The following is a 57,671-nucleotide window of genomic DNA, read 5'->3' as shown; positions in this document are numbered from 1 at the left end:
AGTTGGTGGTGGTATAGGTGCTGCAATAATGATGGGTATAAAGAGAGGTCTTTTCTCAAACGAAGCTGGTATGGGAAGTGCACCAAATGCAGCAGCAACAGCCCACACATCACATCCTGCAAAACAAGGACTTATTCAAACACTTAGCGTATTTACAGATACACTATTAATTTGTAGTGCAACAGCATTTATAGTATTAACATCTGGTGAATATACAAATCCAGATGTTACAGGTATACAACTTACTCAAAACGCCCTTGTTCATCACGTTGGTTCTTGGGGAAGTATATTTATAGCAATATGCATATTCCTATTTGCCTACAGTTCAGTTATAGGAAACTACTACTATGGTGAGACAAACATTGAATTCATTAAACCAAGCAAGACTTATTTAAATATATATAGATTACTTGTTGTAGCAATGGTTATGTGGGGCTCAATTGCTTCACTTCAAATAGTATGGGATTTAGCAGACCTGTTTATGGGACTTATGGCTATATTAAATATAATTGCAATACTTCTTCTTGGAAATGTTGCATTTAAGGTTTTAAAGGATTATGAAAAGCAAAGGGAAGAAGGATTTGATCCTAAGTTTAAGGCAAGAAATATAGAGGGATTGAAGAACGCAGACTGTTGGGAAGAGTAAAATAAAAGGCTTGGTTTTAACCAAGACTTTTTTATTAGACACATAAAGGATTTCTTTGGCTTACGTTCATTTCGCCAAGCAATTCTAAGGCTTTTCTTTGTTTGAAAAGTCCTACCCTCGCGATGCCATCGTCCTGATGGCCGCTCGGCTCGGCACTTCCTGTGCCGAATTACGGACTTTTTCAAAGCCGAAAAGCCAAGAATTGCTAAAGATTATGAAAGAGCCTTTTTGAAATCCTTTTATGTGTCTAAAACAGAGTTTGTAAAAAATAGTAATAAAATATAAAATAGAGGCTTGGTTTAAAAACCAAGCCTCTATTTTATCATATACCTGCTATCTTCTTTATTTCACTCTTAATGTTGTCTGACTTTGGTCCAAATATAGCTTGGATACCATCGCCAACTTCAACTACTCCTGCAGCACCAAGTTGCTTTAATCTATCCTTATTTACCTTCTTAGGATCAACTACATTTACTCTAAGTCTTGTTATACAAGCATCAAGGTACTTAATGTTTTCCTTTCCTCCAAGAGCTTCTAAAACATTTGCTGCAAGTGTTGAATTTGTAGCTGCCGCTTCTGTTGCTCCTTCAACTTCCTCATCTTCTCTACCAGGAGTCTTTAGATTAAATGTTCTTATTGCAAATCTAAATCCAAAGTAGTAGATTACTGAGAATACTAAACCTACTGGTATTACAAGCCACCAAGAAGTTCTATTTGGTATTACACCAAATAGTATAAAGTCAATTATACCACCTGAGAATGTCATACCTATCTTAACATTTAATATGTGCATTATCATAAATGAAAGTCCTGCAAACACACAGTGTACAGCATATAATGCTGGTGCTACGAATAGGAATGTAAATTCGATTGGTTCTGTTATACCTGTTAAGAATGAAGTAAGTGCTGCTGATGCCATAATACCTGCAACAACCTTCTTCTTTTCTGGTCTTGCTTCGTGATACATAGCAAGAGCTGCTGCTGGAAGACCAAACATCATAAATGGGAACTTACCTGTCATAAATGTACCTGCTGTAAATGGAACTCCATCCTTAAGTTGTTGGAAGAATATTGCTTGGTCACCTCTAACAACTTGACCTGCAAGTTGTCCTGTTTTTGCTGTATATTCACCAAATTGATACCAGAATGGATTATAGAATATGTGATGTAATCCAAATGGAATAAGTGCTCTTTCTATAACTCCAAATATAAATGCTGCTATAGTCTTATTTGTATCAATCATTGAGCTTGAGAATGCGTTAAGTCCATTTTGAATTGGAGGCCATACAACAACCATTACAAGTCCTAATATTATTGATGCTGCTGCTGTTACAATTGGAACGAATCTCTTTCCTGCAAAGAATCCTAAGAATGGTGGTAGTTCTATTGTATAGTACTTTTCATATAGTGCATAAGCAACTAAACCTACTATAATACCACCAAACACACCAGTTTGAAGTGTTGGAACACCAAGAACATTTGCATAAGCTGGGCTCTTTCCTATGTGTGCTGGTGTTACACCTGCTACTATTCCCATAGTAACATTCATTATTAAGAAACCAACTATTGCCGCAAGCCCTGCAACACCTTCTCCTCCTGCAAGACCTACTGCAACACCTACTGCGAAGATAAGTGGTAGATTACCAAAAATAATACCTCCTGATTGTTCCATAACCCTTGCAATAGCTTGTACACTTGCTGATCCAAAGGCAGGTGCCTTTTCTAAGAATGCTTGGTTTTGGAACATATTACCTAATGCAAGTAGTATACCTGCTGCTGGAAGTAGAGCAACTGGTAGCATTAGGGCTTTACCTATTTTTTGTAGGACACCAAATGCTTTTTTTGTTGACATAAACTTTCCCCTCCTAATGAGCTTTTTATTTATTTTTATAATTAAAATAAAATATTAAAGGCATGAGTAAAGGTACAACAAACTAGACACCCAAATGGATGAACCTAATTTTCCATACCTTTTACTCATGCCTGATCGAATCAGTAACACGTAAAAGTATTTTATTCACTTGCAATATTAATTATATCAGCAAGAAATAATTAATGCAATAGCTTTTAAATATTAAATTTTCTAAATATTTTACTTCGTTACATTTGGAAGGTTTATTCCGTAGAAAATTTCAGTCATTTCTTTCTTTAATTTATCTGTTATATCCTTCTTTTCCTGTTCGTTTAATTCACTCTCTGACTTTTCAAACAGATAATTATCAAGCTTTATATCCCTTACCATCATCTTTGTATGGAATATATTTGATTGATAAATATTCATATCAATCAAGTTGTATCTGTCAAGTGTTTCCTGTGCTATATAGTCTTGGATTGATGTTATGTCGTGATCAATATATAGCTTATGGCCATGTATATCTCTTGTAAACCCTCTAACTCTATAATCTATTGTTATTATATCTGAATCAAAGCTATCTATCAGATAATTAAGTGCCTTAAGTGGCGATATTTGTCCACAAGTTGACACATCAATATCTACTCTAAATGTACTTATCTCATTTTGGGGGTGAGTTTCTGGGTACGTATGCACAGTAACGTGGCTCTTATCAAGGTGAGCAACAATGTTTTCTCTTGTTGGAGTTAATATACCTCTATTACAGGATGGATCAAGTATATAAAGAGGTACCTCCTCTTCAGAGATAAGCAGTGTAACACTTGCTCCCTGTGGGTCATAGTCCTGCTTTGCAATGTTTAAAACGCAAGCACCTATCATTTCTGTAACATTTGTTAATATCTTGGTAAGTCTTTCTGAATTATACTGCTCGTCAATATATTCAATATACTTTTTTCTGTCCTCTTCCGTCTTTGTGTAGCATACGTCGTAAATGTTGAAACTCAAAGTCTTTGTTAAATTGTTGAATCCGTATAGTTTTAGCTTGTTCTTTCCTTTTTCCAATTCAACTCCCCATTCCTTTCAATTAATATTTTCAGTAAAATTATATAACTTTTACGGGGAATGTCAAGAACTTTAAACTTACATAACAAGCAATTTTTATGATATTATTTTTCCCTCTTCTATTTTAATTATTCTATCCGAAATAGAATAGGAAAATTCCTTATCGTGACTAACAATTAAAACAGCCATATTTTCCTTCTTAAACCCCAATATTATATCAGCTATACTTTTTTTAACCTCATCATCTACTGCAGATGTAGGCTCATCAAAACAGATTATTTTCGGAGACAAAACGCACGCACGAGCAATGGCTACCCTCTGTCTTTGCCCACCAGATAGTTCATAAGGATAACAGTCTTTTTTATCTAAAATGTTTAGCTTTTCAAGAAGCTTAACTGCCCTTTCAACAGCCTTTTCTTTATCTAATTTATAGGCTTTAACAGGTGATAATATTATATTATCCAGCACAGTTAAATTAGGAAATAAATTAAAGCTTTGAAAAACATACCCTATGGATTGTCTTATCTTTTTTAAGGTTTCACCCTTTGCACCTTCAATAAAATTTTCATTTTGCCTATACAGGTATTCTCCGTTTATTTTAATATTACCCTCATCTATAGTTTCAAGTCCATTTATACATCTTAAAAGAGTTGATTTCCCTGCCCCTGATTTACCAAATATAGAAACAACCTCTCCCTCCTTTAATTCAAAGCTTACATTATCTAAAACCCTCTGTCCCCTAAAGGATTTTACAAGGCCTTCTACCTTTAAAAGCATATTACCACCTACCTATAGTATTCAAATTTTTCTTCTATATTCTTAAACAAGTTGCTTAGAACATATATAAACCCAGCATAAAATATTGCTACAACTAAAAATGGAATTAAGGTTGCATCTCTATTTACTGCAATTTTTCCTTCCCTTAATATATCAGAAATCCCTACGACATAAACAAGTGCTGTATCCTTTACCAATGTAATTACTTCATTAGCAAGTGCAGGGAGAATATTTTTTAACATTTGAGGAAATATTACATATCTATAAGTATCAAATCTACTTAACCCAAGTACCTTTGCTGCCTCAAATTGTCCTTTATCTATAGATTGAATGCCCGCCCTAAAAATCTCTGCAAAGTATGCAGCATAATTCAATATAAAGGCTATAAAAACAGCTGTATATCTATCGAAGGTTATACCGACTATAGGCAGACCAAAAAATACAAATATTATCTGAAGAAGTAGAGGCGTCCCCCTCATTATGAATATATAGAGAGAGACTGCCATCTCTATCATCTTTATCTTTGATAGCCTAAGCACTGCAACTAAAATTCCTAAGATAAGCGAAAATATCAATGTTACAATAAATATATAAAAGGTTACAAACATTCCACTTTTCATAGATATAAATAGATTAATAATATACTCCACAAAATCACCTCTTATTTTTTAAACCAGTTACTATATATTCTTTCAAAGGTACCATCCTTTTTCATTTCTTCTAAAGTCTTATCCACTTTATCCTTTAGTTCATCTCCCTTTCTAAAACCTATGCCATACTCTTCCTCACCAAAATTATCTTCAAGTATTTTAAATTTATCCTCTCCTTTAAGTTTTATATAGTATCTTGCCAATATCTCATCCACAACAACTGCATCAATTCTTCCGCTTTCAAGTTCCATAAGAGCATCATTGTTTGTTTCATAAAGATTAAGTTTTCCATCTTTAAATTTAGATAAAATTTCTTTATCCTTTTCTACTGCCTCTTGGGAACTTGAGTTTAATTGTGCCGCAACTCTTTTTCCCTCTAAATCACTCTTCTTATTTATATTTGAGTCCTCCAAAACTACTATAACCTGTCTATTTACAAGGTATGGTTTTGTAAAATCAACTTTTTCCTTTCTCTCCTCTGTTATTGTATATCCATTCCATATTGCATCTATTTTTTTAGAATTTAATTCAGATTCCTTCATAGCCCAATCAATAGGCTGAAACTTCACCTCATAACCTAATCTTTTAAAAACCTCCTTTGCTAAATCAACATCAAATCCTACTATTTCCCCTTTTTCATTTTTGAACCCCATAGGTGCAAAGGTATCATCAAGTCCTACTACCACAATTTTACTTGCATTATTTGAAACTTGAGTTTTAGAACAGGATGCAAGAAAAAATGCACTGATTAATAAAGTTAATCCTAAAATGAATTTTTTCATACCATTTTCCTCCCTTTAAATTTTTATATATTTTTAGCAGTACTGCTTTTTTTACAAAACAAAAAGCTCCCATCCTCCTCTGAGGACGAGAGCTTATCTCCCGTGGTCCCACCTCAATTCATTAATGCCTCACGACATTAACCTTATTAGGTACTAACATACCCTATCACTATAACGGGTGAAGGTTCCCGTGGTAGCCTACTAATCTTCGGTACCAAACTCCGAGATGTGTTCAAAATAGCCCTCATACATCCTCACACCACCCGGATGCTCTCTGAAATGGAAGCTATTTTTACTATTTCTCTTCATCGTTTTTGCTTTATTTATTTATCAATTTACCATATTAAAGCTTTAGTGTCAATATATTTTTCGTTAAAAAAATAATTTATTTAAAATTCTAAATAATTTTAACATTATTGCTGCATAAATGTTTTTTTTATGTTATAATTAAGGTGGAATGAGGGAATGTGTTACACAAAATCCTCTCAATCATTTTAAGTGAGGTGAATTATATGAACAAAACTGTAAACTTAGATTGGGGGAAACTTGGATTCAGCTATATCAAAACAGACTTCCGTTATGTATCCTATTGGAAGGACGGAAAATGGGACGATGGTAAACTTGTAGAAGACAATATGGTTACCATCAGCGAAGGCTCAACAGCTCTTCATTATGGACAACAATGCTTTGAGGGACTTAAAGCATACAGAACAAAGGATGGTAAAATACAACTATTTAGACCTGACCAAAACGCAAAAAGAATGAATTCCAGTTGCAGACGTCTTATGATGCCTGAAATTCCTGAAGAAAAATTTATAGACGCTTGTATACAAGTAGTAAAGGCAAACGAACATTTCGTTCCACCTTATGGAACAGGTGCTTCTCTTTATTTAAGACCTTATGTAATAGGAATTGGAGATAACCTTGGTGTAAAACCTGCACCTGAGTATTTATTCTCAGTATTCTGCTGTCCTGTTGGACCATATTTTAAAGGTGGTATGCAACCTGTTAACTTTACAGTATCAGACTATGACAGAGCTGCACCATATGGAACAGGTGGTGTTAAGGTTGGTGGAAACTATGCGGCAAGCCTTCTTCCACACGAACAGGCAGTAAAGAGGGGATTTGCAGATTGTATCTATCTTGACCCTGCAACTCATACAAAGATAGAGGAAGTTGGTGCTGCAAACTTCTTTGGAATAACAAAGGACAACAAATTTGTAACACCAAAATCACCTTCAATACTACCAAGTATAACTAAGTATTCTTTAATGCACATTGCAAAGGAATACCTTGGAATGGAAGTTGAAGAAAGAGACGTATATATAGATAAACTTGATGAATTTGTTGAAGCTGGTGCTTGTGGTACAGCCGCAGTTATAACTCCAATTGGAGGAATTGAATATAAAGGAAAACTTCACGTATTCTACAGCCAAACTGAAGTTGGTCCAATAACTAAAAAGCTCTACAATACGCTTGTTGCAATACAACTTGGAGATGAAAAGGCACCTGAAGGATGGATTGTGGAAGTTAAATAAAACCATTAGGCAGTAGGTTAAACCTACTGCCTAAAATTTTAATAAATTAATAATACTAATAGAACCAAGTGAATACTACCGTTTAGACACTATACAATAAGCATAGACGATATATTTATCTCTAAAAAATAATTAAGTATATTTATTATGTATATCAATTTATCCATATAGTTGTTTTAGATGGTATATTTTTATATACCCAATAGGAATCTTCTTCCTTCATTCTTATACATCCGTGAGATAGCTTTACACCCACATTAGAATTTACTGGTGTTACACCGTCTTTTGCAAATAACGTTGAATGAAATAAATATCCACTAAATATTTTTACCCAATATTTTACTCCTGTTTCATATTGAGGAAAGTATATCCATTTGTTTCTTAATCCATTTAATTGATATGTTCCTGGTATTGTAGGAGTAACATCTCTTCCTGTTGCAACCACAAAATTCTTTTCCAACTTATAATTACTGTATTTATCTTTGCTAAACACATAGGTTCTTTGTCTTGCTATATCCACCCATATAAAATATTTTGTAGGAGACTTAAACTTTTTAGTATTTACATACAATTCAAGTTCATAGTTATTGAGAGTATCATTTAATACTGGGCCTATATTTACCGTAATATATTTTCTTTCAATCCACCCCTCTACTCCATTAGGTAGCTTAACCTTATACCAAGTTTCATTACTATCTAATATTCTTACATTAGTTGATTTTTTAACCTTTGCTATGTATTTTTTCTTATCTATCTTTTTATAAATTTTTGTATCATTAATCACCACACCAGTAGGAATAGATGCAACAATTTTTTTCTCAACATCCTTAAAACTTGGAGGTTTTACATCTATAATACAAGAAGCTGTAAGACCCTCATCAGCAGATTTTGCTATTATTGTTGCCTTCCCAATCCCCAATGCAACAACATTTCCTTGACCATCAACCTTAACTACCTTTTCATTATCTGATTTCCATTCAACTTTTTTATTTGTTGCATCATTTGGCTCTATTGTTGCAATTAGCCTATAGGCTTCTCCTAATTTTAAACTTAAACTATTCTTATTTAATGTTATCCTCTTTATTTTTATAGGTTCTACAACTACCCTACATTCTGCCTTTATGTCATTATTTTCTTTGCTTTTTGCTGTAATAATAGCTTCTCCTACCCCTACAGCAGTTACCTTTCCATCTTCAATAATTACTACACTACTATTACTAACTTCCCATATTAACTCTTTATTAGTTGCATCTTCTGGCTCAAAATTTACTTTAATTTCAAAACTCTCACCTACAAATAATGTTCTAAAATCCACATCAAATTTTATACTGTTTAATAAAATTTCTTGATTTTTTTCATTACCTGTCTGATTTTCATTAGAATCAGCATTTGCAACTACATATGTAAACGGTATAACATTTAAACTAAATAAAAGTAAAAAGATTAGTAATGCCTTAGAGATTATTTTTTTCATATCTAACGCGAACCCCCTAAAATTACTTATACCTTTTAATGGATATTCATTTAAAAATCAAAATATTACCATTAGGATTACATTTAAAATTTTTGGAACCTTTTCTTAAAAACAAACAAATTCAATTTTAAATAATATAAATGATAAATACAAGATATTTTATATAAAAAAATAAAGAGAGCTATTGCTCTCCCTTTGTTAATATCCTTCTAATCTTGTTTTCCCTTATATCCTTTAAAGTCTTCTCATTATAGGTATTTAAGAGTCTACTCTTACTTCTATACACTCTTTGAGACGTATATATTCCGTGATGTCCAGAAAATAAGTAACTTACAATACAAGCAATAAACATAAATACAACACCATTACTTCCAAACATCTCTATACCTAATATAAAAGATGATATTGGTGTATTAGTTGCCCCACAAAATACTGATATAAGTCCCAAAGCTGCCAAAAAGGATGCCGGCATAAGTAGTACATCTGATAACACATTTCCTAATGTTGAACCTACAAAGAATATTGGTGTTACTTCTCCTCCTTGATAACCTGCTCCTAAAGTAACCGATGTAAAAAGAGTCTTTAATATAAAGCTATATTTAGAAACATTACCTTCAAATGCCTCTTTTATTGTAGGCAATCCTAATCCTAAATATTCTCTTGTATTAAATATATATACTAATGCTATTACTACAAATCCTCCTATAAAGCTTTTTAACATAGGATTATCTGTAATCTTGCTAAATAAAGATTTTGATATGTGTACCCCTTCACTAAACACAATACTCATAAGTCCAAACAATGCTGATGCTACAATAACCTTTATTACATTTACTGGTGTTACGCTTGGTACAGATAATATATGATAATGGGAATGAGTTGCTCCAACTAATGTTGCAACATAATCACCAACAAACGCTGATATAAAACAGGGAATAAGTGCCTCATAATACATATATCCTATTGCTATAACTTCAATTGCAAATATAGTTCCTGCAAGTGGTGTTCCAAAAACAGAACCAAAGCCACTGCTTATCCCACACATAAGAATTATTTTCATATCGTGCTTGTCTAATTTAAAAAGTCTTCCTATAAATTCTGATATACTTCCTCCCATCTGAACAGCAGTACCTTCTCTTCCTGCCGAACCTCCAAATAAATGGGTTAAAAATGTTCCTACAAATACCAATATAGACATTCTAAGAGGAATTTCTCTATCACCATAGTAGGCCTGTTCTATTATGAGATTATTTCCCTTAGAAGAATTTTTACCATATCTACTATATAAAAAGCTAACAAAAACACCTGCTAAAGGGAGTAAAAATAAAAGCCAAGGATTTGCCTCCCTCAAGTCTGTAGCAAGTTTTAAACTTCTTAAAAACAAAGCCGACAAAACACCCATTATAACACCAACTATGCTGCTTAAAAACAACCATTTTACTAATGAAACTGTTAAAATAAAATGATCAAGTTTCTTAACTATGTTTGATAATTTTCTAAACATATTAACCCTCCTTATTTTATTATACCCTAAACAAAAAACTCCTACAGAAAATAAAATTTTCTGTAGGAGTCATTAGCCAAAGGCGGTTAAAGGTGAACTCCATCACCTTTTCATATTTTAGCAAAACAAAATTTAGTTATCAAGTACTGATTTTTTATAAATTTATTTATTATAGGCAATTTATTTATAATATTTACTTAAATCCTCGCCATTCATAAATATTGTTAATTTATAGACAAAGAGTTTACAAAATAATAGAATAAAAATATAAGATTTATATATTGGGAGGGGGGCCGTATGAAAAGCAATAATAAAAATCACGAAGAAATAATCAAAAAGTCCCACGAACGTTCAAATAAATATGGAATTGAAACTGATAGAATCTATCCTAAAAAGATATTGACAAAGGAAGAAATCCCTTTGCTAATGAAAAAAAACAGAGACCTTATAAGAATCGCATCTCCATTTATTAAAATACTATATGACTTTTTAGAGGGTTCAGGCTTTTTTATTGTATTGACAGATAATGAAGGATGTATCTTAAGCACTATAGGAGATAAGGATATCCTTGCTGCTGCAAAGGAATTAAATATGGTGGTTGGTGCCTATATGGATGAAAACAGCATAGGAACAAATGCTATGGGAACAGCAATAAAGGAGGATATGCCTATACAAATATCTGCAAAGGAACACTTTATAACAGCCTACCATCGCTGGACCTGTTCTGCTGCACCAATACATAACACAAAGGGAGAAATTATAGGAACATTAAACCTAACTGGAAATAGTCATCTTGTACACCCCCATACGCTGGGACTTGTTGTTGCGGCTGTTCGCTCAATAGAAAATCAAATCAAGAGTGAAGAAGCAAACAACAAATTAATGGAAACATATCAATATCTAAACACAATAATTGAATCTATAAACTTTGGTATAATTGCCCTAAGTAAAAATGGTTTTATTAAAAATATAAATGAATCAGCCTGTTCTATGTTTAATTGTATTAAAGAAGATTTAATGGAGAAGCCCATTGAAGAAATTTTACCTAAATGGCAGGAAATAAATAAACGCATATTATCAGGGGAAAAGATAATAGATGAAGAAATTTATTTTAAAATAAAAGGAAAGTCACAAAAATATATTATTAGTCTTCATTCAATCCAAGATGAAAAAGGATGTATCATCGGCTCTGTTTTAAGCTTTAAAAACATTCAAAACGTATATAACCTAATAAATAAATATACAGGTATGAAGGCAAGATATACATTTGATGATATTATATATAAAAGTAATAATATGAAAAAGATAATAGAATATTCAAAAAGCATATCCGACAGTCCTTCTACTATACTCATAACAGGAGAGAGCGGAACAGGCAAGGAAATACTTGCACAAGCAATTCACAACAATAGCAGTAGACGTGATTTTGGTTTTGTAGCGATAAATTGCGGTGCAATACCTGAAAATCTGATAGAAAGCGAACTTTTTGGTTATGATGAAGGTGCCTTTACCGGTGCAAAACGTGGAGGCAATCCTGGCAAATTTGAGCTTGCAAATGGGGGAACACTTTTCCTTGATGAAATCGCAGAAATGCCCCTTGATATGCAGGTAAAACTATTAAGAGTTCTGCAGGAGGGTTGCATTACAAGAATTGGGGGAAATAAATATATTGACGTTGATGTTAGAATAATCGCTGCTACAAATAAAAATCTACTACAGGAGGTCAAGGAAGGAAGATTTAGGGAAGACTTATACTACAGAATATCAGTAATTCCAATTGTTCTTCCTCCTTTACGTGAACGTAGAGAGGATATACCTCTTTTAATAGAACATTTTCTTAAAACAAAGTCAATAAAGCTTAGAAAACCTATTCCTAAACTTAGTACTATACTTTATGATAAAATGCTCTCCTACAACTGGTTAGGCAACATCAGGGAACTTGAAAATTTTATTGAGAGTGCAGTAAACTTTGGTGGAAATATAGAGTTTTTGATGAATAAATTTGAAAACTTAAATACTCAAAATCAAAATACTCAAATAAGTAAGTATAATACAATATCAGATGATTTAATTGGCCCCCTTGATGAAATTGAAAAAAGAGCAATTATAAGTTGCCTAAAAAAATATGACAACAACATTTCAAAATGTGCAAAGATACTTAATATAAGTAGAAATACACTATATTTAAAGATGAAAAAGTACAACATAACAATTTAGATTGTCCTATTTTATTACATTGCTAAAAAATAGGACAATTATGAATTATAAAACTGTCCTATTTTTTAGCAGATTAAATCTGCTATTTTTTTGTCCTTAAAATTAGTTGTGTTTGTTAAATAACTAACTTGGCACGTTATTTGCTTATTAGTCTATAGATAAAATTAAAGGAGGGGGATCCTATGGCAAGATTTACATTACCAAGAGACATCTACTTTGGTAAGAACTCATTAGAAGAATTGAAAAATCTAAAAGGTAAAAAGGCCGTTATAGTTGTTGGTGGAGGTTCAATGAAGAGATTTGGCTTCCTTGATAAAATAGAAGCCTATCTTCACGAAGCTGGCCTTGAAACAAAGCTTATTGAAGGCGTTGAACCAGACCCATCAGTTGAAACAGTTATGAAGGGTGCAGAAATAATGAGAGAATTTGAGCCTGACTGGATAGTTGCAGTTGGTGGTGGTTCTCCAATCGATGCTGCAAAGGCTATGTGGATTTTCTATGAATATCCTGATTTTACATTTGAACAAGCAGTTGTTCCATTTGGACTTCCAGAGTTAAGAAATAAGGCAAGATTCGTTGCTATTCCTTCAACAAGTGGAACTGCAACTGAAGTTACTGCCTTCTCAGTTATAACTGATTACAAAGCAAAGATAAAGTATCCATTGGCTGACTTTAATATAACACCAGATATTGCAATAGTAGACCCAGAACTTGCACAAACAATGCCAAAGTCACTTACAGCTCACACTGGTATGGATGCTCTAACCCACGCTGTAGAAGCTTATGTAGCTTCACAAAAATCACCATTCTCAGATCCACTTGCTATGCACGCAATAGTTATGATTAAGGATAATCTTGTTAAATCCTTTAATGGTGATAAGGAAGCAAGGGAACAAATGCACTATGCACAATGTCTTGCTGGTATGGCATTCTCCAATGCTCTACTTGGTATAACACACTCTATTGCTCATAAGACTGGTGCTGTTTTCCATATACCCCACGGATGTGCAAATGCAATATATCTACCATACGTAATTCAATACAACTCAAAGGAATGTAAGGATAGATACGCACAAATAGCAAAAACTCTAAAACTTTCAGGAAATAATGAAGATGAACTTGTCAATGCACTTGTTGAAATGATTAGAGAATTAAATAGAAGTATGGATATACCTCTATCATTAAAGGGATATGGAGTTAGCGAAGAAGACTTTAGAGCAAACGTTAAGTCAATAGCACACAATGCAGTTCTTGATGCTTGTACAGGTTCTAACCCAAGACCAATAGATGATGCTACTATGGAAAAGGTTCTTGAATACATATATGAAGGAAAAGACATTGATTTTTAATATAATTTGTATTCATTAAGCTCTCTTTTGAGAGCTTAATGAATTTAAAAGGATATTTTATCGACCCATTAAAAAATAAATATTTGAATTAGAACATTTTTTGTGCCAAAATAAAATTGTGGTTATTTTGAATTTTCTGTATTTGCAAATTGTCAGCTTATTAAGTTTCCAACTTAAAATGCTAACTATATAAAGAAGGAGGAATGGATGTGAGTTGTTCCTGTGAAGAAAAACTATCATTAAATTTCGACGATAAGAAGGTTGATTTAAGTTTAATGGAACCAATTTTTAAAAAATACGAAGGACAAAGTGCCAGCCTTATCAGCATACTTCAAGATACACAAGAATTGTACGGCTACCTCCCACTAAGTGCCCTAAACCTTATTGCTGAAAGAACTGGAAGTAAAAGAGCAAAGATATATGGTATTGCAACCTTCTATGCACAATTTAGATTAAATCCAACTGGAAAATATATAATTCTTCAATGTCAAGGTACTGCTTGTCACGTTAACGGTTCCAAAGAAGTTAGTAGAGCAATATGCGAAGAACTTAATATAAAGCCTGGAGAAACAACAGAGGACGGATTATTTACACTTGAGGATGTTGCCTGTCTTGGTTGCTGTAGCCTTGCACCTGTAATTATGATAAACGGTGAGGCTTATGGAAACCTAACACCAGATAGTGCAAAGAAGATTATAAGGGATATATATGAAAAAGAAAGGAGGAAAAACTCCGATGAAAATTAGAATAGGGCTTGGAAGCTGTGGTATTGCTGCTGGAGGTAGAAAAATTAAAAATATATTTGAAAAGCTCTTAAAGGAAAGTAATAAACAAATTGAAATAATAACAACGGGATGTATAGGTATGTGTTATCTTGAGCCAATTGTTGATATCATAGATGATAATGGAACCTATACATATGCTAATGTAAGTCCATCAATGGCAGAAGAAATATTTAATGAACATATTTTAAAGGGATTACCTATTGAAAAATACATAGTTTCAACCGACAAGAAGCCTCACCCACAACTTGAAAAACAGGTTAGAATTGTTTTAAGAAATTGTGGAATCATAAACCCCGAGAGCATTGAAGACTATATTGAGGCTGGTGGCTACTCTGCCCTAAAAAAGGCACTTAGCCAAATGACTCCAGAGGAGGTAATTGAAGAAGTAAAAATATCTGGTCTTAGAGGACGAGGTGGTGCAGGTTTCCCAACTTGGTTTAAATGGAATGCTGCAAGAGCCTCAAAGGGAAATGAAAAATACATAGTTTGTAATGCAGATGAAGGAGACCCTGGTGCCTTTATGGATAGAAGCGTAATTGAAGGAGACCCTCATTCTCTTATTGAAGGAATGATAATTGCTGCCTATGCAATAGGTGCACATACAGGCTTTGTTTATGTACGTGCTGAGTATCCTCTTGCTATAGAGAGATTAAATATCGCTATAGAACAAGCAAAGGAAAAAAATCTTCTTGGAGAGAACATATTAAATTCAGGATTTGATTTTGAACTTAAAATTAAAATGGGGGCCGGTGCCTTTGTATGTGGCGAAGAAACTGCCCTTATAGCCTCCCTTGAGGGAGAACGCGGTATGCCAAGATTAAAACCACCATTCCCAGCACAATCAGGTTTCTTTGGCAAACCAACCAACATAAATAATGTTGAAACATATGCAAACGTACCTTGGATAATCAAAAATGGAGGACAGGAGTTTGCAAAATATGGAACAGAAAAGAGTAAGGGAACAAAGGTTTTTGCACTTGCAGGTAAAATTAAGCGTGGTGGATTAATCGAAGTACCTATGGGTATGACCTTAAGAGAAGTCATATATGAAATAGGTGGAGGAATTAAAGAGGATAAGGAATTTAAAGCTGTTCAGATGGGTGGACCATCTGGAGGATGTATTCCAAAGGAACTCCTCGACACTCCTGTTGACTATGAATCAATAAACAGTACAGGTGCCATTATGGGTTCTGGTGGTATGATAGTTATGGATGAAACAACCTGTATGGTGGATATAGCAAGGTTCTTCCTTGACTTTACTTGTAAAGAATCCTGTGGAAAATGTATCTACTGTAGAATAGGTACAAAAAGAATGCTTGAGATACTAAACAATATATCAGAGGGAAAGGGAACAGTTGAAGACCTTGAAATACTTGAGGAACTCTGCTACAGCGTTAAGGATGGTTCACTGTGCGGACTTGGTCAAACAGCACCAAATCCTGTACTTACAACACTAAAATATTTTAAAGATGAATATCTATCCCATATTAATGATAAAAAATGTCCTGCAAAACAATGTAGAGCACTATTATCATATAAAATTGACGCTGAAAAGTGTATTGGTTGTACAATGTGTGCAAAGAGTTGTCCAACTTCTGCAATATCAGGAGAAAGAAAAAAAGCACATACAATAGCTCAAGATAAATGTATTAAATGCGGAAACTGTATAAAAACTTGTAAGTTTAATGCTATTTATACTGAATAAAAAGGGAGTGATAGATGTGTCTTTAATAAGGGTTAATATAAATAATAGAGAAATTACCACAACCGATGATAAAACCATTCTTCAAATTGCTCTTGAAAATGGCATCGATATACCAAACCTATGCTACAGCCAAAACACAAAACCCTATGGTTCCTGTGGACTTTGTGTTGTTGAAGTTGAAGGAAGCCCTAAGCTTGTTCGTGCCTGTTCAACCTTCCCATCAGATGGTATGATTATAAGAACAGACACAAAGCGTACAATTGCTGCCCGAAAAACAGCTCTCGAACTTTTATCATCTGACCACAGAGGAGATTGTAGACCTCCTTGTGTAAATGCCTGTCCTGCACATACCGACTGCCAAGGTTATGTTGGGCTCATTGCCAATGGTCAATATGATGAAGCTATAAAACTTGTAAAAAAGGTTATTCCCCTACCAGCAAGTATAGGTAGAGTTTGTCCTCACCCCTGTGAGAGCGAATGCAGGCGTGGTAAAGTTGATAAACCTATTGCAATTGCAGATCTGAAAAGATACATAGGAGAAATTGATATAAATAAGGGGCCCTTTGTCCCAGAAGTAAAACCTTCAACTGGAAAAAGAGTTGCAATAATAGGTGGAGGTCCTGCTGGTATATCCTGTGCCTACTTTCTATCAATGGAGGGACATAAGGTTGTTATATACGAAGCACAACCGCATCCCGGAGGAATGTTAAGATACGGAATACCTCAATATCGTCTTCCAAAGGAACTTCTTGATGCAGAAATAAATACTCTAACTAAAATGGGTGTTGAAATAATCTGTAATACAAAACTTGGAGAAGATATTACACTTTCATATCTTAAAAAGAACTATGATGCAGTATTTATAGCCATAGGTGCCTGGGCAAGCACTCCTCTTAACTGTCCTGGTGAAGAATTAGATGGGGTTATGGGGGGAATTGAGTTTTTAAGAAGGGCAACCCTTTCAGAACCTATATACCTTGGAGATAAGGTTGTAGTAATAGGTGGCGGTAATACTGCTATGGACGTAGCAAGAACTGCTGTAAGACTTGGTGCAAAAAGTGTACAAGTACTATACAGAAGAACAAAGGAAGAAATGCCTGCTGAAGAGATTGAAGTTAAAGAGGCTGAAGAAGAAGGAGTTGAGTTTACATTCCTTGTTGCTCCTATAGAAATTATTGGAGATGGAAAAAGAGCTACGGCTATAAGATGTCAAAGGATGATGCTTGGGGAGCCTGATAAATCTGGTAGAAGAAAACCTATTCCAATTGAGGGTGATGAGATTACCTTTGAGGCAGACCTTATTATCTCTGCAATAGGACAGAAGGTTAACCCCGAGTGCGTAAAGGAACTTGAAACTACAAAATGGGGAACTATCTCTGTTAATCCAAATAACTTTAAAACAAGTATGGAGGGTATATTTGCTGGTGGTGAGGCAGTAACAGGTCCTAAAATTGCTATAGAAGCAATTGCACAGGGCAAAAATGCTGCCTATGTTATAGATAATTATTTAAAGGGAGAAGAAGTTTCTGTTCCAAACCCCTGCTACATAGTTCAAGATGATTTAACTGAAGAGGATTTTAAAAAGTATAGTAGGGAAGAAAGACAGGAACAATATGTGCTCCCAAGCAGTGAACGAAAAATAAGCTTTAGACCGATTTCAAAGGCCTTAACTAAAGAACAGGCAATCAAAGAAGCCTCAAGATGCCTTGAATGTGGCTGTCACGACTATTTTGAATGCAAATTAGTAAACTATCTTCAAAAATACAACATCAAGGTAGATAGAATAAAGGGCGAAAAGCATAAGAGGGATTTAAATGATACTCATCCTTTCATTTTAAGAAACCCTGACAAATGTATTTTATGTGGTCTCTGCTACAGAACCTGCGAAGAAGTTATGGGTATAACTGCCCTTGGACTTAAGGGAAGAGGATTTAATTCTGAGGTTATACCTGAATTCAACCTACCCCTAAATCAAAGCTCCTGTATCTCCTGCGGTCAATGTGTAGATGTATGTCCAACTGGAGCACTTATAGATAGAGCCGCTGTAAATAAGCAAGTTCCTGTAGAATTTGATGAGGTTCATTCTGTTTGTAGCTACTGTGGTGCTGGTTGTGAGGTTGTTTATCAATCAAAGGGAGATTTAGTATTTAAGACTCTTCCAAACAAAGAAAAGGCAGGAGTTCTTTGTGCAAGAGGAAGATTTGGTACTGAACATATAAATAGCAATTTAAGACTTAAAACTCCATTTGTCTTTTGTGAAAATGCAGAGAGTAAGGTATCCATTGATGAAGCTCTATCCCTTCTTTCTAAGAAATTAAAACTTATAGAGGGACAGTATGGAAAAGACAGCATTGGTATTTTAGTTTCACCTAAATTTACAAATGAAGAGGCCTTTGTTTTAAGAAAAATTGCTGAAAAGTTAAATACAAAATATATCGGTTCTATGGCAATGAAAAATGCCGTACTTGAAAAGATATTTGGTTATGATGCATCAACAAACAGTTATGATGAACTATTTAGTACTAAACTTATTGTATCCTTCGGAGACGTAGCTGAAAACCATCCTGCCTTTGCTACAAGATTAAAAAATGCAGCAAATAAAGTAAAACTTGTTTCAATAAATAGTAATGATTCAAGAATTAAAGAATGGTCAAACAAATTCTATAAAGTTGACAATAATTTAGACTTCCTAAAGGGATTTATAAAATCAATTATTGAAGAACATATAAATGAAAAGGAAGCAAAGAACAGTTGCAATAACTTTGATGCATTAAAGGAATTTATCAAAGATGTCAAAGTAACTACCGAGGCTAAAGAATTTGCCAATATCTACGCACAAGCTAAAAAGACCATAATAGTAGTTGATGAGGACACTACAAGTGAAGCCTCCCTTATGCTTTTAGCAGATGCTCTATCTTTATGCAAAAAGGTTGGTAAACCTCACAGCGGTATAATATTACTTCGTTCAAAGGCAAATACACAGGGCTTTATTGATATGGGAATCAATATGTCAGGAGATGAAATTTTAAAGGAAGTAGAAAATGGACAAATAAAGGGGCTTGTTGTAATTGGTGAAGATATTTATAATGACTATTCTAATGTACTAAAGAATTTAAAGCTTCTTGCTACCTTTGACCTGTTTGAAACAGATACTACTAAAAACTCAAATATAGTGATACCAATTGCAAGCTCTGCTGAAGGATGCGGAACCTATACTAACTCTTGTAGAAAGGTACAAAAATTAAATAGAGCCATCGAACCTTTATTAGGAACAGATAACCTATGTATATTCCTAAAACTTGCATATAATCTTGGAATCCAACTTAAAAATATAGAGGATATAGTAGAAAATATTTCTAAAGAAATACCATATTACAAAGGATTTAATAAGGTGTATGATAAACTTCAAAATGTATTTGTGCCACTAAATAGTTCAAAGGGAGTACAGGTGCTACACACAGATGGATTTAATACAGAGGACAAAAAATCTGTACTTATCTTCAAAGAGGATAGGGCTATGTTCCACGATAAAAAGGTTTATGATACTGTTGAAAAGGATTTTTATAACTTTGCACATAAAAACAACATAAAAATATGATAAAACCCTGCAAAGCAGAGCTTTGCAGGGTTATTTTATATATAGTTTTGTTCCAAATGTTATACTATTATAGAACCATTTTGCATCTTCAACCTTTAATCTTACACATCCGTGGGATGCAGGTTTTCCTAATGTATAGTCAACTATGTTTTTATTTTCATCCATAGGTAAGCTGTGGAATAAATAATCACCTTTAAATCTTACCCAATACATTCCACCCTGTTGATATCTTTTTGAAAAAAACCAAGGTGCTCTATCTTGGATTGTATATATACCTTTTGGGGTTGGTGTTTCTGGTGCACCTGTTGAACAAATAAGTGATTTATATAATCCCCAAGAACCATTTGATTTTTTCATAATATAAGTATATTGTTTTTGAGTATCAACAATTACCATATATGCTGTTTTACTTGTAAGATTCTTTTCTTTTATATCCTTTAACAGTTCCTGTTCTAATGGTGTTAACGCTACTGTTTGCTTTTGAGTACTATTTTTAACTTCACTTGTTTTTACACTTTCTTTTGTTGCATTTTTATTTGATTCTTTCGTTGCTAAAGTATTTGTCTTGTTTTTATCCTGCTCTTTATTTTCTTTATTATTATCTGAAGGTTGTTGGTCACTTACTGCATCTACTTTTATTTCCTCTTTTTTATTTTCAGCCTTTGCAACCACTATATGCTGCTCATTCTGATTACTTTCATTTGAAGTTTCCTTATTACATCCGCTAAAAGATATTAAAGAAACAAAAAATAAAAATAAAACAATCATATTCTTTAATATTTTTTTCTTTTGCATACCCATCCTCCAAATTTTAAACAAAATAAATTTATTTAATCTTTTAAAACAAGCATTATTTTATCATATACAAAAGCTACAAACAATCTATTTTATTCGACACATTATGATTTTTATATACTCTCCCATTTTTTTATTAAAACACTTTGTAAAAGCAAATCATTTGTGTTATTATACAATTGTGAATATTTATTATATTTTTGTAACTTTTAAAAGGGGAATAAAATACGAAAGAGGGGTTAATATGGATGTTATTTTAGGTATGGCAGTTACTTTTTTTGTAATAGTCTTGTCTATTTATAAGGGAATATTTATAGGTTATCCTTTAATCTTTGGCTTTTTCGTTTTCTGCTTTATTTCAATTAAAAGAGGTTTTAGCTTAAAAGACATTATTAATATGTCCTTTGATGGTGGTAAGAAATCACTTGTTGTACTTAAGATATTTGTATTAATCGGTGCTATAACAGGTATATGGATGGCATCAGGAACAGTTCCTTCAATCATATACTATGGCATAAAATATATGAATCCTAATTTTTTTATACTCTATAGCTTTATAATTAGCTGCATTATTTCCCTTCTCTTAGGATCCGCCCTTGCAACAGTAAGTACAGTTGGAGTTGCACTTATTTTAATGGCTAAAAGTACCAATATAAATATAAACATTGTAGCAGGTGCTATTATAGCTGGTGCATACTTTGGAGATAGGTGTTCTCCAATGGCATCAAGTGCAAACCTTGTTGCAAATCTTACAAAGACAAATCTATATATAAACATACAGAATATGATTAAAACATCTATTTTCCCACTTATATTAAGTATTGCTATATACTTTATTTTTTCTCTTCAAAAACCTATAAGTTTCACACAAAATAATTTAAGCCAACAAATAGCTGAAACTTATAAAATAAACATAATAGTTTTAATGCCAGCAATAATAATACTAATTTTTTCCTTATTTAAAGTTGATGTAAAGCTATCAATGTTTATAAGCATACTAACAGCCTCCTCCATTGCTATAATTTTTCAACAATATAGCATAAAAGAAGTACTAACATTTTTAGTACTGGGATTTAAACTTAACCCTTCTAATCCTCTAAACATTATATTAAAGGGTGGAGGAATAATATCAATGTGGAAGGCCGCCTTAGTTGTATTTATTTCCTGTGCTCTATCTGGAATATTTAGTGGAACGAATATGTTTAAATCAATAGAAGATATATTACTAAAAGCCAAAAGTAGATATACTTTGTTTTTATACACAGGTATAACAAGCATAATAACAGCAGCCTTTGGATGTAATCAATCTATTGCAATTATACTAACACAGCATCTTATGAATAAAAGCTATGAAAACAATGAAGTTGATAACTACCAACTTGCATTAGATTTAGAAAACACTGCTGTTGTATTAGCTGCACTAATTCCCTGGAATATTGCCGCCTTTGTACCAACAACTGCTATGAAGGTTAGCTCTACAGGCTTTATACCATATGCAGTATATCTGTATCTACTTCCACTTTTTAACCTAATCAAGATATTTATAAATGATATAAAATGCAATAGATTTTTACAAGATGGATATGAGTTTAGAAATTGATATACGTTTTTGTTTTTATTTGTAATAGGTTTTTTATAATAAAACTCAACTCTATTATAGAATTCACAATCAAAAATAAAGTTAAAAAGAAGGAAGCTTTTTATATTTATCTTCCTTCTATTTAATTTTAGCACGCACTATTTATTACCCTTTCCATATAAATACAAAGTGCAAAAGTATTATTTTCGTAAATATACAAAAATAAAGGATAGACTATATTTTCTCCTTTATTTTTATTAATAAGTTATACATAATATGTATGCCTAATTGTCAACTACTTATGATACGGTTCACCGTTTATTATCCTAAATCCCCTGTAAATCTGCTCAAGGAGTATAAGCCTCATAAGCTGGTGTGGGAAGGTCATCTTTGAAAATGATAATTTATAATTTGCCCTGTTTAAAACTGTTTGTGAAAGACCAAGGGAACCACCTATTACAAAAGCAATGTTGCTTTCACCTAAAAGAGCCCTTTGGCTTAAAAAATCAGCAAGCTCCTCTGAAGAGAGCTGTTTACCCTTTATATCAAGCACTATTACATACATATTTTCCTTTATATACTTTAATATACCCTGTCCTTCCTTTTCCTTAACCATCTCCTCTTCCTTATTAGAAAGATTCTCTGGTGCCTTTTCGTCTGGAACTTCGATTATATCAACCTTTGCATACTTTGATAGCCTCTTTAAATACTCATTTATTCCTTCCTTTAAATACTTTTCCTTCAATTTTCCAACTGATACTATAGTAATATTCATTAGTACTCTCCTTTCTACAAAAAACTTTTATATAAAAATAGGCCTTTTTAGGCCTATAACTTAACTTCAACATTTTTAGTTGTTCCAACAGGTGTTTTTATTGTAATAGTTAAGGTACCTCCAATACCTACTTTAAACATCTCTTCCTTAAGCTCCATCATTGTATTTACTTCCTTACCGTTGATTGATACTATAACATCTCCCTCTTTAATTCCTGCTCTTGCTGCAGGACTTGCCCTTAACACATCATAGACATATATGCCCTTTTCTATCTTAAAATCAAAGTATCCCGCAAGGTTCTTATCAAAACCCTTTATTCCAAGGGAAGGTGTTTCAAATTTTCCTGTGGCCTTTATTGAATTTATTATCGGCTTTATTATATTTATTGGAACTGCAAAACCTATTCCCTCTGCAGTCGTAACCTTTACAGTATTTATACCTATAACTTCTCCTTTGGTACTAACCAAAGGCCCTCCACTATTCCCAGGATTAATTGATGCATCTGTCTGTATTAAATCCTCCATAAAAACTCCTTCAGAAACCTCAATTGTTCTATTTAACGCACTTATTATTCCCGCTGTAACAGTCCTTTGAAATGTAAGGCCAAGTGGATTTCCTATTGCAATAACTGGTTCACCTATTTTTGCATTCTTTGAATCTCCAAGCCTCGCAACATTAAGGTTTCCTTCATCAATCTTTACAATAGCAAGGTCTAAAACCTCATCCGCCCATACAACTCTGCCATTTACCTCCCTACCATCATAAAGGGATACAACTATATTAGTTGATGAATATCCTGCAACGTGATTGTTTGTTAAAATATACCCTTCATTGTCTATTATAATTCCACTTCCAACTCCCTGTACCCTTTTATTTTGAAAAAAGCTTCTCTGTATCCTTGTCGTCTTTATCCCAACAACTGATGGAATAACCTCCTCTGCTGCCTTTGTCACATCAGTGCTTACAGTTTCATACACAACTTCCTTCTTAACCTCAAACTTTTCTGGTTCTTTAACCTGAAATCTTTGAAAAAGTGCCTCTGGTGCAAAGGTTAAAAGCAAAAATCCTCCTATTACTGCCCCAAAAAATGCCGACAAAAAATAGCCGAATGCAGAAGGTCTTCTTCTGCCATAATACTCCATAACCTCACCTCTTATACAGAATAATATTTACCTACCCTATCCCTGTGAGCAATGTCTAAATCAATGTCTACCCCGTCCCTAATTCCATTTGACTCTAAAATAGATAAAACTGTTCTATATGCAAGTTCTGGATAGTTATTTGTTTTACTTAAGTGCCCTAATATTATCCTTTTTATCCTACTATTTAGTATATCCACAATTGTTCTTCCACAATCCTCATTTGATAAATGTCCTACATCACTTAAAACTCTTCTTTTTAAATAGTATGGATATGGCCCTACCTTTAACATTTCAACATCGTGATTAGACTCAAGGAGTATTAAATCCGAATCCTTTATGTTATCCTTAACTTCCCTGCTTGCGTGCCCAATGTCTGTTGCAATTGAAATCTTTTTATTCTTCTCAATAAAACTATAACCACAGGGGTTTGAGGCATCGTGAGGTATTTTAAATGGTATAACTGTTATATCTCCTATCTCAAAGGGCTTATAAGTACTAAAAACCTTTATATTTTCCTCCTTCACATCCCCTATCTGAGACTCCATTGCACTCCAAGTATCAGCATTTGCATAAATAGGTATGTTAAACCTTCTTGATAATATTCCCGCTGCTTTAATATGGTCATCGTGCTCGTGGGTTATTAATATTGCATTTATTTCATTTGGATTAACACCTATATCTAAAAGTCCCTCTTGAATTTTTTTACCACTTAAACCAGCATCAACTAATATTTTTGTTCTCTCATTCCCTACATATATTGAGTTTCCACTACTTCCACTGTATAAACTACAAAAATCCATATTCTCTCTCCTTTCATATGTATATTTTACTTTTTTTCATTTATAACTACAATGGAAATTATTTATGTTATAATATTCTTGATATTATAAAAATGGGGTGATAAAATGAGCATTTATGATGAAGCACTGAAGTTTCACGAAGAAAAGAGAGGTAAAATAGAGATTATATCAAGGGTTGAAGTGAATAATTCAAGTGATTTATCCCTTGCATATACACCAGGTGTTGCACAACCTTGTATAGAAATACATAATAACCCTGAGCTTGTATATACATATACAAGAAAATGGAACACAATTGCTGTAGTTTCTGATGGAACTGCAGTTTTAGGACTTGGTGACATAGGGCCTCTTGCCTCACTTCCTGTTATGGAGGGCAAAGCTGTTCTTTTTAAAAAATTTGCAAATGTTGATGCTTTCCCAATAGTACTAAATACAAAGGAAGTTGATGAAATAGTAGATACAATTGTTAAGATATCTCCATCCTTTGGTGGAATAAATCTTGAGGATATCTCTGCTCCAAGGTGCTTTGAAATTGAAGAAAAGTTAAAGGAAAAACTGGATATTCCAGTTTTCCACGATGACCAACACGGTACTGCCATTGTGTGCTTAGCGGCACTTATAAATTCTTTAAAAATAGTAAATAAAAAGCTTGAGGACTTAAAAATAGTTATAAACGGTGCTGGTGCAGCCGGAACTTCAATCTGTAAGCTTCTTTTATCCTATGGTGCAAAAAATATCGTTGTATGCGATAAAATAGGAGCACTTTATAGAGGAATACAAAATGTTGATGATACAAAGAAGCAACTTGCAAAAATCACAAATCCAAATAACGAAAAGGGAGAATTAAAGGACGTTATAGTAGGTGCAGATGTTTTTATAGGTGTATCAGCTCCAAACGTATTAACTAAAGAGATGGTTAAAGCAATGAATAGGGATGCTATTGTGTTTGCAATGGCAAATCCAACGCCTGAAATATTCCCACAGGATGCAAAGGAAGCTGGTGCAAGAATTGTTGGTACAGGCCGTTCAGACTTTGCAAACCAAATAAATAATGTTCTTGCCTTTCCAGGAATATTTAGAGGTGCACTTGATGCAAGAGCAAAAGTAATAAATGAAGAGATGAAAATAGCGGCAGCCCTTGCAATAGCAGAATCAGTTAAAGATGAGGAATTAAATGAAGAATATATTATACCAAAGCCATTTAACTTAGAGGTACAAAAAAAGGTTGCAAAATCAGTCTATGAAGCAGCAATAAAAAGTGGAGTAGCAAAAAGGAGCTAACGTATTAGTTAGCCCCTTCTTCTTTTACTCTTTTTATTTTTGCTCCTAAAGCCTGAAGCTTATGCTCTATTTTTTCATATCCTCTATCTATGTGACGAATGTTGGTAACTTCTGTTATTCCATCTGCAACAAGTCCAGCAACAACTAAAGCGGCTCCCCCTCTTAGGTCTGTCGCTGCAACCTCTGCACCAGATAGCTTTTCAATCCCTTCAATTACAGCTACTCTTCCTTCTACTTTAATTTTTGCTCCCATCCTCTTTAATTCATCACAATGCTTGAAACGACCTTCCCAAATACTTTCATTTATTATGCTAACACCTTCTGCTATTGTGCAAAGAGTTGACATAGGCTGTTGAAGGTCTGTTGGGAAACCTGGGTATGGAAGCGTCTTTATATTTATACCCTTTGGTCTTTTACTTGCACAAACTCTTACTGTATCTTCTCCCTCTTCAACTGTTATTCCCATCTCTAAGAGCTTTGCAGTAATTGATTCAAGATGTTTTGGTATTACATTCTTTAATACAACATCTCCAAGTGTTGCTGCTGCTGCAACCATATATGTTCCTGCTTCTATTTGATCTGGTATAACGCTGTAATTGCACGCCACTAATTCTTCAACACCATATACCTTTATTACATCTGTTCCTGCTCCCTTGATTTTTGCTCCCATACTATTTAAAAAGTTTGCAACATCAACAACGTGGGGTTCCTTTGCTGCGTTTTCAATAATTGTAACTCCCTTTGCCTTTGTTGCCGCAAGCATTATGTTTATTGTCGCACCTACGCTTACAACATCAAGATATATGTGGGCACCCTTTAGACCATCTTCTGTATAGGCCTTAATAACACCGTGTTCAACAGTTACCTTTGCCCCCATTGCTTCAAATCCCTTTATGTGCTGATCTATTGGTCTTACCCCAATTGGACATCCTCCTGGGAAGGCAACCTCTGCACGTCCAAACTTTGAAAGCAATGAACCTAATAGGTAATATGATGCCCTCATCTTCTTAACTTCTTCACCTAAGGCTCTGTAGTCCTTAACTCCATTTATGTCTATTTTTACTGCTGTATCACTTATTTCTTCAACCTTTGCCCCAAGGTTCCTTAATATTTCTTCAAGACATTTTATATCTTCAATTTCAGGAAGATTATCAATTATAAATTCTCCCTTATCTGCAAGTATAACTGCAGGTAGTATTGCAACAGCTGCATTTTTAGCTCCGCCTACAACTACTTCTCCCTTTAAAGGAATACCGCCTTCAATAATTAACTTTTCCATAAACAGCACCCATCCTTCTTGTAATCTATATTTAAAGATAATTATCCTATTTTATACCCATAATTGATATTATAGCATTTTATATTAGATTTTTTAATACATATTTTTATATTTTTTGATAACAAATTATAACTCCGATGTTAATCTATAATATTTGTTGAAAAATTGTTAATATTCATTTACTATATAATTGGGGTGATGGTATGGATTTTAAGCAAATTGAGGCATTTATTAATGTTGCAAAATATAAAAGTTTTTCTAAGGCAGCAGAGGCTACTTTTTTATCACAGCCTACAATAAGTTCTCATATTTCCTCTTTAGAGAAGGAACTTAAGGTTATGCTGTTTGATAGAAACGGAAAGGATATACGTTTAACTGAAGCCGGAAAGCTTTTTTATGAGTATGCTATAAATTTAGTTAATATAAGGGACAATGCTATTTCGAGTTTATCACTATATGATAATAGAATATGCGGTAAAATAACTATTGCCGCCAGTACAACACCTTGTAGATTTTTACTTCCTCAAATTATTGAATCCTTTAGTAAATTATATAGTGAAGTTAATTACGATATAAAGGAAGGAAGTACACAATATGTGGTTGACCAACTTATTTCCTTTAATGTTGATTTAGGTATTGTTGGAGATATGATAGATGACTGTAAACTCACATATACAAATATATTTCAAGACAAACTTGTTTTAATAAGTAATTTTGACAATTTAAATGAAAAGGTAGATTTTAAAGATATTATTAAATTGCCTTTTATCCAAAGAGAAGATGGCTCTGCTACAAGACATATTTTTGAAAAAAAACTATATGAAATAGGTTTTAATATTGAGGATCTGAATACAATAATAAACGCTAATTCCTTAGAGATGGTAATACAATTAGTAAAAAACAAGATTGGTGTATCTATCGTTTCCTATTATGCCTGCAAAGATTTAATAGAAGCTAACCTTTTAAGGTGTCATACTATAGAGGGTTTAGACATAATAAGACCTATATATCTTGTTTATCACAACAAAAAAACTCTATCCCCTGCTTCAAGAGCATTTATTGAACATATAAAAAACATCAATTTTGTTAAATAAAATTAATGATAAATTTTTTAACAAATATTGATTTGTGCATACATTAATGTTAAAATATCCTTTGTCGCTGTCTTAAAAAGAGTAAATGGTGGGGGATTAGAATGCTAAAAGATGAAATTAGAAATAAAATTGAGTTACTTTCTAATGAACTGAATTTAAAATTAAAGGATGGAATAAAAAAAGAAGAATATAGTAAAATTTTAAAACTTAGCCAAGAACTTGATAGACTAATCGTTATTTATACTAAAAAAACATTCTCTGCATAATTTAACTGCCTCAATACATATTGAGGCAGTTTTTTATATTATATACCCTTGAAAATATTTTTATCTATAGAACTTTTAATGACATCCTGAACAGGTTGAACATCCTCCACTACAATTTCCCTTTCCATAAAACTTACCCTTATACACTCTTTCAACATTATCACTTTTACATTTTGGGCATACAACCTTTTCATCCGAGTTTACTATTTCAAAAAATTCATTTCCGCATTCTTTACATTTGAAATCTATCAACGCCATAATAATCCCTCCCTTATCTTCATTTTAACATTGATGGTTTGCACAATCAACTTGTAACAGTTTTAAGAATAAATGCATATAATGTATTGCATAAATTTATTAGGTGATTATATGTTTTTATTTTTAAATAAGAAAATAGATAAAAAACTGAAGGAATATATGACACCGAACCTAAAACGCAGAATTCCTGTAATAATATGCTATAAAAATAATGTTAAAACTACAAGAGGTTCCATAATAAGTAATGGAGGAAAGATAAAGTATGAATACACAATAATAAATGCTATAGCCTGTGAAATTTCACCCACTTCCATAGACAGATTATCTGAAAACCCCGACATCTCTTTTATCTGCTTTGATTATAAGGCATCATTATGTTTAAATAATGTTTCTGAAAGCATAGGTGTAAAGTTTGCCCACAACATTAACTTAACAGGAAAGGATATTGGAATCGCAGTTTTTGATACTGGTTGTTTTCCTCATCCAGATCTTATAACTAACAAAAATACTATTGTATACTTTAAGGACTATATAAACAAAATTGATAAAACCTATGACGATAACGGACACGGAACCTTTTTGTCTGGAATAATTGCATCTAATGGGCACACTAATAAATCATATAAAGGAATTGCACCAGATTCAAAACTCTGTATATTTAAATGTTTTAATTCACTTGGATTTGGATATATGTCAGATATAATTTTTGCTATTCAAGATGCAGTTCTACTTAAAGATGAATATAACATTAAAATAGCGTGTTTACCCTTTGAATTCCCTTATTTAAACAAACTGTATATAAACCCTTTAGAAATGGCAATAAATAAACTATTGGAAAATAATATAGTTCCTGTCGTACCAGCAGGAAATTTAGGCCCCCAAAATATGAGCATTTATTTCCCGGGTAATATGAAAAATGTCATAACAGTAGGGGGGATTAATGTCGATTTATCAAAAAAACACATATCTATTGCCGATTTTTCAGGAAGAGGCCCTACCTTTGATGGAATAAATAAACCTGATATTGTAGCACCCTGCATTGATGTGCTTTCTCTAAACTGCGATACAAAATTTGTTCCAACATCAAAACATAAATATTCACTTCAATCTCCATATAAGTCTGCTTCAGGAACCTCTATATCCTGTGCAATAATTTGTGGCTCTATTGCACTTATTTTAGAAAAATACAATAATATTTCAGTAAAAGATGTTAAGAGCATTCTTATATTATCCTGCAAATCTATAGGTGAAAATAAAAATATCCAAGGATGTGGAATGTTTGTTTTTGATAAAATAATAAAGTAAGCCTAAATGGCTTACTTTATGTATTTAAGTGGATTTTGAGGTACTCCATTTTTCCTTATTTCAAAATGAAGGTGTGGTCCTGTGGACCTACCTGTTGAACCAACTGCCGCAATCAATTGTCCCTTTGTTACCCTTGTCCCTTCAGAAACATATAATTTACTTGCGTGGCCATATACAGTTCTATAACCATTTCCGTGGTCAATCATAATGCACTTACCATAGGTTCCCATCCAGCCAGCAAATACAACTTTTCCTGTATCTGCTGCATAGATTGGTGTTCCAGTTGGCCCTGCTAAATCTACTCCTTGATGCATTCTACCCCATCTTCTACCAAAGTAAGAAGATATATATCCTCTTGATGGCCTTATAAACATTCCTGTCGCAACTAATTGAGATTGTTTTGTTCCAATTACTACAACGCTGTTCTTAGGCTCCTCTATTAACTTTGAAGAAACTATTGTTTCTTCTACAACATCACCATTTACTATCTTAATATTCTTTGTAACTTCAGCTAGACCATTTTTACCTTCTTCCTTTACTATCTTCTTGCCTTTGTTCATAGTCTTATCATATATTTGTTTTTCCTCGTAAGGAACTTCTTCGTCTGAAACTATATTAACATCTATTTCAACATTGAAAAATGGCTCATTTCTTACTATCAAAATTTCTTGTCCTATTTTTATTTTATCTAAATTTATGTTTGGATTATATGTAGCTATTTCATCGATACTTATGCCCTTATTTAATGAAATATTCCAGATAGTATCTCCTTGCTTAACTACATACTTTTCTTCAATTAGCTTTCCTTTAATTATTTTTTCTGCAACATCATCAACATCTTCAACTAATGCTGCATCTACATACTGAACTGTTGTTAAAAGATTTTCATCTATCTTAAATGATTTTATTTCTACATTCTTTGTTTTGTCATATTTAGGAATATATCTATTTTTTAATGTTTCAATTAAAACTTCGTAATCTCTTTTACTTGCAAGTACAGCTATTTGATTATTTCCTACCTTTACAACATAAGCAGGTATTTTAAGTTTAAATTGTTTTCTTAATTTAACTTCAAGTTCTTGTTCATCGATTAGATGTTTATTGGCATCTTTTTCAGCAATAACCTTAACATCCTTTGATAAATCTATTCCATCAGTCATTTTTATCTTGTCTTTAACGTTTTTTACTACTTCAACACCTTTTACATAGCCTATTTCCTTATCTAATACTTTAACCATATAAATTGAATTAGATTTAATTTGAAGGTTTACTGCAAATAATGATAAAAATAAACCTAATAGCACCCCCACTAAAGATGCAATGCTTAATTTCTTTTGTATTTTCCCCAATAAATACACCACTTCCCCTCCTTTCATACATTTTTATAATACTATAAGTTTCTAATTTGGGCAAGTAACAGTTTCTAACATATTATATGAATTTTTTGATATTTTATTCATACTCTTAGTTTATTGTGGTATAAAATCACTTCTGCTATAATAGTATAAGCTAATAATACATTAGGAAGTGATCAGTATGCCAAATATATCATTAACGCCTCCAGAACCAAAGTTTATACCATTATCAACTACATTTATAGACAAATATATTCCTAAGGCCCACGGAGATTATATTAAAGTGTATCTAACTCTACTTAGACTGTCCTATACTAACACAGTATGTTCAACAGAGTCTATCTCAAAAAAGCTAAATATATCAGAATCAGAAATAATCAATGCATTAGGCTATTGGCAGGAAAATGGGTTAATTCATATATCAGACTCTGGAGAGGTTAGTTTTAATACATTAAATTTAGATGATGATTCGTGCTTTGTAATTATAGATAATACCAAAAATATATTTAAAGATATAGAAATGGCTTTAGGAAGGCCTCTAACCCCTTCTGATTATAAGTTCTTTACTATGCTTATGGATAAATTTCATTTTTCCTTTGAAGTTTTAATATTTTTAATTGAATACTGCGTATCTAAGAAAAAAACAGATATTAGATATATTGAAAAGGTTGCTATAGGATGGCACGAAAAGGGTATAAAAACAATTGAGGATGCCCAAAACCATATAAGAAAACACGAAGAAAAATGGACAAAATATAGGCAAATTTTAAACTATATTGGACTTAAAGACTCTGATATATCTGTTCCTCAAGAGGAACTTTTAGAAAAATGGATATATAGTTATAATATGCCCATTGACGTTATTTTAGAGGCCTGCAGGATAGCAATTATGAGAATAAACGAACCAAACTTAAATTATATAGATAAAATAGTAACTGACTGGTATAATTTAGGAGTAAAAAATGTGAATGATATAAAAAGACTTGATAAGAAGGCAAATAAAAAAGAAAAAGCTTCTAAGAGTCAACATCCGTACATTGCATATAGTGGACAGAGACAATATGATATAACCGAACTTGAGAAAAAACTCCTTGGAAGGGGTGAGTTAAATGAAGAATAAATATGTATCTGAAATTATAAATGAATACGAAAAACTTAGGGAAAACGCAAAAACAGAACAAGAAAAAAGAATAAATGAAATTTATAAAAAAATACCAAGAATAAAAGAAATAGACAAAGAAATATCCTCTATTGGATTTAATATTGCAACTTCAGTTGTGTCTAAAGAAATAGAAGATATAGAGGAATATATTAAATCTCAAAAGGAAAAAATAACAGACCTAAAAATAGAAAAGACTGAACTTCTATCAAAATACGGCTATCCAATAGATTATATGGAGATAAAATATAAATGTAAAAAATGTAAGGATACAGGATATATAAACAACAAATTCTGTAGTTGTTTTAGACAAAAATTAATAAATAGATATTATCAGCAATCAAACTTAAATGAAATATTAAGGGCTGAAAACTTTGATACCTTCAACTTTGAGTATTATTCAAGTATTCCCTATGAAAATGAACCCTTAAGTCCAAGAGAAAATATAGAAAGAATATACGCCTACGCGGTAAATTACACAAAAAACTTTGATAAAACAAATGAGAGCCTTTTCTTTTATGGAAGCTCTGGTTTAGGAAAAACCTTTTTATCTAATTGCATTGCAAAGGAACTTCTTGATAAGGGTAAAGTAGTTATATATCAAACTGCTTCAAACCTAATGGATATTATAAGAAGATGCAGATTTGAAGAATCATCAAATCATAACGAACTAAATGAGCTTTTAGAATGCGACTTTTTAATTATAGATGACCTTGGAACAGAACCTGTAACTCCCTATTCATACTCCGAGCTTTTTAATATAATAAACACAAGAATTCTAAACAAGAAAAAAATGCTTATATCAACAAACTTTCAACTTAATGATATTGTCCAAAACTATCCTGAAAGAATAACCTCAAGAATATTAGGTCATTTTACTTTGTTTAAATTTTATGGTGAGGATATCAGAATTCAGAAGAAGTTCAAGAAATAAAAAATGCTGGGTCTCCCAGCATTTTTTATCGAACAAGTTAATGTAATTTAGCTTACACTAAATAATAAAAGCACGCATCTTGCGTGCTTTATGGAGCCGGCTATAGGAATCGAACCTACAACCTACTGATTACAAGTCAGTTGCTCTGCCAATTGAGCTAAGCCGGCAAATATGGCGACCCAGAAGGGGCTCGAACCCTCGACCTCCGGCGTGACAGGCCGGCACTCTAACCAACTGAGCTACTGGGCCATTTTTGGTGGGCACGACAGGGCTCGAACCTGTGACCCTCTGCTTGTAAGGCAGATGCTCTCCCAGCTGAGCTACGCGCCCATATGGTGACCCCTAGGGGACTCGAACCCCTGTTACCACCGTGAAAGGGTGGTGTCTTAACCGCTTGACCAAGGGGCCAACTTCTTTTATCGTCTCGGCTCATCGCCCCGACACTTGTATATAATACACGATTTCTTTTTAAAAGTCAACATCTTTTTTAAAAATTTTTTTGATGTAATTTATGGAAATAGGGTGGATGACACCACCCTATTTTTAATACTTATTTACAACTATAGTTTGACTTCTATTGGGACCAACTGATACTATTGATACTCTTGTATCTGTATATTCCTCTATAAATCTCAAATACTTTTTAGCATTTTCGTGTAGGTCATCAAAGGTTTTTGCCTTCTCAACTGAACTATCCCAACCATCAAATTCCTTATATATAGGCTTACATCTATCTAAATCATCTAATGAAGCTGGGAAGTAATCAATAACATTTCCATCTAATTCATAACCAACACAAACCTTTATCTTGTCAATATTAGCCAAAGTATCTAATTTAGTTATAGCAAGACTTGTTAAACCAGATATTCTTACAGCATACTTTAATATAACTAAATCAAGCCATCCACATCTTCTTGCTCGTCCTGTTGTTGTTCCATATTCGAATCCCTTTTCTCTAATGTAATCTCCCATTTCATCAAAAAGCTCCGTTGGGAATGGCCCTTTACCAACTCTTGTTGTATATGCCTTACATACACCTATTGCATTTGAAACCATAGTAGGTCCTATACCTGCTCCAATACATACCCCACCTGATATTGGATGTGAAGATGTAACATAGGGATATGTTCCATAGTCTATATCTAAAAGGGTTCCCTGTGCACCTTCGAATAAAACCTTCTTATTAGCCTTTATAGCATCATAAAGAATAACTGATGTATCCTTTACATAAGGTCTTAATCTTTCACCATACTCAACATATTTTGAATAAACCTCATTAAAATTTAGTTCTTCTCCTCCGTATATTTCCTTTATTATTTTATTCTTTGCTGCAATATTAAGCTCAAGCTTTTCCTTAAGTGTTTCTTTATTTAAAAGGTCACAAATTCTTATTCCTGTTCTTTCGTGTTTGTCTGTATAGCAAGGTCCTATCCCCTTACCTGTAGTTCCTATATCCTTGCTTCCTCTTTTTTGTTCTGAAAGTTTATCTAAAATCTTATGATATGGCATTATAACGTGGGCTCTATCACTTACAACCAATTTCTCTGGTGAAACATTAACTCCTTCTCCCTCTAAATAATTTAGTTCCTCAAAGAAGGCCATTGGATCAATAACCACACCATTTCCTATAACACAAAGCTTTGTATCATATAAAATACCCGATGGAATTAGGTGTAGCTTATATTTTTTATCTAAAACTTCAACTGTATGTCCAGCATTATTTCCTCCCTGATATCTAACTACAACATCTGCTCCCTCTGCTAAAAAATCTGTTATCTTTCCCTTTCCTTCGTCTCCCCATTGGGCTCCAATAACTACAAGTGCTGACATCTAATCACCTCATCCTATTTATAATTTCTCTTGCAATAATAACTCCCGATACCGATGCTTGAGCAAGTCCTCTTGTTACTCCTGCACCATCACCTGCTGCAAATAAATTTTTAACTTGTGTTTCAAGGCTATTTGTAAGTTTTAATCTCATTGAGTAAAACTTAACCTCTACACCATATAAAAGTGTATGTTTTGAATAGATACCTGGAGCTACTTTATCAAGTGCCTCTAACATCTCTATTATATCAGTTAAAAACCTATATGGTAAAACTAAACTTAAATCTCCTGGAGTTGCATCAACTAAAGTTGGTTCCACAAGTCCTCTTTTTAATCTATCCTCTGTTGTTCTTCTTCCTTCAAGGAGATCTCCTAATCTTTGTACTATAACCCCTTCTCCCAACATATTAGCAAGACTTGCAATATACTTACCATATGCTATTGGAGATTTAAAGGGTTTTGTAAAGTTTTTACTAACAAGTAGTGCAAAATTTGTATTGTTTGTTTTTTTGTTGGCATAGCTATGTCCATTTACAGTTTTAATCCCATCGTTGTTTTCAACAACAACTTCACCATTTGGGTTCATACAGAAGGTTCTAACCCTATCATCAAAGGATTTTGTATAGTATATAAGCTTTGATTCATAAACTGCATCAGTTATGTCCTTCATAACAATTGCAGGACACTCTACTCTAACACCTATATCGACTGGATTTGTATCAAACTCTAAATTTAATCTTTCAACCTCTCTAAAGAACCAATCAGAACCCTCACGTCCAGGACATACTACTACATAATCAGCAGTATACTCCTCTCCTTCCTGTGTAATTACTCCCTTTGCCCTATCATCTTCAATTATAATTTCCCTAATTGGTTTTAGAGTGAATACATCTATTTTCTTTCTTAAATACTCCTCCATAGACTTTAATATATTAAAACAATTATCTGTTCCAAGATGTCTTATCCTTGCAGGTATAAACTTAAGGTCAGCAGCAGCCGCCCTTCTCATTATCTCTTCAACCTTTGGAGTTATCTCACCGTGTATCTCACTTGGTCCTCCAAACTCCAAATAAATTTTATCTATATAATCAATTAAGCTTTGTAATTCTACCTTGCTTATATATTCATCTAACACTCCACCAAATTCAGTAGTTAAAGTTAACTTGCCGTCACTGTATGCACCTGCTCCTCCCCATCCTGAAACTATAGAACAGGGATTGCATTTTACGCACTTTACCTTATTTTCACTGCTGGGGCATTTCCTATTTAGCATACTTTTACCCTTTTCAAATAGAGCAACACTTAAATTTTGGTTTTGTTTTACCAACTCAAGGGCAGTAAAAATTCCTGCAGGTCCTCCACCTACTATAATTACATCATATTTTTTCATAATACCCCTCCTTTTAACTCCAATAAAATACTACCAAACCCACATCTTTAAGTCAATAAAAAATCGAATAATTTTATTGTTGAATTATTTATATTTCGTTTTATGACGTATATTATTTAAATAAAAAATACATATATTAAGAATTATAACGTACATAAGCCCTACAAGGCTGCAGGGCTTATGTAAACATTAAAGATATAACAAGAATACTTATTATTATCCCTATATTAAATATTATTTTATAGCTTTTATTATTCTTATATTTAACACGCAAATAAAGAGAATAAACCCCATTTATTAAAAAGATAATGAAAGTTGAAATTTTAAAATATACGTTTTTTAATATTGGTGATTTTCCTTCTAAAAACATCAAAACAATTAAAAGACCTATTAAATTTATAGACATTATTATTTTATATATTAAATTATTAACCTTGTCGTCTTTACCCTCATCACTTTCCTCTTTTTTTATACCCTTTATATAATACTCTGTGCCTTCTGAAACCCTATTTTTTGATATTTTAGAACAGATAATTTCAACTATTTCTCTACTATTTTCTATCTTTCTACTATCAATACATAGACTCTTTTTAAAATCAAGTTTTATATCCTTATCCCTTCCCATTTCCTTTTCTGTTGCCTGTGGAAAAGTGCCTCTAATAATCCACCTTCCACCCTCTTTGTATTTATCCACAATAAAGGTTAAAAAAGCCCCTGACTTATTCACAGTTTCCACAAGGTATATGTTGTTAAAGTATATAACTTTATCACTTTTATTAGATTCCCCAAAATACTCTATCCTATCATTGTGGATAATAACCCTTAATCTATTAACTCTTTTATACATATAAATACCAAGTGCAACCACTAAAATACAAGTTAAAATAGATTCAGCCCCTATAGTTTTTCCACTTAACAAAGGAAAAATACCAATTGAAATTCCAAACATTATAAGAAGTAAACTTTCTATCTTTGCATTTTTTGATGCCCTATACATTAAATCACTCCCTTCATTACTAAAAGTTCTATTTAATATTAATATATCCTTCTTACCAAAATTAAAAATTTGTAGTAAATTAGAATTAGATACTAAAGAGGGAGTGATAGTGTGAATAATTTTGGTTTTATAAAGGTAGCAGCATCTTCACCTAAGCTTAAAGTTGCAAATCCCTTTTATAATGCAGAGGAAATAAAAAATATAATATTAGAAGCAGATAAAAATTTTGCAAAGGTAATTGTTTTTCCTGAACTTAGTGTAACCGGATATACCTGTGCTGATTTATTTTTACAAAAAAAATTAATAAATGATAGCTACATAGCACTTAAAAATATTTTAGATGAGACAAAACATACTGATATACTTTGTGCTGTTGGAATGCCTATTTTAATAAATCACATACTTTTAAACTGTGCAGTTTTGTTTAAATCCGGTAAAATACTCGCTGTTGTACCTAAAATGTACATACCTAACTATAGGGAGTTTTATGAAAAAAGGTGGTTTACTTCTGGATTTGAAGTATCTCATATTGAAGAAATAGATTTATTTGATGAAAAAGTTCCATTTGGAAATGTTATTATAGAAGATAAGAATTTAGGATTAAGAATTGGTGTTGAAATATGTGAAGATGTATGGGCACCTATACCTCCAAGTAGTTTTCTTTGTGTAAATGGTGCAAATATAATATTAAACCTATCCGCCAGCAACGAAGTGGTTGCAAAATCTGACTACAGACGTGAACTCATAAAGGGACAGAGTGCAAGATGTATATGTGGGTATATCTATTCCTCCGCTTCAGTTTACGAATCAACAACAGATTTAGTCTTTAGCGGCGACCTATTAATATGCGAAAATGGTTCTCTTTTAAAGTCTTCAGAAAGATTTAAAAGGGAGAGTCAAACTATATACTCCTATATAGATGTAGACAGATTAAACTCCGAGAGACAGGTTAATAAAACTTTTATAGATAGCCTCAATGTATCTAATGTAAAATACCAAACTGTAAATACTATATTTAATAAACTTAGCATTGATGGGTTTGATAGATATATTTCAAAGACTCCATTCATTCCGTCAAACAAACAAGAAATAGATATAAGGTGCAATGAAATATTTAATATTCAAGTAGCAGGTTTAGCAAAACGTTTTGAACATACAGGGCTAAAAAAGGCTGTTATAGGTATCTCGGGAGGACTTGATTCTACTCTTGCTCTCCTTGTTACCTATAAAACCTTTAAGGAATTAAACATACCACCAGAAAATATAATTGCTATAACAATGCCGGGCTTTGGAACAACAGATAGAACCTATACAAATGCTGTAAATTTAATTAAATCTCTAAAATGCACACTTATGGAAATAAATATTAAGGATGCGTGTCTACAACACTTCAAGGATATAGGACACGATAAAGATATACACGATTTAACCTATGAAAATACTCAAGCAAGAGAAAGAACTCAAATACTTATGGATATTGCAAATAAAATAGGTGGTATTGTGGTGGGTACTGGTGACCTATCTGAACTTGCACTTGGATGGTGTACATATAATGGAGACCATATGTCAATGTATGCAGTAAATGCAAGTATTCCAAAAACACTTATAAAGTTTTTGGTGGATTGGTATGCTGAAAAAACCGATGATAAAGAAGCTAAAAACATATTAAAGGATATATTAGACACACCAATAAGCCCAGAACTTCTCCCCCCTGATAAAGAGGGCAATATTAAGCAAAAAACAGAGGATACAGTAGGTCCATACGAACTCCATGATTTCTTTATTTATTATGCAATAAGATACAATATGCCTCCTGAAAAGGTACTTTTCCTTGCTGAACACGCCTTTTCCGATAAATATGATAAAGAATATATAAAGAAATGGCAAAATGTATTTTATAGAAGATTTTTTACTCAGCAGTTTAAACGTTCCTGTATGCCTGATGGGCCTAAAGTTGGAAGCGTATGCTTCTCACCAAGAGGCGACCTTAGAATGCCATCAGATGCAGACTCCTTTATATGGCTATCATAGAAGCGTATAAAAAAATAAACAAAAGGTGTTAGAAACCTTGTAGTTTGATTTTTAAAGGCCCCATGAAAGGATTTTATTAGGCTCTTTCATAAACTTTAGCAAATCTTGCTTTTCGACTTTGAAAAAGTCCATAATTCGGCACAGGACGTGCCGAGCTGAGCGGCCCTCAAGGACGAGGGCATCGCGAGGGTAGGACTTTTTTAAACAAAGAAAAGCTTAGATTTGCTTAGTGAAATGAACGAATGCCTTAAAATCTTTCATGGGGCTATCAATACATCATTTTTTCAACAGCCTGAAAAGGTTACAATAACCTTTTGTTTTCTTATACATTATGATACCTATCAAGATTTCCAAACTTAGTATATTGTCCAAGCCAAGCAAGTTCAACTGTTCCAGTTGGACCATTTCTTTGTTTTGCTATTATAACTTCTGCAATGTTCTTCTTTTCTGATTCCTTATTATAGTATTCATCTCTATATAAAAACATAACAAGGTCGGCATCCTGCTCAATAGAACCTGATTCTCTAAGGTCAGATAGTATTGGTCTATGGTCAGCTCTTGCCTCAGGTGCACGAGATAGCTGTGAAAGTGCAATTACAGGTGCATTCATCTCCTTTGCAATAGCCTTTAGGGACCTTGATATTTCAGAAACCTCCTGCTGTCTACTTTCAGATTTTTTACCTCCACTCATAAGTTGAAGGTAGTCTACCATTATTAAATCAAGACCCTTTTCCATCTTAAGTCTTCTACACTTAGAACGCATCTCCATTATAGAAATACCTGGTGTATCATCAATAAATATTGATGCCTTTGCCATAGGGCTTGCTGCTCTTGCAAGTCTTAGCCAGTCTTCATCATCAAGTTCTCCTGTTCTAAGCTTTAGCATATCTACATTTGCCTCAGCACAGAGCATTCTGTATACAAGTTGTTCCTTAGACATCTCAAGACTAAATATTGCAACACTTTTTCCTTCCCTTAAAGCAGCGTGTAGTGCAATATTCAATACAAATGCAGTCTTACCCATTGATGGTCTTGCTGCAACAAGTATAAAGTCTCCCTTTTGAAAGCCCGATGTTTTTCTGTCTAAATCTATAAACCCTGAGGCTATTCCTGTTGTATCTCCCCTAAATTTATATACGTGCTCTATTTGTTCAAAGCTTCTCTCAAGTATAGGCTTTATTGATTCAAAATCCTCATTTTTCTTTTTTTGTGATATATCAAATATACTCTTTTCTGCATCACTTAAAACCTCTTCTACATCATCCTGTTCATTATAACATTTATCCATAATTCTATGAGATGCAGAAATTAAACTCCTTAATAGATACTTTTCCTCAACTATTTTTGCATAATGTTTTGCATTTGATACTGTAGGTACTGAGGAAATAAGGTCACTTATATAAGAAATTCCTCCAACCACCTCAAGCAGGTCTCTTCCCTTTAAAGTATCAATTAATGTTATCATATCAACCGGCTTACCATCATTGTGTATTTCCATTATTGTTTTATATAAAACCTTATGTCCCTCTTTATAAAACTCATCACCAGTTAATATTTCAGAAACTTCATATATAACATCATTTTCTATTATCATCGCACCAAGTACAGACTGTTCTGCCTCAATATTATGTGGAGGAACTCTTAACTGTGCTTCCATTTCCTCACCGTTACAGAAAACTTATAAAACTTTACAAAGTTTATGTTTCCTTCCTTGTTCATCGTGTCCACTTTCGGCTAAACCTACTTGTGTTTATTTGACACTCCAAAGGCTTAAATTCCCCACTAACGTATGGGTACATATCAATAGTTGCTTTTAGTGCTATGCTATTGATTTGCCATAGTTTTTAAGATTTATACTTGCATTTAAATCTCTATCTATAATGTAGCCACATTCATCACATATGAATACTCTATCTGTCAAGGATAAATTGCCTTTTATGTGTCCACATTTGCTACAAGTTTTGCTTGATGGATAAAATCTATCTACAAGTATAAACTTAATTCCACTTAAGGCACACTTATATTCCACCTGCCTTTTAAATTCGTAGAATAGCTGTTCTTGTATTGATTTTGATAACTTTTTATTTTTTAGCATTCCACAAGTATTTAAACTCTCCATAACTACATACTCTGGCTTGGTTCTCACCAATGATGTAGTTATCTTATGAATATAATTATGCCTTATATTTTTAAGCCTTCTTCGTGTCTTTAAAACAAGGAATTCTAACTTTTTAATGTTTTTAGTTTTTCTGTAACGGATTTCACCTCCCTCTATCTGGATTTTGTTTATTTCATACTTTTTAGAAAGTTTCCTTTGTAATCTTTTAAGTCTTTTTTCAAGTTTCTTTACTTTGTTAGATTTATTTATGTTTTTAAACTTCTCTCCTGTGCTAACTATTGCTAAATCCTTTACACCTAAATCTATACCTATTCCTTCTGTGTAGTTCCTATCTACTGTTTCTTGTATTTCAACACCAACACTTAACCACCAATTAAGTCCATCAAATGTTACTCTTGGATTAGAATATTTAATGTTTTTTCATATTGGTATTCTATTTGTTTCAGCTAACCTAATCCAGTTTAGCTTTTGTTTGTTTTTCTTTTTAGAGGTAGCTAATTTTTCTAATTTAACTTGAGTTTCTGTTATAACTATTTTATCTGTATCTTGATAAAAACTTTGTTTACTTCGCTTTTTACTCTTAAACTTTGGAAATTTACTTCTACCTTCAAAGAAATTTTTAAATGCTATGCAGGCATCCTTTATAGCTTGTTTTGTTATGTTATTTGAATAACTGTTAAGCCATTTATATTTTTCTGTTTGTTTAAGCTGTGTTAATCTTTTTCTTAACTCTTTATCATCTAAAAACCTGCCTCCATTTTTATAGTTAATTTGCTCTTGTACTAATGCAAAGTTATATGCCCATCTTGCAACAGAAGCACACTCAAACAATTTTGTCTTCTGTTTGTTGTTTGGAAGTAGCATAACTTTGTATGTTTTAATCATTTTCAGTCAGCTCCTTAATAATATCTAAATCCAGATGGTTCAATATAAGCAGGTTTTAGTCTATTATCTCTGTCCCAATTTCTTAAAATTTGTTCCGTATTTTTATCAATCGTATATAGAGTTTTTTAATTTTTTATAAAATTATTTTAGCTGTTACCTGCCTCCTAATATACAATATCAAGTACTTCTTTTATATGGTCTACAGGTATTATATTAACCTCTTCAACATTTATAGGAACATCCTTCATATTTTCCTTTGGAATAATAATATTTTTTATTCCTCCCTGAAGAGCTCCATATATTTTCTCAGGTATACCTCCAACAGGCTTTATACTTCCTGTTAATGATATTTCACCTGTTATTGCTACATCCTGTCTTAGAGGCTTTTCCTCAACTGCACTTAAAATAGCAAGTGTTATTGCAAGTCCTGCTGAAGGGCCATCTATATTACCTCCACCTACTACATTAACGTGAACATCATAATTTGATAAATCTTCACCAGTAATCTGCCTAATTACTGTTGCTGCATTAAACACAGAATCCTTTGCCATAGTTCCTGCAGTATCGTTAAACCTAACAATACCAGAAGGTGAATCCTTTTTAAAGGCAACTGCCTCTATTTCAAGAACAGAACCTAAAAATCCATATACGCCAAGTCCATAGGTCTTTCCTATCTCCTTAGATTCCTTTGAATAGTTTTTAAACTGAGGCGTTAATCTTGATAGTGCTGCGACGTCATATACATCCTGAAGAGTTATTGTAATATTTTCTGTTCCTCTCTTTTGTACAACATACCCATATACATCTGCAAGTATATTTACTGCCTTTCTTCCTTCAAGGGTATATTCACTTATTGCATCTACTGCCCCTTCTTCTATTTTAATTTTTAACTTGTTTGCCGCATTTAAAACAATTTGTCTTATATGCTTTTTTGTTAAAGGTTCAAAGTAGACCTCTGCACATCTTGACCTTAATGCAGGGTTTATTTCGCTTGGATCTCTTGTTGTAGCACCAATCAATACAAAATCCGCAGGTGCTCCTTCATTAAAAAGTTTCTTTATATAAAGAGGTACACTCTCATCATCAGGATCATAATATGATGATGAAAACTCCACTCTTTTGTCCTCTAAAACCTTTAAAAGCTTATTTTGAAGCATTTCATCCATTTCTCCAATTTCATCAATAAAGAGAACTCCACCGTGTGCCTTAGTTACAAGTCCAAGCTTTGGTTCTGGAATTCCTGTTTCAATAAAATCCCTCTTTGCCCCCTGATAGATAGGATCGTGTACAGAACCTAAAAGTGGGCTTGTTATCTCTCTTGGATCCCATCTTAATGTTGTTCCATCAACTTCTACAAATGGTGCATCATTATTAAATACAGATGTTTTAAATTCCTTTGCAATCTTTAATGCCAATCTTGCAGCTGTAGTTTTTCCAACACCTGGAGGGCCATAAAGTATTATATGCTGCGGATATGGTGAACAAAGCTTTGATACAAGTGCAGTTAAGGCCCTCTCTTGTCCTACAATCTCATCCTTATTTTCAGGTCTTAAAAACTCCATTATTGACTTTGAAAGTTTAATTGTATCAAACTTTTGTAATTCCACAAGCTTTTTTAATGTCTTACTGTTTTCTGCACCATTTTTCTTTTTGATTATACTCAATTTTACTTCCTCTATAAGCTTGTCTTGTTTTTCAAGAAGATACTTTTCAACCTCTTGATCAATTTCATCCTCAACGTGTCTTAATGCTATCTTCTTAGAAAGCTCTTTTTTTATTTCTTGAAGGCATTCAATTGGATTATCTATATAATCATCCTTTTTTAAAATTAACCTCTGTAAAACATATATCTTTTCCTCTACTTTATCACTCTTATACTGTTTCTTTAAATTCAATTTTTTTAGGACATCATTAAGATACTTTTCACCATATAGTTTGTTTAGTAGTTCCTTAAGTGCTTCAACTTGAACATCGATGTCATTCATCATATTTGTAAAGTTATTTTTTAAATCAACTGCTAAGTTATTTTTATTCAATCAAATACTCCTCTCTATTTTTGTAAAATAGATACCTTTAGCTTTCCTGTAACCTCTGGATATACTTTTACATCAACAGTATATACTCCAGCAATCTTTATAGCTTCTGGTAAATCTATCTTCTTTTTATCAATATCTATATTATGTTGCTTCTTTAATGCATCTGCTATATCCTTTGATGTAACTGAACCAAAAATCTTTCCATTATCTCCAACCTTAACAGCAACTTCAACAGTTAATGTAGAAAGCTTCTTTGCAAGTTCCTGTGCAGCTTTTATCTCTTCTCTTTTCTTCTCTGCTTCCTTAGCCTTTTGTTCCTCTAAAACCCTTAAATTACCCTCTGTTGCTTCTACTGCAAGTTTCTTTGGGAATAAAAAATTTCTTGCATATCCATCAGATACATTTATAACCTCATCCTTTTTACCTACACCCTTAATATCAGCCTTTAATATTACCTTCATCTTTCGTCACTCTCCTTACAGTATTTTTTTATTGATTCTAAAAGCAATTTCTTTGCATCCTCTATATCTACATTATTTAGCTGAGCACCAGCTATAGTCATATGGCCTCCTCCACCTAAGTTTTCTAATATTAATTGCACATTTATATTACCTAAGGACCTTCCACTTATTATAACCTCATTATCTACTTTTGCAAGCACAAAGGAGGCCTCAACACCTTCTAAGGTTAGAAGCTCATCTGCAGCCTGAGGTATAACTAAATGGTTTTTAACTGTACCATCATATACTGCAATTGCTATTTTATCATTTATTTCTGCACTTGCAACTAATTTTGTCCTTTCCCTATATGTCTCTAAATCATCCATAAACAGCTTTTTAACCTCTATTATATCTGCACCGTTTTTCTTTAAAAACCCTGCAGCTTCAAAGGTCCTAACACCTGTTTTAAAGGAAAAATTCTTAGTGTCCATATATATACCAGCCATAAGAGCTTGAAGCTCTAATTGTTCAATCTGGGGCTTTTCCTTTAGATATTGAAGTATTTCTGTAACAAGTTCACAGGTTGAACTTGCATATGGTTCTATATAATTCATAGTCGCATTTTCTATAAAATCAGCACTCTTTCTATGATGGTCAATTATTACTATGTTTTTTGCATAATCTACAAGTTCAGGACACTCCAATAGGCTCCTTCTATGAACATCTACTATAATCAAGAGTGCACCTGCCATAACTTTTTGCAATGCTATTTCATTTTTTATAAAAACTCCATTGTAATGTCCTGACCTTATTACCTTCTCCATCATTTTTTCAATTGAGCTATTAACTGTATTTAAAACAATATAGGCATCTTTACCACAAAGCTTTACTCCCCTATACATACCAAGAGAAGCCCCTAAACAATCTATATCTGGAACTTCGTGTCCCATAATTACAACTTCATCTGTTTGTTCTATCAAATCTGAAATTGCGTGGGCTATAACTCTTGCCCTAACCCTTGTTCTTTTTTCCACCTCTTTTGTCTTTCCTCCATAGAAGGATAACCTATCACCGTCTTTAACAACAGCTTGGTCTCCTCCCCTACCTAATGCCAGATCCTTTGCTGCTACTGCAAATTGATGGGTTTTTGCTATTGTTTCTCCATTTCTACCTAAACCAATACTTAATGTTACAGGTATTTTATTACCAACATCGATTTCTCTTATCTTGTCTAATATATCAAATTTATTTTCTACTAATGTATCAAAATGATGATTTTCAAAAACTAATATATATTTATAGTTATCATATTTTCTAATTAGAGCATCTATAGAATAGGCAAATGCATTTATCCTGTTATCAATCTCTGCAAGAAGTGTAGGCCTATTTATATCCTCTGTACTTTTAATAACCTCATCAAAATTATCAACCTCTAAAAGTGCTACAATTGATTTTTTCTCATTATACATATCATATAAAGTATAATAATTAGTATAGTCAATAAAATATAATAAAAATATATATCTATCCTTTTCCTTCTCTGCCTCAACAGGACTTACCAAAACGTTAAATATTTTATCTTTTATTATCACCTTTTCAAAGAAATGCTCTTTATTTTTTAATATTAAACTTGAATCAAAATTTCCAATAAAATCCCTAATATCTTTACCATACAAATTTATTTTTGTATTCATATAAAAAAGAGAATTTGCCCAAAGTATTTTACCACTACTATCTACTATAACAAGAGGAATAGGAATTTTGGATAGTGTGTTCTTACCAGCAATGTCAATGTCAGCCGAAAGAGTCTCTACAAACTTAGAAAACTCCTGACTCCTTATTTTATTTATCTTTAGATTATAGTAAATAAGATAAGCATAAAAAACTAATCCTATTATTCCTATAGGATAGTTATAAAACATTAATAAGGCTAATAGAACTGCTATAAAAAACATATAAAGTTTAGTATTAGGAAAAAATCTATAAAATTTATTATCCATAATATCTCCTCCTGCGAGGAATTTTTATTTTCTTATTCTTTTATAATCAAGTTTCCTGTAATTAAATATATAATCCATTATACCTATTATAAATATAATATTTGAAAGTGGTGAAGTCATAATAAAGAAGATTATTAAAAACCTTAAAAATCCCTTCATTTCTCTTTTTATAAAATAAAAATCAACCGCTGCAATACCATTTATAGTAAATACAAAACTAAATAAAATTTGTGCATTATAGTAATATGATAATGCATTTGGAAATTTAGTTACAACAAGAATAAAACTCACCAATACAATAACTAATATTGCTGTTGCAAGCTTAACAGGAATATACCACTGTGAGAGTGGTTTTATTTTTTCTACCTTATAGCCAAATCTATTAAATATTTTATATGCAAATAGATAACTTACAAGGGCACTCATTAATGAATATAAAAGCATAGTAACTGGAAATACCATTATAATAATATCTGGACTTGGTATTAGCTTCTTTAAAAGTAAATCTATCTGTTCTTGTGGTACACCTAATCCGCCATATATTTCTTTAGTTATTTTTACTGACTCATCTAACATCTGTATCATTGATTTTAGTATATCCTGACCTAAAATTAAATTAGATAGTTTAATAAGCACTGCTGTTGATATAAACACAACTATAGACATAAAAGTAAAGGTCGTAATAACTGACTTTTGTTTTTTTATACAATACCCCATCACAAGTCCAAGTGCACCATAGATTATAGCAAAAGAAACAGCAGTAATCGGATCAACTGTAAAGGCAACAATTGCACCTGTTGCAATAACAGATAATAAACTATATTTAAAATTATGTCTTAAAAACGTAAGTGCTATAGGTATAGGCCATAAAAATATTCCTACAAAATATAAAAATGGAACATATATACTTGCTAATATTAATACAACATTTATTGCAGTCAATAAACCTGCTTCTACAATTGAACGAGTGGATGTTCTATTTTGCATAATCAGACCTCTCTTCCTTCTCTAATGTATGATATAAGCTTTGCACAATCTTGATATTGTGTATCTGCCTCCTCCTTTAAAAGACCAAGCTTTAGCTTCTTTATTACCTTTTCATCTATTTCCGAAAAGCTTATACCCAATCTTCTTCCAAGCATATAGGATAATATTATTATTTCTGACAATTCATCTGTTATTTCATCCGTGCTTGATTTATTTCCCTTTGCCATACTTGTAAAAAGGTCTGCAACAGATGAAAGTAAAAATGCTTTATAATTCTCTATGAGTTTTATATTATCCAATATATTTAGTTCTTCGGCATTAAACATATAAACCCCCCCAAAAATTTCTATGTCTACATTAATACAATTATAGCATATTTATTATTATTGTAAAAAGAAAAAGTGCCTAAAATTTAGGCACTTTATTATTCTGCTGTATATGGAAGAAGAGCTATATTTCTTGCTCTCTTTATTGCTATTGTAAGCTCTCTTTGATGCTTTGCACAGTTTCCTGTGATTCTCTTTGGAAGAATCTTTCCTCTTTCTGTGATGTACTTCTTAAGTTTTGCTACATCCTTGTAATCGATGTATTCAACTTTATCCATACAGAAAGCACATACTCTCTTTTTCTTTCTTTGCTTAAAGTTTCCTTTTGCGTTTGCCATCTTTCTACCCTCCTTACCTCAAGAATTAGACTAGAATGGAACTTCTTCCTCTCCATCAACTGGAATAAAATCTCCACCGTTATAATCATCAATTGGAGATTCATAACTTTGGCCGTACATGCCTGAAGCTCCTCTTTGTGCCGAACCTCCGTCCTTTGGCCAATCTAAAAATTTAACCTCTTCTGCAACAACCTCTGTTACATATCTTGTGCTACCATCTTGAGCCTGATATTTTCTTGTCTGAATAGACCCAGATACTGCCACAAGCCTTCCTTTTCCCAGGTTGTTTGCAACATTTTCAGCAAGTTTTCTCCAGCAAATAACTGGTATGAAATCTGCCTCTCTTTGTCCACTTTGACTTACGTAATTCCTGTCTACTGCAACAGTAAAGGTGGCTACGGCAATACCAGACCCAGCTGTAAATCTAAGTTCAGGGTCCTTTGTCAATCTGCCAATTAAAATAACTTTATTCAATTTAAACACCACCTAAAAATTACTTTTGTAAATTAACAACAAGATGTCTTATAACGCTATCGGAGATTCTTAGCACTCTGTCTAATTCCATTGGTAGTTCGGAATTAGCTGAGAAGTTCATAAGTACATAGTATCCTTCGTTAACGTGGTTTATTTCATAAGCAAGCTTTCTCTTGCCCCACTCGTCTATGTTTTCTACTTCTCCACCACCATTAACAACAACATTCTTGAACTTCTCTACATTTGCCTTTATTTCTTCTTCAGTTAAATTTGGTGCTAAAACATATAGTGCTTCGTACTTTCTCATTATAGTTCACCTCCTCCCTCCGGACTAAACGGCTCATAAAATGAGCAGGGATTACAACTCCTCTATATTAACACATTATCAATTTTAAGTCAAGTCACTATTTTCTTCTACAGCCGATTTTACTATCTTTTTAACAGACTTTTCGAATTTTGGTCTTGGAAGCATAACTATTCTTCCACAACCTGTACATTTTATTTTTATATCTGCACCAAGCCTTATAATCTCCCAAGTCTTGCTTCCACAAGGATGTTCTTTTTTTGTCTCAACTATATCTCCTAAATTAAATACTTTTACCAATTACTTTCCTCCTTCCTTGCTATATATAACTCTTCTTGGATATGGTATTTCTATTCCTTCTTTATCTAATCTATATTTTATTCTTCTTCTAAGCTCCATTTCAACAGCCCACTGTTTCATCGGGATAGTCTTTGCCACCACTCTTATAGTTATACCAGATTCACCTAATTTTACAACTCCAACAACGTCTGGGCCTTCAACAATGTCTTCAAAATCTTTTTTTACATCCTCACATACCTCTTTTATAACAGATATTGCATGGTCTATATCCTCTTCATAGGCAATATCTACATCAACAAGTGCCCTCATATTTCCTCTTGTTTTATTTGTAACCTTACTTATTGTTCCGTTAGGAATTATATGTAGGTCTCCAGAAAAATCCCTAAGCTTTGTAACCCTTATACCTATTGCCTCAACAAATCCTGATAAACCATCTATAACTACATAATCTCCCACCGCAAATTGATCTTCGAATAATATAAAAACTCCAGATATAATGTCTTTAACTAAATTTTGAGCACCAAAACCAATTGCAACACCTGCAACTCCTGTTACAGCTATAACAGTTTTAATGTCAAATATCCAAATTGCTGCAACAAAATACATTAAATACCTTAATAAACTCTTAAAAAGTTCCTGAAGAGTTGCAGCCTTCTTTTCATTTAAGCCAAACTTTGATTTTTTCTGTCTTTCAAAAAACGAATGAATTATTTTTTCACCTATCTTTATTATTATTAAACATATTATAATTATTGCAATTGCTTTAATAAACTTCAAAGAACCATCTATTATTTTTTCCTGAGTTAAATTGCTCTCAACTGCCTCTTTAAATTTGTTAACTATATTCATAACTTCACCTCCTCAAAATTAAAGATTAAGACCTATGGTCTTAATCTTTCAAGTGTCTTAACCTCGTCTTTAACATACTTATATACTTCCTTAATTCTTATCTTACCTAATTTAACAAGTTCATCTATTTCATTAAGATTTTCAATTTGAGTTAAAATAGATATACCACAACTTAAAGTAATCTCCCTTGGTGTTGGTATTATTTGAATATTAAGGTTTCTTGATTTTAATACTGACTCTGCTTGTATTGCAAAATTAGTACTTTCAAATGTTACTATAATATACTCCATCTCTTTATCAACCTCATATTTTTATAGTATTTGTTGATTCGTGCATCTTTTCAACTATTGTATACATATTTGATACAGAACCTATCTTTAATTTATCTGATAAATTATAAAAATTCAAGCATGTTCCGCAGGATAATATTTCCACTCCCTGCTGTTCTAAGATTTTAAGGCTCTCTAATACATCAGAACCCTCTGTAGTTAATTTCACTCCCGCGTTAACAAATATTAATGTCTTTGGTTTTTTCTCAACTTCTGTTAATGAATATATATAACTCTTCATTAAAGTTCTACCTAATACATCATCTCCGTGTCCAAAGCAGTCTGAAGTAATAGCTATTACAATATTTTTTTCATCTTCAGCTAAATTACTGTTCTTATTCTCAGTCTTTTTTATTATTACGTGTATTCCCTCTGAATCTTCTGATATACTATACTCAAATCCATAGCTCTGTGCAAGTTTTGAAAGGTTTTCCCTTGCTCCCTGATTATCCACTATAACTTCAACCTCACCATTAATCATACTATCTAATTCCTTTTTTGTCATAATTACAGGCTTTGGACAAGCAAGTCCTCTACAATCAATCCTTTTCATTTTTATCCCCTCCATTTTTATTATTTTGTTCTATTATATCAATTATTACCTGGGCAATTTTAGCCATACTCACGCCTTTATCCATACTCTTTTTTCTTATATATTCATATGCCTTGTCTTCTGTTAAATTATATTTATTCATTATTAAACCCTTTGCCTTATCAATAAGCTTTCTCTCCTTTAACTTCCTATCCATATCCATTAAATTTTTATAGTTAAAATATGCTGATTCTATTGCATATCTCAAACTTGTCTGATTAAAGGGCTTTTGAATATACGCAAATACTAACTTATCTTTTAATTTATCAAAATACTCATCTACACTTCCTTTAATAGTTATTATGCAAGGGCATATTCCTTGTTTTTCAACTACCTCACTTATCTCAAAGGCAGATAATCCCTTTAAATTTACATCAATTAAAGCAACATCAGGGTTTATGCTTCGTATTTTTCTTAAAAGCGAAGAGCCTGATTTTTCGGTTGCAACCACATTAAATCCCATTTGAATTAGCATAATCTGAATAGATTTTAATATTTCTTCATCATTATCTCCTACTGCTATTTTAAGTCTATCCATATTTAGCCCCTCATTAATACTTAGTTAAATATCTTTCTACTTCCCAAGATGTAACTACACTTTTATATTCCTTCCATTCCATCTCTTTTGCTTCAATAAATCTATTATAAACGTGGCTTCCTAATGCCTCCTTAATTAGCTCATCCCTCTTTAATTCTTTAACCGCTTCTCTAAGTGATTGAGGAAGCAAATCTATCCCAACTTCTAACCTTTCCTCATCTGTTATTTCATATAAATTTCTATCAACTGGCTCACAAGGTTTTAATCCTCTCTTTATTCCATCTAATCCTGCCTTTATAATAACAGCTAATGCTAAATATGGATTACAGGATGGATCTGGGCTTCTAAGTTCTATCCTTGCATTTTTATTTATTCTTGAAGGAACTCTAATTAAAGGACTTCTATTTTTACAGGACCAAGATATATACATAGGAGCTTCATAACCTGATACTAACCTTTTATAACTATTAACATTTGGATTTGTTATAGCACATATAGCCTTTGCATGTTCCATTATTCCAGCTATAAAACTATATGCCTCCTTTGACAAGTTTAATTTATCATCTTTATCATAAAACAAATTTTCATCGCCTTTGTATACGTATATATTTGTATGTAGTCCTGAACCTGGTATTCCATATATTGGTTTAGGCATAAATGTAGCGTGCAATCCGTGATTTTTAGCTATTTTTCTTACCACCTGTTTAAATGTTACTATTTTATCTGCCGAGTATAATGCATCATCACATTTTAAGTCTATTTCGTGTTGTCCAGGTGCAACCTCGTGGTGTGATGCTTCAACTTCATATCCCATCTTATTAAGCGTTAAAACCATCTCTCTTCTTGCATTTTCTCCTAAGTCTACAGGTGCTAAATCAAAATAGCTTGCATCATCGTGAGTTATTAATGTTGGTTTACCAAACTCATCTGTATTAAATAAGAAAAATTCACATTCAGGGCCTATTTTAATAGAATACCCCATCTCCTTCGCCTCATTTAATACCCTCTTTAAAACGTATCTTGGGTCTCCTTCAAAGGGTTTACCCTCTGAATCATATATGTCACATATAAATCTTGCCTCTTTTCCGAAGCTTGAATACCAAGGATATACTAAAAATGTATCTGTATCGGGATAAAGATACATATCAGATTCTTCTATTCTAACAAATCCATCTATTGATGAACCATCAAAAACAATTTCATTATTTAAAGCTCTTTCAAGCTCACTTACAGTAATTGCAACATTTTTCATTATTCCAAATATATCAGTAAACTGAAGATATATAAATTCAACTTCTTCCTCTTTTATTTTGTTTAAAATATCCATTTTATTCAAATCTATCAACCTCCTTTTATTCTATTATAATATTCCAAAACAAAAAACACCATTAACAATTTATAAACTATTGTTAATCAGATTGATGACAAACCCGCTTGTTAGCTAAAGTATAAAAAAGCCCCATGAAAAGATTTCAATAGGCTCTTTCATAAACTTAGAATTGCTTGGCGAAATGAATGAATGCCTAAGAAATCCTTCATGGGGCTAATCAATATATAACTTTTTAAACAGATTGATTAACAATTTATAAACTATTGTTAATGGTATTCTACTTAATTAGCACACAAACTCGTATTCTTTTTTTAGCATTATATTAATTACTGTTCTATCAACATTTTTCATTCCTTCTCTTGTAAATATACCTAAATTTCTAATTGTAGATTCTATATCGCATCCAACAATACCGTTTCCACAAGGTACACACACTCCTTGTATTGCAAGCAATGCTGCTTTATAGGCAGCAGCTGCTGCTGTTGACAATTTTATTGCACATCCTGGTTTTGCACCATCACAAACTACACCACTTATATCTCCTACCATATTTTTAATAGTATTCTCCATCTCCTTATCCTTTCCTCCAAGAAGATAGCATATACCACAAGCTGCACCAACACCTGCTGCAACCCCGCACCCGCAAACACTTGATAATCTTCCTGTAAATTGCTTTATATAGATAGTTGTAATATGTGATATAGCAAGTGCCTTAACAAGCTGAGCATTATCCTTATTTAAAAGCTTTGCACAAACCGCAACTGGTATTATAGCTGTTATTCCGTGATTTCCAGAACCTGCACTACTCATAACAGGCATAAAACAACCAGCCATTCTTGCATCAGAAGCTGCTGCTGTCATCATTATAATATTATTTTGAATATCATCTGATATAATGCCTTCTTCCATCATCTTTTTATATCTCTTACCTATCTCCATTCCATAACTATTATTTAAACCTTCCTTTGCAATTTTAATATTTACTTCTGCACCCTCCAATAAAAACTCTAATTCTTCATCCTTCATATCTATTATTTCGTGTATCAAATCTAACAATTTGAATTCTTTTAAATCAAAATTTACCTTTGAAGAGCCTACAGCTACTTCTCTATTTTCATATATCACTTTACCATTTGCCTCAAGATAAACTATATTTGAATGTTTATCTTTTATCTCACAAACTCCTAATCCATTTTTTGTGAGTACCTCAACCCTAATATAAAATATTGCCTTTGAATCATCAACATCTATTCTAACTTTTCCTTCTTCAACTATTCTTTTAGCTTCTTTTTCGTGATTTGAATTTATATTTTTCAACACTTCAAGTTTTAACTTACAATCCCCTCCTATTGCACCTAATGCAGCAGCAATATGAAGACCTACATTTTTAGTTCCTGGAATACCTACCGCAAAGGCATTTTTAAATATATTTGAACTTACTATAACATTTATTTTTTCTATATCTCCTTTTACTACACTATATGCTGAAGCTGATGCAAGAGCAACTGCTACTGGCTCTGTACATCCTAATGCCAATACAACTTCTTGTTTTAAAACGTTTTTTATTATATTCTTCATATTAAATACCTCCAAGTATAATCTTGACTACATTAATATTGCAAAGATTATGCCAACGAAAATACATAAATAAATGGGCATTAAGTATCATTTTGATACTTAATGCCCATACAAATCTTATATTCTATAGACTCATACCATTAGTATCATTTTGATACTAATGGTATCATTTTGATACTAATTTAATCCATACTCCTTTATCTTTCTAAACAAAGTTGCCCTTCCTATACCTAACGCCTTTGCAGCTTCATCCTTTGAATTAAATTTCTTTAGTGCCTCTTTTATTAAATTTTTCTCGTGATATTTTAAGTCAAATATAGTTATATCTTCACCTTTTTTACTTTTTAACTTTTCAGGAACTTTATCAAAGGTTATATATTCTCCATTTTCCATATTAACAAGATATTCTATTATATTTTCTAATTCTCTAACATTACCTGGCCAATGGTAATTTAAAAATATCTCATATACATCTTCAGTAAATCCCTTTATATTTTTATTTAGTTTTAAACAGCATTTATTAAGTATATAATCCATTAGTACCTTTATATCATCTCTTCTTTCCCTAAGAGGAGGTATCTTTATTGGAATAACATTTAGCCTATAATATAGATCCTGTCTAAACTCTCCCTTTAACACCATCTCATCTAAATTCTTATGTGTTGCAGCTATTATTCTAATGTCTACTTCTATCTGCCTATTGCTTCCTATTCTTTCAATATATTTTTCTTGAAGAACTCTTAAGAGCTTAACTTGTAGATGCAGAGGCATATCCCCTATTTCATCCAAAAACAAAGTTCCACCCTGTGCAAGTTCAAATTTTCCTATTTTTCCTCCCTTTTTAGCACCAGTAAAGGCCCCCTCTTCAAAACCAAAAAGCTCACTTTCAAGAAGAGATTCTGGTATAGCTGCACAGTTTACTGCAACAAAGGGCCTTTTTTTTCTTTTACTTTCGTTGTGTATAGCTCTTGCAAACAGTTCTTTACCCGTTCCACTCTCTCCAAGTATTAATACTGTAGAATCTGCCCTTGAAGTTTTCTTAGCTATCTCTATTGCCTTTAAAAATTTTTCTGATTTACCTATAATACTATCAAAGGTCGTATCGCTATTAATAAGTGTCATATCTCTAATTATTTTGTTTATATCCTTCATATTTTTTAAAGAAAAAATAATACCCTGAAGCTTGTTTGAATACACAATAGGCTTAATAGAAACTAAAAAATTTCTATTCTCTATTCCAAACTGTATGTTTTTAATTTCTCTACCTAAAAGAATATCTTTATATATATCATCCTGTAGTAGTTTAGATATGAATAAATTCGTCTCTTCTTCCTTTAAAATATCCTTTATAATTTTATTCTTAAATAAAATATTTTTATCTAAATCAATAGCTATTATTCCTTCATCAATTGAATTTATTATGGTTTCAATCTGTTTTATCAGCAAATTTTGTTTTTCACAAATATTCATCTCAGAAATCTTAGTGCTCAGCATATCGCTCATCTTATTTAAAAATTTAATAAGGTTTTCTTTATTGTTATTTAATTGTATTTTTTGCTGTTCTGATAGAGCAACTAACCCTATTACTCCTACTACATTATTTTCTACCAATATCGGTGAGCACACCTCTGCATATTCAATACAGTTTATTTTGTTCTCACATTCAAAACATATATCATCTTCCCTTGGGTTATCTATTATTAACCTGAATTATTCATGGAATTTATTTAAAAGAGTTCTATAGCCCATATTAACTTAATTTTTTACTAAACTGCATTTCACTTAAAAAGTGAAATAAAAACATGAAAAAGAGGGCCCAAATTTGTTATAATATAGTTGCTAAACAAATACCAAACAAAGGGAGGGTTCTCAATGTTTAGTTTATATGATATTTGTTTAGAAAGCAATAGTAAAATACGATTAAATTTTGATGGTGGTGACTTATCTTCTGATACAGGATTGTTATTGCTTAAAGAATTTACTCATAAAATTGGCTTCGAAAATGTAATAAAAAGTTTATTTAAAACAAATGATTCTGCT

Annotated in this window: 50 protein-coding genes, 4 tRNA genes, 1 pseudogene, 1 riboswitch and 1 other annotated feature (1 of these 57 running past the window's edge); of the genes and pseudogenes, 16 read left to right on the top strand and 39 right to left on the bottom strand. The window is 32.5% G+C overall.

Annotated elements, in window-relative coordinates; genetic code table 11:
* On the top strand, positions 1 to 646 hold the 3' end of the coding sequence (locus BUB63_RS02810; RefSeq protein ID WP_073247869.1) for an alanine/glycine:cation symporter family protein. It extends 755 nt beyond the left edge of the window; only the last 646 of its 1,401 coding nucleotides appear in the window; the start codon falls outside the window, past its left edge; the stop codon is at positions 644 to 646.
* A gap of 322 nt (positions 647 to 968) precedes the next feature.
* Here the strand turns inward: BUB63_RS02810 and ptsG are convergent, their stop codons facing one another.
* The 5 genes from ptsG to BUB63_RS02785 form a co-directional block, all read right to left on the bottom strand.
* On the bottom strand, positions 969 to 2,498 hold the full coding sequence (gene ptsG / locus BUB63_RS02805; RefSeq protein ID WP_084106454.1) for a glucose-specific PTS transporter subunit IIBC: 1,530 nt from the start codon (positions 2,496 to 2,498) through the stop codon (positions 969 to 971).
* A gap of 240 nt (positions 2,499 to 2,738) precedes the next feature.
* Positions 2,739 to 3,560: an adenosylmethionine decarboxylase gene (speD, locus tag BUB63_RS02800; RefSeq protein WP_073247868.1), complete on the bottom strand. Its 822-nt coding sequence runs from the start codon at positions 3,558 to 3,560 to the stop codon at positions 2,739 to 2,741.
* A gap of 96 nt (positions 3,561 to 3,656) precedes the next feature.
* Positions 3,657 to 4,337, bottom strand: a complete 681-nt coding sequence (locus BUB63_RS02795) for an amino acid ABC transporter ATP-binding protein (RefSeq protein WP_027308656.1) — start codon at positions 4,335 to 4,337, stop codon at positions 3,657 to 3,659.
* Positions 4,338 to 4,345: 8 nt separating this feature from the next.
* Positions 4,346 to 4,987, bottom strand: coding sequence for an amino acid ABC transporter permease (locus tag BUB63_RS02790; protein ID WP_027308657.1), 642 nt, complete (start codon positions 4,985 to 4,987; stop codon positions 4,346 to 4,348).
* 11 nt (positions 4,988 to 4,998) lie between these two features.
* Complete coding sequence (locus BUB63_RS02785) at positions 4,999 to 5,769, bottom strand: amino acid ABC transporter substrate-binding protein (protein ID WP_073247867.1); 771 nt, start codon at positions 5,767 to 5,769, stop codon at positions 4,999 to 5,001.
* A 78-nt stretch (positions 5,770 to 5,847) separates the two neighbouring features.
* Positions 5,848 to 6,087: a binding site (T-box leader), on the bottom strand.
* 194 nt (positions 6,088 to 6,281) lie between these two features.
* Between BUB63_RS02785 and BUB63_RS02780 the strand changes: the two genes are divergently transcribed.
* A complete protein-coding gene (locus BUB63_RS02780; RefSeq protein ID WP_027308659.1) occupies positions 6,282 to 7,307 on the top strand; it encodes a branched-chain amino acid aminotransferase in 1,026 nt (341 codons plus the stop codon).
* Positions 7,308 to 7,461: 154 nt separating this feature from the next.
* On the opposite strand, the gene BUB63_RS02775 is transcribed toward BUB63_RS02780, so the two are convergent.
* Positions 7,462 to 8,781 carry an Ig-like domain-containing protein gene (locus BUB63_RS02775; RefSeq protein ID WP_073247866.1) on the bottom strand — a complete coding sequence of 440 codons (1,320 nt, stop codon included), beginning with the start codon at positions 8,779 to 8,781 and terminating at the stop codon, positions 7,462 to 7,464.
* 181 nt (positions 8,782 to 8,962) lie between these two features.
* On the bottom strand, positions 8,963 to 10,285 hold the full coding sequence (locus BUB63_RS02770; RefSeq protein ID WP_073247865.1) for a voltage-gated chloride channel family protein: 1,323 nt from the start codon (positions 10,283 to 10,285) through the stop codon (positions 8,963 to 8,965).
* Positions 10,286 to 10,341: 56 nt separating this feature from the next.
* Positions 10,342 to 10,401: riboswitch (Fluoride riboswitch) on the bottom strand.
* Positions 10,402 to 10,582: 181 nt separating this feature from the next.
* Between BUB63_RS02770 and BUB63_RS02765 the strand changes: the two genes are divergently transcribed.
* The 5 genes from BUB63_RS02765 to BUB63_RS02745 all read left to right on the top strand — a co-directional run bounded on the left by BUB63_RS02765 (position 10,583) and on the right by BUB63_RS02745 (position 19,939).
* Positions 10,583 to 12,502 carry a sigma-54-dependent Fis family transcriptional regulator gene (locus BUB63_RS02765; RefSeq protein ID WP_073247864.1) on the top strand — a complete coding sequence of 640 codons (1,920 nt, stop codon included), beginning with the start codon at positions 10,583 to 10,585 and terminating at the stop codon, positions 12,500 to 12,502.
* Between the two features lie 182 nt (positions 12,503 to 12,684).
* On the top strand, positions 12,685 to 13,851 hold the full coding sequence (locus BUB63_RS02760; protein ID WP_073247863.1) for an iron-containing alcohol dehydrogenase: 1,167 nt from the start codon (positions 12,685 to 12,687) through the stop codon (positions 13,849 to 13,851).
* A gap of 209 nt (positions 13,852 to 14,060) precedes the next feature.
* Positions 14,061 to 14,597 carry an NADH-quinone oxidoreductase subunit NuoE gene (gene nuoE / locus BUB63_RS02755; RefSeq protein WP_341465368.1) on the top strand — a complete coding sequence of 179 codons (537 nt, stop codon included), beginning with the start codon at positions 14,061 to 14,063 and terminating at the stop codon, positions 14,595 to 14,597.
* Entirely contained in the window at positions 14,587 to 16,341 is a 1,755-nt protein-coding gene (locus BUB63_RS02750; protein ID WP_073247862.1) for an NADH-quinone oxidoreductase subunit NuoF, read from the top strand. Before nuoE ends, BUB63_RS02750 begins: the two co-directional genes overlap by 11 nt.
* A 16-nt stretch (positions 16,342 to 16,357) precedes the next feature.
* Positions 16,358 to 19,939 carry an NAD(P)-binding protein gene (locus BUB63_RS02745; RefSeq protein WP_242947335.1) on the top strand — a complete coding sequence of 1,194 codons (3,582 nt, stop codon included), beginning with the start codon at positions 16,358 to 16,360 and terminating at the stop codon, positions 19,937 to 19,939.
* Between the two features lie 30 nt (positions 19,940 to 19,969).
* Here BUB63_RS02745 and BUB63_RS02740 read toward each other — a convergent pair whose 3' ends face one another.
* Positions 19,970 to 20,734 (bottom strand): L,D-transpeptidase, encoded by a 765-nt coding sequence (locus BUB63_RS02740; RefSeq protein ID WP_073247860.1) that lies wholly within the window; start codon positions 20,732 to 20,734, stop codon positions 19,970 to 19,972.
* Positions 20,735 to 20,978: 244 nt separating this feature from the next.
* Here BUB63_RS02740 and BUB63_RS02735 point away from each other — a divergent pair, with 244 nt between their 5' ends.
* Positions 20,979 to 22,334 carry a Na+/H+ antiporter NhaC family protein gene (locus BUB63_RS02735; protein WP_073247859.1) on the top strand — a complete coding sequence of 452 codons (1,356 nt, stop codon included), beginning with the start codon at positions 20,979 to 20,981 and terminating at the stop codon, positions 22,332 to 22,334.
* Positions 22,335 to 22,608: 274 nt separating this feature from the next.
* On the opposite strand, the gene rlmH is transcribed toward BUB63_RS02735, so the two are convergent.
* Genes rlmH through BUB63_RS02720 form a run of 3 tightly spaced genes read right to left on the bottom strand, consistent with a single transcriptional unit; the run spans position 22,609 to position 25,030 of the window.
* On the bottom strand, positions 22,609 to 23,088 hold the full coding sequence (gene rlmH, locus BUB63_RS02730; RefSeq protein ID WP_073247858.1) for a 23S rRNA (pseudouridine(1915)-N(3))-methyltransferase RlmH: 480 nt from the start codon (positions 23,086 to 23,088) through the stop codon (positions 22,609 to 22,611).
* Positions 23,089 to 23,141: 53 nt separating this feature from the next.
* The gene (locus tag BUB63_RS02725; protein WP_084106450.1) at positions 23,142 to 24,230 is read right to left on the bottom strand and encodes a S1C family serine protease; all 1,089 of its coding nucleotides are present in this window, start codon (positions 24,228 to 24,230) and stop codon (positions 23,142 to 23,144) included.
* Positions 24,231 to 24,241: 11 nt separating this feature from the next.
* Entirely contained in the window at positions 24,242 to 25,030 is a 789-nt protein-coding gene (locus tag BUB63_RS02720; RefSeq protein ID WP_027308672.1) for an MBL fold metallo-hydrolase, read from the bottom strand.
* Between the two features lie 105 nt (positions 25,031 to 25,135).
* Between BUB63_RS02720 and BUB63_RS02715 the strand changes: the two genes are divergently transcribed.
* On the top strand, positions 25,136 to 26,311 hold the full coding sequence (locus BUB63_RS02715) for an NAD(P)-dependent malic enzyme (RefSeq protein ID WP_073247857.1): 1,176 nt from the start codon (positions 25,136 to 25,138) through the stop codon (positions 26,309 to 26,311).
* A 4-nt stretch (positions 26,312 to 26,315) separates the two neighbouring features.
* Here BUB63_RS02715 and BUB63_RS02710 read toward each other — a convergent pair whose 3' ends face one another.
* On the bottom strand, positions 26,316 to 27,590 hold the full coding sequence (locus BUB63_RS02710) for a UDP-N-acetylglucosamine 1-carboxyvinyltransferase (RefSeq protein ID WP_073247856.1): 1,275 nt from the start codon (positions 27,588 to 27,590) through the stop codon (positions 26,316 to 26,318).
* Positions 27,591 to 27,793: 203 nt separating this feature from the next.
* Here BUB63_RS02710 and BUB63_RS02705 point away from each other — a divergent pair, with 203 nt between their 5' ends.
* A complete protein-coding gene (locus BUB63_RS02705) occupies positions 27,794 to 28,684 on the top strand; it encodes a selenium metabolism-associated LysR family transcriptional regulator (protein WP_073247855.1) in 891 nt (296 codons plus the stop codon).
* Positions 28,685 to 28,785: 101 nt separating this feature from the next.
* Positions 28,786 to 28,950 (top strand): Spo0E family sporulation regulatory protein-aspartic acid phosphatase, encoded by a 165-nt coding sequence (locus BUB63_RS13300; RefSeq protein WP_143290232.1) that lies wholly within the window; start codon positions 28,786 to 28,788, stop codon positions 28,948 to 28,950.
* A gap of 75 nt (positions 28,951 to 29,025) precedes the next feature.
* Here the strand turns inward: BUB63_RS13300 and BUB63_RS02700 are convergent, their stop codons facing one another.
* Positions 29,026 to 29,208 carry an FmdB family zinc ribbon protein gene (locus tag BUB63_RS02700; RefSeq protein WP_027308676.1) on the bottom strand — a complete coding sequence of 61 codons (183 nt, stop codon included), beginning with the start codon at positions 29,206 to 29,208 and terminating at the stop codon, positions 29,026 to 29,028.
* Between the two features lie 111 nt (positions 29,209 to 29,319).
* On the opposite strand from BUB63_RS02700, the gene BUB63_RS02695 reads away from it, so the two are divergent.
* Positions 29,320 to 30,513, top strand: coding sequence for a S8 family serine peptidase (locus BUB63_RS02695; RefSeq protein WP_073247854.1), 1,194 nt, complete (start codon positions 29,320 to 29,322; stop codon positions 30,511 to 30,513).
* Between the two features lie 11 nt (positions 30,514 to 30,524).
* Here BUB63_RS02695 and BUB63_RS02690 read toward each other — a convergent pair whose 3' ends face one another.
* Entirely contained in the window at positions 30,525 to 31,871 is a 1,347-nt protein-coding gene (locus BUB63_RS02690; RefSeq protein ID WP_073247853.1) for a peptidoglycan DD-metalloendopeptidase family protein, read from the bottom strand.
* Positions 31,872 to 32,049: 178 nt separating this feature from the next.
* Between BUB63_RS02690 and BUB63_RS02685 the strand changes: the two genes are divergently transcribed.
* Both BUB63_RS02685 and BUB63_RS02680 read left to right on the top strand, forming a co-directional pair.
* Complete coding sequence (locus BUB63_RS02685) at positions 32,050 to 32,988, top strand: DnaD domain protein (RefSeq protein ID WP_051350655.1); 939 nt, start codon at positions 32,050 to 32,052, stop codon at positions 32,986 to 32,988.
* On the top strand, positions 32,978 to 33,961 hold the full coding sequence (locus BUB63_RS02680; protein WP_073247852.1) for an ATP-binding protein: 984 nt from the start codon (positions 32,978 to 32,980) through the stop codon (positions 33,959 to 33,961). The genes BUB63_RS02685 and BUB63_RS02680 overlap by 11 nt, the downstream gene beginning before the upstream one ends.
* Before the next feature lie 91 nt (positions 33,962 to 34,052).
* Here the strand turns inward: BUB63_RS02680 and BUB63_RS02675 are convergent.
* From BUB63_RS02675 to BUB63_RS02645, 7 genes are all read right to left on the bottom strand, one after another.
* Positions 34,053 to 34,128: transfer RNA gene (locus BUB63_RS02675), tRNA-Thr, on the bottom strand.
* A gap of 5 nt (positions 34,129 to 34,133) precedes the next feature.
* Positions 34,134 to 34,210: transfer RNA gene (locus tag BUB63_RS02670), tRNA-Asp, on the bottom strand.
* A 5-nt stretch (positions 34,211 to 34,215) separates the two neighbouring features.
* A tRNA-Val gene (locus BUB63_RS02665) sits at positions 34,216 to 34,291 on the bottom strand.
* A 3-nt stretch (positions 34,292 to 34,294) separates the two neighbouring features.
* A tRNA-Glu gene (locus BUB63_RS02660) sits at positions 34,295 to 34,369 on the bottom strand.
* A 135-nt stretch (positions 34,370 to 34,504) separates the two neighbouring features.
* Complete coding sequence (locus BUB63_RS02655) at positions 34,505 to 35,791, bottom strand: adenylosuccinate synthase (protein ID WP_027308679.1); 1,287 nt, start codon at positions 35,789 to 35,791, stop codon at positions 34,505 to 34,507.
* A 4-nt stretch (positions 35,792 to 35,795) separates the two neighbouring features.
* Entirely contained in the window at positions 35,796 to 37,181 is a 1,386-nt protein-coding gene (locus BUB63_RS02650; protein WP_278298150.1) for an NAD(P)/FAD-dependent oxidoreductase, read from the bottom strand.
* A 175-nt stretch (positions 37,182 to 37,356) separates the two neighbouring features.
* Positions 37,357 to 38,175: a hypothetical protein gene (locus tag BUB63_RS02645; protein WP_073247850.1), complete on the bottom strand. Its 819-nt coding sequence runs from the start codon at positions 38,173 to 38,175 to the stop codon at positions 37,357 to 37,359.
* A gap of 111 nt (positions 38,176 to 38,286) precedes the next feature.
* On the opposite strand from BUB63_RS02645, the gene BUB63_RS02640 reads away from it, so the two are divergent.
* A complete protein-coding gene (locus BUB63_RS02640; protein ID WP_073247849.1) occupies positions 38,287 to 40,206 on the top strand; it encodes an NAD(+) synthase in 1,920 nt (639 codons plus the stop codon).
* A gap of 322 nt (positions 40,207 to 40,528) precedes the next feature.
* On the opposite strand, the gene BUB63_RS02635 is transcribed toward BUB63_RS02640, so the two are convergent.
* The 18 genes and pseudogenes from BUB63_RS02635 to BUB63_RS02550 all read right to left on the bottom strand — a co-directional run bounded on the left by BUB63_RS02635 (position 40,529) and on the right by BUB63_RS02550 (position 57,242).
* Entirely contained in the window at positions 40,529 to 41,863 is a 1,335-nt protein-coding gene (locus tag BUB63_RS02635; protein ID WP_027308683.1) for a replicative DNA helicase, read from the bottom strand.
* A 162-nt stretch (positions 41,864 to 42,025) separates the two neighbouring features.
* Positions 42,026 to 43,210, bottom strand: a pseudogene (locus BUB63_RS02630) (RNA-guided endonuclease InsQ/TnpB family protein).
* Between the two features lie 164 nt (positions 43,211 to 43,374).
* The gene (gene lonC / locus BUB63_RS02625; protein WP_073247880.1) at positions 43,375 to 45,198 is read right to left on the bottom strand and encodes a Lon family ATP-dependent protease; all 1,824 of its coding nucleotides are present in this window, start codon (positions 45,196 to 45,198) and stop codon (positions 43,375 to 43,377) included.
* Positions 45,199 to 45,260: 62 nt separating this feature from the next.
* The gene (gene rplI, locus BUB63_RS02620) at positions 45,261 to 45,707 is read right to left on the bottom strand and encodes a 50S ribosomal protein L9 (RefSeq protein ID WP_073247848.1); all 447 of its coding nucleotides are present in this window, start codon (positions 45,705 to 45,707) and stop codon (positions 45,261 to 45,263) included.
* A complete protein-coding gene (locus BUB63_RS02615) occupies positions 45,704 to 47,686 on the bottom strand; it encodes a DHH family phosphoesterase (protein WP_073247847.1) in 1,983 nt (660 codons plus the stop codon). The genes rplI and BUB63_RS02615 overlap by 4 nt, the downstream gene beginning before the upstream one ends.
* Positions 47,687 to 47,710: 24 nt before the next feature.
* Positions 47,711 to 48,673 carry a YybS family protein gene (locus BUB63_RS02610; protein ID WP_073247846.1) on the bottom strand — a complete coding sequence of 321 codons (963 nt, stop codon included), beginning with the start codon at positions 48,671 to 48,673 and terminating at the stop codon, positions 47,711 to 47,713.
* 2 nt (positions 48,674 to 48,675) lie between these two features.
* On the bottom strand, positions 48,676 to 48,999 hold the full coding sequence (locus BUB63_RS02605; protein ID WP_073247845.1) for a MazG-like family protein: 324 nt from the start codon (positions 48,997 to 48,999) through the stop codon (positions 48,676 to 48,678).
* Between the two features lie 98 nt (positions 49,000 to 49,097).
* On the bottom strand, positions 49,098 to 49,337 hold the full coding sequence (gene rpsR, locus BUB63_RS02600) for a 30S ribosomal protein S18 (RefSeq protein ID WP_027308689.1): 240 nt from the start codon (positions 49,335 to 49,337) through the stop codon (positions 49,098 to 49,100).
* A 30-nt stretch (positions 49,338 to 49,367) separates the two neighbouring features.
* The gene (locus BUB63_RS02595; protein ID WP_073247844.1) at positions 49,368 to 49,811 is read right to left on the bottom strand and encodes a single-stranded DNA-binding protein; all 444 of its coding nucleotides are present in this window, start codon (positions 49,809 to 49,811) and stop codon (positions 49,368 to 49,370) included.
* Positions 49,812 to 49,830: 19 nt separating this feature from the next.
* A complete protein-coding gene (gene rpsF / locus BUB63_RS02590) occupies positions 49,831 to 50,118 on the bottom strand; it encodes a 30S ribosomal protein S6 (protein WP_027308691.1) in 288 nt (95 codons plus the stop codon).
* 84 nt (positions 50,119 to 50,202) lie between these two features.
* Positions 50,203 to 50,415: a DUF951 domain-containing protein gene (locus tag BUB63_RS02585; protein ID WP_027308692.1), complete on the bottom strand. Its 213-nt coding sequence runs from the start codon at positions 50,413 to 50,415 to the stop codon at positions 50,203 to 50,205.
* Complete coding sequence (locus BUB63_RS02580; protein WP_073247843.1) at positions 50,416 to 51,264, bottom strand: mechanosensitive ion channel family protein; 849 nt, start codon at positions 51,262 to 51,264, stop codon at positions 50,416 to 50,418.
* A gap of 32 nt (positions 51,265 to 51,296) precedes the next feature.
* Positions 51,297 to 51,554, bottom strand: coding sequence for a putative Se/S carrier protein (locus BUB63_RS02575; protein ID WP_073247842.1), 258 nt, complete (start codon positions 51,552 to 51,554; stop codon positions 51,297 to 51,299).
* 13 nt (positions 51,555 to 51,567) lie between these two features.
* A complete protein-coding gene (yedF, locus tag BUB63_RS02570; protein WP_073247841.1) occupies positions 51,568 to 52,146 on the bottom strand; it encodes a sulfurtransferase-like selenium metabolism protein YedF in 579 nt (192 codons plus the stop codon).
* Positions 52,133 to 52,723 carry an ANTAR domain-containing response regulator gene (locus tag BUB63_RS02565; protein WP_027308696.1) on the bottom strand — a complete coding sequence of 197 codons (591 nt, stop codon included), beginning with the start codon at positions 52,721 to 52,723 and terminating at the stop codon, positions 52,133 to 52,135. Before BUB63_RS02565 ends, yedF begins: the two co-directional genes overlap by 14 nt.
* A 13-nt stretch (positions 52,724 to 52,736) precedes the next feature.
* Entirely contained in the window at positions 52,737 to 54,050 is a 1,314-nt protein-coding gene (glnA, locus tag BUB63_RS02560; RefSeq protein ID WP_073247879.1) for a type I glutamate--ammonia ligase, read from the bottom strand.
* 288 nt (positions 54,051 to 54,338) lie between these two features.
* Entirely contained in the window at positions 54,339 to 55,631 is a 1,293-nt protein-coding gene (locus BUB63_RS02555) for an L-cysteine desulfidase family protein (RefSeq protein WP_027308698.1), read from the bottom strand.
* Between the two features lie 177 nt (positions 55,632 to 55,808).
* Positions 55,809 to 57,242 (bottom strand): sigma-54 interaction domain-containing protein, encoded by a 1,434-nt coding sequence (locus tag BUB63_RS02550; protein WP_073247840.1) that lies wholly within the window; start codon positions 57,240 to 57,242, stop codon positions 55,809 to 55,811.
* Between the two features lie 261 nt (positions 57,243 to 57,503).
* Between BUB63_RS02550 and BUB63_RS13295 the strand changes: the two genes are divergently transcribed.
* Positions 57,504 to 57,671: transposase (locus tag BUB63_RS13295; protein WP_200790142.1), on the top strand; the 168-nt coding region annotated here is incomplete at its 3' end.

This window comes from Caloramator proteoclasticus DSM 10124, assembly GCF_900129265.1.
GTDB lineage: Bacteria > Bacillota > Clostridia > Clostridiales > Caloramatoraceae > Thermobrachium > Thermobrachium proteoclasticum.
Note: the sequence above shows the minus strand (reverse complement) of the source record. Positions and strands in the feature narration are given on the sequence as shown.

Excerpts from the sequence above, each read along its gene's own strand:
- ptsG (WP_084106454.1), bottom strand. The coding sequence starts at position 2,498 with ATGTCAACAAAAAAAGCATTTGGTGTCCTACAAAAAATAGGTAAAGCC.
- BUB63_RS02795 (WP_027308656.1), bottom strand. The coding sequence starts at position 4,337 with ATGCTTTTAAAGGTAGAAGGCCTTGTAAAATCCTTTAGGGGACAGAGG.
- BUB63_RS02785 (WP_073247867.1), bottom strand. The coding sequence starts at position 5,769 with ATGAAAAAATTCATTTTAGGATTAACTTTATTAATCAGTGCATTTTTT.
- BUB63_RS02780 (WP_027308659.1), top strand. The coding sequence starts at position 6,282 with ATGAACAAAACTGTAAACTTAGATTGGGGGAAACTTGGATTCAGCTAT.
- BUB63_RS02775 (WP_073247866.1), bottom strand. The coding sequence starts at position 8,781 with ATGAAAAAAATAATCTCTAAGGCATTACTAATCTTTTTACTTTTATTT.
- BUB63_RS02770 (WP_073247865.1), bottom strand. The coding sequence starts at position 10,285 with ATGTTTAGAAAATTATCAAACATAGTTAAGAAACTTGATCATTTTATT.
- BUB63_RS02765 (WP_073247864.1), top strand. The coding sequence starts at position 10,583 with ATGAAAAGCAATAATAAAAATCACGAAGAAATAATCAAAAAGTCCCAC.
- BUB63_RS02760 (WP_073247863.1), top strand. The coding sequence starts at position 12,685 with ATGGCAAGATTTACATTACCAAGAGACATCTACTTTGGTAAGAACTCA.
- BUB63_RS02750 (WP_073247862.1), top strand. The coding sequence starts at position 14,587 with ATGAAAATTAGAATAGGGCTTGGAAGCTGTGGTATTGCTGCTGGAGGT.
- BUB63_RS02740 (WP_073247860.1), bottom strand. The coding sequence starts at position 20,734 with ATGCAAAAGAAAAAAATATTAAAGAATATGATTGTTTTATTTTTATTT.
- BUB63_RS02735 (WP_073247859.1), top strand. The coding sequence starts at position 20,979 with ATGGATGTTATTTTAGGTATGGCAGTTACTTTTTTTGTAATAGTCTTG.
- rlmH (WP_073247858.1), bottom strand. The coding sequence starts at position 23,088 with ATGAATATTACTATAGTATCAGTTGGAAAATTGAAGGAAAAGTATTTA.
- BUB63_RS02725 (WP_084106450.1), bottom strand. The coding sequence starts at position 24,230 with ATGGAGTATTATGGCAGAAGAAGACCTTCTGCATTCGGCTATTTTTTG.
- BUB63_RS02720 (WP_027308672.1), bottom strand. The coding sequence starts at position 25,030 with ATGGATTTTTGTAGTTTATACAGTGGAAGTAGTGGAAACTCAATATAT.
- BUB63_RS02715 (WP_073247857.1), top strand. The coding sequence starts at position 25,136 with ATGAGCATTTATGATGAAGCACTGAAGTTTCACGAAGAAAAGAGAGGT.
- BUB63_RS02710 (WP_073247856.1), bottom strand. The coding sequence starts at position 27,590 with ATGGAAAAGTTAATTATTGAAGGCGGTATTCCTTTAAAGGGAGAAGTA.
- BUB63_RS02705 (WP_073247855.1), top strand. The coding sequence starts at position 27,794 with ATGGATTTTAAGCAAATTGAGGCATTTATTAATGTTGCAAAATATAAA.
- BUB63_RS13300 (WP_143290232.1), top strand. The coding sequence starts at position 28,786 with ATGCTAAAAGATGAAATTAGAAATAAAATTGAGTTACTTTCTAATGAA.
- BUB63_RS02700 (WP_027308676.1), bottom strand. The coding sequence starts at position 29,208 with ATGGCGTTGATAGATTTCAAATGTAAAGAATGCGGAAATGAATTTTTT.
- BUB63_RS02695 (WP_073247854.1), top strand. The coding sequence starts at position 29,320 with ATGTTTTTATTTTTAAATAAGAAAATAGATAAAAAACTGAAGGAATAT.
- BUB63_RS02685 (WP_051350655.1), top strand. The coding sequence starts at position 32,050 with ATGCCAAATATATCATTAACGCCTCCAGAACCAAAGTTTATACCATTA.
- BUB63_RS02680 (WP_073247852.1), top strand. The coding sequence starts at position 32,978 with ATGAAGAATAAATATGTATCTGAAATTATAAATGAATACGAAAAACTT.
- BUB63_RS02655 (WP_027308679.1), bottom strand. The coding sequence starts at position 35,791 with ATGTCAGCACTTGTAGTTATTGGAGCCCAATGGGGAGACGAAGGAAAG.
- BUB63_RS02645 (WP_073247850.1), bottom strand. The coding sequence starts at position 38,175 with ATGTATAGGGCATCAAAAAATGCAAAGATAGAAAGTTTACTTCTTATA.
- BUB63_RS02635 (WP_027308683.1), bottom strand. The coding sequence starts at position 41,863 with ATGGAAGCACAGTTAAGAGTTCCTCCACATAATATTGAGGCAGAACAG.
- lonC (WP_073247880.1), bottom strand. The coding sequence starts at position 45,198 with ATGATGAATGACATCGATGTTCAAGTTGAAGCACTTAAGGAACTACTA.
- rplI (WP_073247848.1), bottom strand. The coding sequence starts at position 45,707 with ATGAAGGTAATATTAAAGGCTGATATTAAGGGTGTAGGTAAAAAGGAT.
- BUB63_RS02615 (WP_073247847.1), bottom strand. The coding sequence starts at position 47,686 with ATGGATAATAAATTTTATAGATTTTTTCCTAATACTAAACTTTATATG.
- BUB63_RS02610 (WP_073247846.1), bottom strand. The coding sequence starts at position 48,673 with ATGCAAAATAGAACATCCACTCGTTCAATTGTAGAAGCAGGTTTATTG.
- BUB63_RS02605 (WP_073247845.1), bottom strand. The coding sequence starts at position 48,999 with ATGTTTAATGCCGAAGAACTAAATATATTGGATAATATAAAACTCATA.
- rpsR (WP_027308689.1), bottom strand. The coding sequence starts at position 49,337 with ATGGCAAACGCAAAAGGAAACTTTAAGCAAAGAAAGAAAAAGAGAGTA.
- rpsF (WP_027308691.1), bottom strand. The coding sequence starts at position 50,118 with ATGAGAAAGTACGAAGCACTATATGTTTTAGCACCAAATTTAACTGAA.
- BUB63_RS02580 (WP_073247843.1), bottom strand. The coding sequence starts at position 51,264 with ATGAATATAGTTAACAAATTTAAAGAGGCAGTTGAGAGCAATTTAACT.
- BUB63_RS02575 (WP_073247842.1), bottom strand. The coding sequence starts at position 51,554 with ATGGAGTATATTATAGTAACATTTGAAAGTACTAATTTTGCAATACAA.
- yedF (WP_073247841.1), bottom strand. The coding sequence starts at position 52,146 with ATGAAAAGGATTGATTGTAGAGGACTTGCTTGTCCAAAGCCTGTAATT.
- BUB63_RS02565 (WP_027308696.1), bottom strand. The coding sequence starts at position 52,723 with ATGGATAGACTTAAAATAGCAGTAGGAGATAATGATGAAGAAATATTA.
- glnA (WP_073247879.1), bottom strand. The coding sequence starts at position 54,050 with ATGGATATTTTAAACAAAATAAAAGAGGAAGAAGTTGAATTTATATAT.
- BUB63_RS02555 (WP_027308698.1), bottom strand. The coding sequence starts at position 55,631 with ATGAAGAATATAATAAAAAACGTTTTAAAACAAGAAGTTGTATTGGCA.